Source organism: Nonomuraea sp. NPDC050451, assembly GCF_044458585.1.
The window spans coordinates 1-56,446 of sequence record NZ_JBITHZ010000036.1 but is presented as its reverse complement, the minus strand read 5'-3'; the positions used below and the strand labels follow the sequence as shown (position 1 = coordinate 56,446).

The window sequence follows — 56,446 nt, the reverse complement described above, 5'->3', positions numbered from 1 at the left end:
ACAAGGTGGCCAACAAGCTCTGCGACACCATGACCATGACCGGGATGCGGCGCATGGAGGACGCCGTCCATCTGACGGGCTCCCGCTGCGACGGCTCGGCCCATGGCGGCTGCCAGACCGCCTGCCTGCTCTACTGGAAGACCGCCTGGCTCAAGCGGGTGGACGGGCCGCCCACCTCGGAGCCGGCCATCCGCCCCGAACAACCGCTGCTGCCGATCCTGGAGGTCAACACCCGCAGGGAGCCGGGGCCGGAGGGCGAGGAGCGCTTCCGCTGCCAGGCCACGGAGCTGCTGCGCGCCGCCCCGGACCACCTCCCGTTCCGTGACATGAAGCAGTACGTCGCCGACATCCAGGTGGGCAACGCCGGGGTCGGATCGACCCTCCGCACGCTCTTCTTCGGGCTGTTCAACCGCTACCAGCGCCTGTCCAGGAAGTTCCCGAAGTGGTTGCGCATCAAGGGCGGCCTGGCCTGGGGCTTCGTACGGCCGGGCCCGCACAGCGGCCGCACGCCGACGGGCACGACCGACCTCCAGCCGGGTGAGCTGGTGCGGATCAAGTCGAGAGACGAGATCGTCGCCACGCTGAACTCCAAGGGGTTCAACCGCGGGCTGGGCTTCGAGGAGGACATGGCGCGTTCGTGCGGCCGCGTCGCCCGCGTGAGCGCCCGCGTCGAGCGCTGCATCGACGAGAAGACGGGCGAGATGCTGGAGATGAAGAACCCCTGCATCGCGCTCGAAGGAATCGTCTGCGACGGCGTCTACAAGTCCAACTGCCCCCGCGCGTTCGTCCCGTTCTGGCGGGAGATCTGGCTGGAGCGGATCAGCGAGCCAAGCTAGGAAGGCGGGCATGGCAGAGCAACCGGGCCCGGACATCAGTGACATCGGGCGTAAGGCGGGCCGAGGGGCCGTGTGGAGCTTTCTCGGCACACTGGTCACCCGCGCGGGCTCGTTCATCCTCGGCCTGATTCTGGCCAGACTCCTCGCGCCGGCGGACTTCGGCATCTACGCCGTCGCGCTCGCGGCCACCCAGTTCGTCATGGTGGTCAAGGACGTCGGCGTCATGTCGGCCGTCGTGCAGTGGCGTGGGCGCCTGGAGGACATCGCGCCCACGGCGACGACCCTGACCATGATCTCCGCACTGGGCCTGTACGGGATCTTCTGGGTCGGCGCGCCGTACTTCTCGATGCTGGCGGGCAGCGAGGAGGCCACGTCCGTGGTGCGCATCCTCACTGCGGTCATCCTCGTCGAGGCGGTCACCGCGGTGCGCAGCGCGGCCCTGTTGCGCTGGTTCCGCACCGGCAAGAACACCAAGGCGGTCCTCGCGGGCTTCCTCGTCAACGCGCCGGTGGCCATCGTCCTGGCGATCAACGGGGCGGGCGCGTACAGCTTCGCCTGGGGACAGCTCGTGGGCGCCGTGGTCACCGGCGTCTTCATGCTGCTCTACGCGCGGCTGCCGTACCGGTTCGGGTTCGACCGGCAGATCGCGGCCAAGCTGCTGCGGTTCGGCATCCCCTCGGCAGCGGGGATCGCGCTGGAGATCACGCTGCTCAACGTGGGCTACATCATCGTCGGCAACATCATGGGCGAGGACTGGCTCGGCTTCTACCTGATGGCCTTCAACGTGTCGAGCTGGGTGCCCGGCATGATCGGCAGCGCCATTCGCATGGTGTCGATCGCCGGCTTCTCCCGGCTGGCCGAGCGGAACGAGGAGTCCCTGTCGCTCGGCGTGCAGAAGACCGTGCCGCTGCTCATCGCCGCGGTGCTGCCGCTGGCCGTCTTCATGGCGCTGCTCGCGCACCCGTTGATCATCTTCATCTACGGCCCGAAGTGGGAGCTGGCCGCCGGCGTGCTGCGGTTCCTGGCGGTCCTGATGGTGGTGCGCATGCTCACCTCCTTCGCCCTCGACATCCTGAACGGGCAGGGCGCCACCCGCTCGACGGTCTGGATGAACCTCGGGCACGCGGCGGCGATGATCCCGGCGGTCATCGTCGGCACGAATCTCGACGGCATCCGCGGCGCCGCGATCGGGCAGGCGGCCGCCGCCGTGCTCGTCGCCCTTCCGCTCGCCGTGCTCGCCGTCCAGCGGGCCGGGGTACGGCTCGCCCCGGCCCTGCCGGGTCTCGTCCGCCCGGCGGCCGGAGCGCTGATATGCGCGGCCGTCATGCTGGGCCTGGCGATGCTGACCCAGGGGAGCCCCCTGATCCAGCTCATCGTGGCGGGCGGCGGCGGCCTGCTGGCCTACGTGCTGGTCGTGGTGACCCGCGACCAGTTCCACATTGTGAGTGATCGCCTGGTGCGGCTGCTTCCCGCCCGCGCGCGATGACCTCGAGGAGAAGCGATGCTGGTGTCCATCGGAATCCCGGTCCGCAACGGTGCGGACCGCCTGGAGGCGGCCGTGCGGTCGGCGCTCGCCCAGGACCACGCCGAGATCGAGGTGGTGATCTCGGACAACGCCTCCACCGACGCCACGGAGGAGCTGTGCCGTGAGCTGGCGAGGCAGGACAGCCGGATCGCCTACTACCGGCAGCCGCGTGACCTGCACGTGGTCGGGAACTTCGTGGAGGTGCTGCGGCGGGCGCGGGGGGAGTTCTTCCGCTGGATGGGCGACGACGACCTGCTCGAACCGGGCTACGTCTCCCGGACCCTGGAGCCGTTCCTGGCCGACGAGCGGCTCATCCTGGTCACCTCGGACGTCAGCTACACCGGGCCGGACGGGACGGTCCACCGGCCCCGCTACCGCGGCACCCAGATGCTCTCCGACGACCCCATCGACCGCCTGGACGAGCTGTGGGACGTCGTCACCACCCAGCACCACGGACTCGACCCCCTCTACGGCCTGATGCGGCGCGAGCAGGTGGCCGCCGTGCCCCGGCCGCTGATGATCCGTGAGGACGAGGTCTACGCCACCATGCTCGCGCTGACCGCGCCCTGGGGCCACGTGCCGGAGACGCTCGCCCACCGCAACCTGCGCGAGCGGCGCCTGCCCGGGATCGCCGCGGCGCTCGGCGTGCCGGCCTGGACCGCGCATTTCGCCACCACGCTGCAGTTCCGGGCGATGTACCGAGCGGTGCGGCTCATGGAGCTGTCCACCGAGCAACGCAACCGTGCCCACGCCGTGCTGCTGCGTACCTACTGGCGCCGGCAGCAGCAGATGCTGACGCACCGCAGCCGCAAACTCGCCGGGTTGGCCGCCCGACTCGTCTCCTCGAAAGGGTGATCTCCTCGTGTTGATTCGCATCGTGCGGCTGCTCATGCAGCCGGGCCGGATCCTGCTGGCCGTCATGCGGCGTCTGCCGTTCGGCTCGTACCAGCTGCGCTGCTCGCTCGACCTCTACCCGAGGCCGCACTACGCCTACGGCGTGCAGCAGGCGGCCGAGCTGGCCAGGCGCCTCGGCGTCGCCCGGATCAGCGTGGTCGAGTTCGGCGTCGCGGGCGGCGCGGGCATGGTGGAGCTCAACCGCATGGCGGCGCTGGCGTCGGCCGCCTCGGGCGTGAAGATCGACGTCTACGGCTTCGACACCGGCGCCGGGCTGCCCAAGCCCACCGACTTCCGGGACCTGCCCTACATCTGGCGCGAGGGCGACTTCGTCATGGACGTCGACGCCCTCCGGGCACGGCTGGGAGAGGCCACTCTGGTCCTGGGCAACATCGAGGACACGGTCGGCGAGTTCCTCGACAGCGAGCGCCCGGCACCGATCGGGTTCGTCTCCATCGACGTCGACTTCTACTCCTCGACCGCGGCGGCGCTGCGGCTGTTCAAGGGCGACCACAAGTACTTCCTGCCCCGCGTGTTCTGCTACCTCGACGACACCGTCGGCGACGACGACCAGATCATCCACAACGACTATGTCGGCGAGCTCAGCGCGATCCGGGAGTTCAACGAGGACAACGACCTGATGAAGCTGGCGCCGATCAACGGGCTGCGGCACAAGCGCCCGGTTCCCGCCCCCTGGAACGACAACATCCAGGCGCTGCACCGCTTCGACCACCCGGACTACTCGGTCTACGTGGGCAGGCCGGACACGCAGACACAGCTTCCTCTGTGACCCCTCTAACCTCCCTGTAACAAAGAAGCGGGCTAAGGCGAGAGAAGGGAAAAGAACCACGCGAGGGGGAAAATCTCGCTATGTCCGTTTTATTGGCAAATAGCCGAATCAACGATGATGTTCGGCGCAAAATGCTCTTCCAGGGAGACCTCTTCCTCTACTCCGCGACGCCTGCCTCGACCAAGCTGATCGAGTTCGCCCGCGAGTTGATCGAGGAGGCGTTCGAGGGCCGCGACCCCCAGACCGCCCAGTACGAGATGCCGGTCGAGGCGTTCGCGGCACTGCTCGCGGACCTCAAGCCGCGCTTCATCCACCACCCCACCAGCAAGAAGCTCCTCGTCACCCTGCTCGACGAGCTGGGCATGGCGCTGGACAAGACCTACTTCGACGTGCCGAGGCTGCGCACCTCCACCGCCGACCACTACCTCGACTCCGGCATCTCCTACGCCTACCACGCTCATCGCGACTGCTGGTACGCCGCGCCGTTCTGCCAGGTCAACTGGTGGATGCCGATCTACGAGGTGGTCCCGGAGAACGTTTTCGCCCTGCACCCGCAGTACTTCGACCGCCCCGTGCGCAACGGCAGCGGCCGATACGACTACGCGGAATGGACCGCCGTCAGCCGGCCCACGGCCGCCCAGCACATCCACAGCGACACCCGGGAGCAGCCCAAGCCGGAGGAGGCGCTCGACCTCGAGACCGAGCTGCGGCTGGTGCCGGAGCCGGGCGGGATGCTGCTCTTCTCCGGGGCGCACCTGCACTCGACCGTCACCAACACCTCCGGCAGGACCCGCTTCAGCATCGACTTCCGCACCGTCCACATCGACGACGTCCGCTCCCGCGCGGCGGCGCCCAACGTGGACGCCACCTGCCGCGGCACCACCCTGCGCGACTTCTACCGGGCCGACGACCTGACGCGCATCCCGGAGGAGCTCGCGGCGGAGTACGAGGCCGAGGCGCTGGCCAAGCTCACCTGACGAACCGCGCGCGTACGGCGTCGCGCAGGCCCTTCCAGCTCCGGTGCCGTTGGAAGGGCAACTCGAAGACCGAGGCGAACAACCACGCCGTCCCCACGCTCACCGGCACTGCCAGGGCGAGCGTGAGGAGAAAGGTCGGCATGCCCGGCGGCACGTACGGCGCCACGACCAGCCGGTTGATCATGACGACGAGCGGTGAGTGGATCAGGTAGAGGCTGTAGGAGAAGGAGCCCAGCCGCCGGAGCGGACGCGTGTCGAGCAGCCGTACCAGCCAGACCGGCTTGCCCGTCGCCACGCCCGTCAGCAACAACCCGGCGGCCGGGCCGACCGCCAGATCCACCCAGAAGAAGTTCGCGACCACCCAGACCGGCCCGGCGACCACGATCAGCAGGAGCACCGGGACCGCGGCGGCCGCCGCGAACCAGTGCCAGGGCAGGCGCTCCGTACGCTCCTGCGCGCGCACGACGCCGGCGCAGACCGCCCCCATGGCGAAGAGCGCGGCGAACTGCGGCGTCAGCCGCATCAGCAGGTCCACGGCCGGCACGGAAGGCGCCAGCGCCCCCACCGCCACGACGATCAGGGTCACCGCGCCGAGCATCACCGCCGCGCCCATCTTGCGCAGGACCAGCAGCATCAGCGGGAACACCAGGTAGAGCTGCGCCTCGACGGCGATCGACCACAGGGCCCCGTTGGGACTGGGGGAGCCGAAGACGTCCTGCAGAAGGAGCCCGTAGATGAGGACCGACTGCCCGGTGGGCGTCTGCTGCCCGGGCTGCGGGATGACCGCCCACGCGATCACCAGGCTAAACGCCAGCGCCGCCCAGTAGGGCGGCAGGATGCGCCAGGCGCGGCGGTTGAGGAACGTGGGGATGCCGCCCAGCTGCCAGCCGGAGCGGGCGGGCGAGATCGCCAGCGAGAAACCGGACAGGACGATGAACACCACGACCGCGAAATGGCCGTAGAGCAGCCATCCCGTCCACCCGGGCGCGTCGTTGACCGGGAACCCGGGGAAGGACAGGAGCCAGCAATGGTGAAGGACGACGAACAGCGCCGCCAGGCCCCGTAAGCCGTCGAGTCCGGCCAGCCTGCGCCGCGTCGCCGGACGCTCTACCGTGATCCCCACCCGAAGCCCCCGTCGCCGTAGTCGTAGGTCTATCGCTTCGACTACGCGCGGTGTAACCGTTCTACGGAGATGTAACGTCTGGCCGAGGATGGGCGATGGTCCGCTATAGGGCAAGCATTGCTGATGCGGGGGAACGTACCAAAATGGAGTTCTGGAAGACGATTCTTGGTCTTCTCCGCCGAGTTCTCATAGGCCCGCCACTGATCTGTCTGTCGATCCTGGTGGGCGTTGTGGTGTACGCGGTCATTCCGGCGCACTACACGACCGATGTCTCCCTCGTGCTGGCCACGCCGGTGAACGGGGGCACCGTCCCCTCCGACAAGACCAAGCAGGGGCTCACCAACCCGTTCCTCTCCTTCAACGACGCGCTGAAGACCGGTGCCAGCATCGTCATCCTGTCGATGAACACGCAGGACGTCTGGACCCAGCTCGGCGCCCCCAAGGACGGCCCGACGGAGATCACGATCGACGACGGGCGCTCCAACCCCAACGTCCTGGACATCAACGGGCCCTACATCTACATCAGGGTCGACAGCGAGTCTCCCCGGCAGGCCACGGCCGTGCTGATGGCGGCACGCGAGCGCGTGGCGACCGAGTTGTTCAAATGGCAGAAGGCGCTCGGCGCCCCGGCGAACACCTTCATCACGTCCACCGACATCGTGCCGCCGTCCACCCCCGAGGCCGACCACAGCGTGAACTGGCAGGGGGCGATCGGCGGCGCCCTGCTCTCCCTGCTCCTGGGCCTCGGCATCGCCTACGGCGTGGTGACCAGGCGCGCGCCCAAGCAGTTGAAGCAGCCGGAGCCGCCGGCGCCCGTGGCGGCGCCCATGGCGGTCCCGGTGGTCGCCCCCGTGGCGGTCCCAGTGGTCGCTCCTATGTCGGCGCAGGAGCCGGTGCCCGTGCCGGAGCCGGTGGAAACGCCGGAGCCGGCGCCCGTGGACCTCGACGAGGACAGCTCCTCCACCATGGAGTTCCCCGTCTACCGGGGGGAGCAGCTCTCTCCCGTGCCCTGGCCCGGGAAGGCCACCCAGGACGACGGCGAGGGATGAGGCCCGCGCATGGACTTCTGGGCGACGGCGACCGTTCTGTTCAAGCGGTGGTACGTGACGATTCCGGCCTTCCTGCTCACGGTCGTGGGGGCCGTCGGCGTCTTCGCCGTGGCGCCCAAGACCTTCATCTCCAGCTCGGCGCTCGTTCTCACGCTGCCGGTCACCGGCGGCAGCGTGCCGAGCGACCCCAAGTTCCCCAACCCGCGCACCAACCCCCTGGTCTCCTTCGACCAGGGGTTGAGCATGACCTCGTCGATCCTCATCCAGGGGCTGAACACCCCTGAGGCGGTGGCCAAGGTCGGCGCGCCGATCGGCGGCGACGTCACGCTCAAGATCACCAGTGGGGGCACCAACCCCGAGATGATGCCGGCGACCCCCTTCATCGTCATCACCTGCGAGGCGCCGAGCGCTGAGCTGGCCCACGGCATCGTCACGAAGGTCACCGAGCTGGCCCAGCAGGAGCTGCGCGCCCGGCAGCAGCAGGTCAAGGCACCGCCCACCACCTACGTGAGCGCCACCGTCGTGGTGCCGCCCACCCAACCCGACGAGAAGAAGGGCAGCCGGATGCGCAGCGCGGTGGTCACCGGGGCGCTGGCGTTCTTCATGAGCCTGTTCGCCGCCTTCGCGGCCGAGAGCTTCGCCCGCCATCGCCGGGCGCGCCGTCCGGTCCCGCCCGAGCTCGGCCTCTACGAGCCCGTCGCGAGCAACGGAACGCGGTCGCTGGCTGGACGCGAAAGATGACCCCGGCCAACCTGGCCCAGCGGCCGCTCCGGCGCGCTGACGGCGCCACGCTGGTCTGCTTCTTCGTCGTGGTCCTGCTGATGCTTCCGGCCCGCCTGGCGGTGGCCGGGCTCCCGCTGTCGCTCACGCCCGCCGAGATCATGGCTCTGGTGCTGGGCCTGGTGTGGGTGTGCGCACAGATGATCAGTACGACCGGCGTGGCCAAGGGCGGCAACCCGGTCCGCACCGCGATCTTCGTGTACGGCACGCTCCTGCTGGCGATCTACGGGTACACGACCTACCTGTACCTGCCGTCCGACGAGCTCAACCTCTCCGACCACACGTTCGTGCTCTACGCGGGCTACGTGAGCCTGCTGCTGATGGTCTGCGACGGCATCGGCAGCCGCGAGCGCCTCGACTTCGTGCTCAAGGCGGTCGTGATCGGCGGCGCGTTCGCGGCGATCGTCGCGTTGCTGCAGTTCAGGCTCGACTTCGACCTCACCAAGTACATGCAGATCCCCGGGCTGCGCCACTCCTCCGTCGAGGAGGTGCCGACCGTGATCTCCCGGTCGGACCTGCGCCGCGTCGCCGGCACGCTCGGGCACCCGATCGAGTTCGGCGCGCTGTCGGCGATGCTGCTGCCGCTGGCCGCGCATCTCGGCTTCCAGGCGCGCAGCCGCGGGCAGGCCGCGACCCGCTGGTGGATCTGTGCCGCCATCATCGCGGCCGGCCTGATGTTCTCGGTCTCCAGGACCGCGGTGCTCGGCCTGGCGGGGGCGGGGCTGATCCTCCTGCTCGGCTGGTCCAACCGGCGGCGGATCGTCACCATCGGCGCGTTCGTGGTGTTCCTGGGCTTCATGAAGGTCCTGGCGCCGGGCCTGATCGGCACGTTCTACAACCTGTTCGCCGGCGCCGGCGAGGACAGCAGCATCATCTACCGCACCCACGACTACCCGTTCGCGATGCGGGAGTTCGACAAGAGCCCGATCTTCGGCCGTGGGCTCGGCACCTGGTATCCCTTCAAGCATCAGGTGTTCGACAACCAGTATCTGCTGTCACTGGTCGAGACCGGGCTGCTCGGCGTGCTGGGGTTCGTCGGCGTGATCGGATGCGGGATCGTCGTGGCCCTCTGGGTCCGCCGGCTGAGCTCCGATCCGAACGTACGCAACCTGGGCCTGACCATCGCCGCCTGCCTGGTGATCCCGCTGCTGGGCGCGGCCACCTTCGACCTGCTCTCCTTCCCCGGCATCACCAGCGTGATGTTCCTGCTGGTCGGCGCGGCGGGGGCGCTGCTGCGGTTCGAGCGCCGTGATCAGGCGGACAAGCTGCTCCTGAGCTCCTTCCAGGAGCCCGCCGACCTGTCGCGCTCGCTGATCGCGGTGACCGGCAACGGCCAGGGCAGCGCGAGGTCGGGGTCGTCGTAGCGGACGGCCAGGTCCTCGGCCGGGTCGTGCTCCCTGTCGATGCGGTAGCAGACGTCGGCGTGCTCGGTCAGCGCCTGGTAGCCGTGCAGGATGCCCGGCGGCACGTAGAGGTGCGCGAACGACACGTCGTCGAGCCGGACGGTGATGTGGGAGCCGAATGTCGGCGAGTCCGGCCGCGCGTCCACCAGGATGTCGAGCACGGCGCCGTGCGCGGCCCGTACCAGCTTGGCCTCGCCGCGGCCCGAGCGGCCGTGCATGCCCCTGATCGTGCCCAGGCGCGAGCGCGACTGGCTGTCCTGGACGAACGCGGCGTGGTCCAGCCCGTGCTCCGCGGCGATCGCGGCGTCGAAGGTCCTGGTGAAGAAGCCCCGATCGTCGTGGCTGGGCGTCGGCACGAACAGCAGCACGCCTTCGAGCTCCAGGTGCTCGACTCTCATGGTGTTCCTCTCATCCAGGTAGGGTCCGCAGTCGCCGGGAGGGTCTGAGGAGGGCCACGACCGACGCTCTGGCCGTGCGGCGGCCCGCGGCGGCCCGCATGGCCTCGCCGAGCAGGACGGCGAGGTAGAAGCCCGCGGTCGCGATCCTGCCCCTGCGCTGCCGGAACAGCCGCACGCGGTTGACCGTGAGCAGCGCGGCCAGCATCGGGCTCGTCTTCGCCTCGCCGCCGATGTGCTCGACCACCGCGGCGGGCTCGTACCAGAGGCTCCAGCCCCCGTCCGCGGCCCGCAGCGCGTACTCGGTCTCCTCGCTGTACAGCAGGAACGACTCGTCCCACGGGCCGACCTCGGTGAGCGCCGCGACGGAGATGAGCATGGCGGCTCCGGTGGCCCAGTCCGCGGGGCCCGGCCGCTCGTAGCGGCCGGGATCGACGATCATCTCGCCCAGCGCGCCGACGCGGCCCGCCAGGTGCCCGCCGAGCAGCGCCTCGGCCAGCGCACGGCGTACGGCCGGCGTGCGGCGGAGCGAGTGGTGGAGCACGCCCTCGGTGCTGATCAGCCGGGGGACGGCGATGCCGGTGCCCGGACGGCCGAGGGCCTCGCTCAGCACGGCCAGCGAACCGGGACGAAGGCGGCAGTCGGGGTTCATCACGAAGATCGCGTCGAGCTCATGGAGGTCGAGCGCCGCGATCCCGGCGTTGATCGCCGCCGCGTACCCGGCGTTCCTGCCCACTTGCACGGGACGCATGGGCAGGCCGGTGGCCTGTTCCGCGATGCGGAGCGAGTCGTCCTTGGAGGCGTTGTCCGCCACGACGACGGCGGCGAGATGTACGCCGTCGGTGCCCTCGGGCAGAGAGGCCAGGCAACCGCCGAGGACCGGAGCGCTGTTGTAAGTCACGATCACGATCGCGACTCGGGGAGAGCCGGGCTTCACATGTCCCCATCGCGCCCCAGGAATGGAGCGTTACAGGTAACAGATGACACGGCTGAGGCGATGAGGAGGTAGGGGCCGCGGTGTCGTAGAGACGGAGACACATTTCATGCAGGATCTGCAGGCTTTCACCTTCCGCCGGGATGACCTCTTCCCGCTGGCGGACAAGTATTCCGAGCAGTTCCGTACGGCCTCGCCGTTCCGCCATGTGGTCATCGACGACTTCCTGCCCCCCGAGGTGCTGGAGCCCGTCCTCGAGGAGTTCCCCGAGCCGCGGGACGCCACCTGGCAGCGGTTCGACACCGCGCGCGAGGTGAAGCTGGCGCTGGCCGACACCGAGCGCATGGGGCCGGCCACCAGGCACCTGCTGGCGGAGTTCAACAGCGGGGTGTTCGTCCAGTTCCTGGAGCGGCTGACCGGCATCACGCAACTCGTCTCCGACCCGCACTTCGAGGGCGGCGGCCTGCACCAGATCCGGCCGGGCGGCTTCCTCAAGGTGCACGCCGACTTCAACAAGAGCCGCAAGCTGAACCTCGACCGCCGCCTCAACGGCCTGCTCTACCTCAACAAGGACTGGGAGGAGAGCTACGGCGGGCACCTGCAGCTGTGGAACAAGGACATGACCGAGTGTGAGGGCAAGATCCTCCCGGTCTTCAACCGGTTCGTGGTGTTCGCCACGACCGACGACGCCAACCACGGGCACCCGGACCCGCTCACCTGCCCGCCGGACCGGGCGCGGCGCTCGATGGCGCTCTACTACTACTCCAACGGCAGGCCCGAGGACGAGGCCACCGACGAGCACACCACGCTGTTCAAGCAGCGGCCCGGCGAGGCGTGGAAGAGCAACCTCCGCCAGGTCGCCAAGCGCTGGACGCCACCCGCGCTGGCCGACCTCGTCGGCGGCCGGAAGCCCAACGCCTAGTGAGGCCGTCCGTCATAGGCCGGTGGCTCGGCCTGGGCCTGATCGTGCTGCTGAGCGGATGCCAGAACGGCGGCGCCCAGGAGAAGCCGCTGGCCACCCAGTCGCTCGCCACGCCCCCGACCGCGTCCGCCTCGGCCCCGCCGTTGAACCCGGCCGAGCGGAGCTGGCCGGGACCGGACAACACGGGTGTGCCCAACGGCGTGCCGCTGCGCGAATCCGGGTCCATCCGGGTGACCAAGAACGGCACGGTCATCGACGGCGTCGAGGTGACCGGTTACATCACGGTCGAGGCCGACGACGTGACCATCCGCAACACGCGCGTCCGCGGCACCAAGGGCTGGTGGGGGATCCTCCAGCGCGAGGGGCGCACCGGGCTGAAGGTCGAGGACAGCGAGATCTTCGGCAACGGCAAGGAGCGCACCCAGTTCGGCATCCTCAACCAGGGCAAGCTGATCACCGTGCGCCGGGTGGACATCCACACGATCTCCAACGGCATCCTGACCCAGCAGGGCGTGGTCGAGGACTCGTACGTGCACGACCCGAAGTACTACTCCGGCGACCACACCGACATGATCATGTCGACCGGCCCGCCCGCCGCCGGCACCGAGCTGACCATCCGGCGCAACACGGTGATCAACACGCTGGACCAGACGGCCGCGATCGCGCTGTTCCAGGACTTCGGCGTGGTCAAGAACGTGACGGTGGAGGGCAACCTGCTGGCCGGGGGTGGCTGGTCGCTGTACGCGGGGGCCGGGGTCAAGGGCACCTCGTCGAACATCAAGGTGATCGGCAACGTCTTCAGCCGCCGGGTGTGGCCCAAGGGCGGATCTGCGGGGCCGGTTTCATATTGGGATAAGGACGGGCCCGGAAATACGTGGCACGGCAACACCTGGGAAAACGGTGGGGCGGTAAGTCCCGGATAACGGGTTTTTGTTGATCATTGAGAAAGGTGAGCTTTCTGGGAATTGAGGGGTAAAGGAGCCATTTTCGGCAAAAAGCCCCTCTTAGTGCTTCCGGCATGGCTACTCTCTCCCCTTGGGGACTCGATGTGGCCGTGATCGGAAGGAGTCACCTGTGTCAAGGCATCGGCGGAGTAATCGAAGTAAGAGGCGGACCGGGTGGTTATCCCTGGCCGGTGTCTCCGCCGTCGCGGTGCTGGCGGGTGGATACGGCGTCATCGCCTCTGATGTGCTGAAGCCTCAGGCGGTCCTGACGGACGCGAGCGGGGCACGTGCTTCGGTCTCACCGCGGGCCGCCGCCGGCCAGAAGTCCCGGCCGCGCCCCACCACCGAGAGCCCGCGGCCACGGAAGACCAAGGGCCCGTGGTGGTGGCCCCGGCGGCCCACCAAGAAGCCGACCTCGCGGCCGACGCGCACGCCGACCGGGACGCCGGCGCCCGGCGACTCCGCGACCCCGACCGTGACGCCCATCAAGACGCCGACCCTGATCTCCTCACCGACGCCAAGGCCGACGAGGACGCCCACTAGTACTCCTACTCCTCCTACTACTCCTTCTGCGACTCCGACGCCTCCTTCTGCGACTCCGACGCCGACTTCGACGAGGACGCCGACCGCGACTCCGACGGTGACGCCGACCAGGACGCCGACGCCGACGGCCACTCCCACCAGGACGCCGACCCCGACCCCGACTTCCACCCGGACGCCGACCCCGACCGTGACGCTCCCCGGGACTCCCACGAAGACGCCTCCCGGGACCCCCACCCAGACCCCGACCCCCACTCCGACGAAGACGCCGACGACCGCCCCGCCGCCGAGCGGTGGCTGGCCCGGGCCCGGGAACACGGGCGTCCCCGAAGGCACCGAGCTGGTCCGCAAGACCGGCTCGATCGTCATCAAGGAGGACGGCAAGGTCATCGACGGCTGGGACATCACCGGCGACATCACGGTCGAGGCCGACAACGTGACCATCCGCAACACCCGGGTGCGCGGGCAGTCCGACTACTGGGGCATCCTCCAGCGCGAGGGGCACACCGGGCTCAAGGTCGAGGACAGCGAGATCTTCGGCAACGGCAAGCAGCGCACCCAGTTCGGCATCCTCAACCAGGGCAAGATGATCACGATCCGCCGGGTGGACATCCACACGATCTCCAACGGCATCCTCACCGACCAGGGCCTGGTCGAGGACTCGTACGTGCACGACCCGAAGTACTACTCCGGCGACCACACCGACATGATCATGTCAACGGGCACCGCCGCCGCGGGCACCGAGCTGATCATCCGGCGCAACACCGTGATCAACACGCTCGACCAGACGGGCGCGATAGCGCTCTTCCAGGACTTCGGCGTGACCCGCAACGTCACCGTGCAGGGCAACCTGCTGGCCGGGGGCGGCTGGTCGCTCTACGCGGGCGCCGGCAGGAAGGGCCTGTCCTCGAACATCAAGGTGATCGACAACGTCTTCAGCCGCAAGGTGTGGCCGAAGGGCGGCTACGCCGGCCCGGTGTCGTACTGGGACTCCAACGGGCCGGGCAACGTCTGGAAGGGCAACACCTGGGAGAGCGGCGGAGCGAGCGTGCTGGCCGCTGACTAGCTGCGGATCGCGATGACCGACTTCACCAGCCCGGCCAGCCGCTCGAAGCGGATCTGGGACTTGGGGAAGTAGTGTCGCATCTCGGTCACGCTGAGCAGCTCGACCTCCATGGCGATCATGCGGGCGGCGTCGCGGTCGGAGGTCGGGGTGTGGACGAGTGGCCAGCGGCGCAGGATCGTCGTCCGCGCGGCGAGCGGCAGGAACTGGAACCCCGGGAACAGGAAGTGCGGCTCGACCGGGAAATAGCGGTAGGGCGTCTGCACCCAGTGCCGCTCGGCCATCTCGTGGACGGTGTCGGCGAACCGCTGCCGGCGCTGGTGCCCGCCGACGTGCTCGATGACCGCGTTGGAGAAGACCAGGTCGTACCGCGTGCCACGGATCGCGGCCGGTAGGTCGCAGGCGTCGGCGACATCGGCGCGCAGCCAGGCCGGCAGGTCGGCGGGCGGTTGCTCGAGGTTGACGATGTGTACGTGGGCCGGCCGGACCGGGGCGCGCATCCAGGCCCCGGCCGTGCCGCCGAGGTCGAGCACGTTCATCTGGTCGAGGTCGGGGAACCGGTCGGCGAACCACTGCCACCTTCGCGCCCGTGCCTTGGCCCCCAGCGAGTCCGGAGCGTCCACGAAACGGCTGCGCAGGGCATTAAGACGGCTCATAAAGGCGCTCCTCCGGCCAGACAAGTACCCCTATGCTCCCAGAATTATGCTGGCCCGGCTTCAGCGTGTGATTCTTTGTGACATTCTTGCGACGCATACCAATCGACTGTTCGGCGCAACCCTTCGTCCAATTCCGTGACAGGACGCCAGCCGAGCCGATCCGCGGCCGGAGCGATGTCGCCGACCTGCGTAATATCGTGCGGACGATCGGGCGCGGCGCCGAATTCGGGCCGCGTGCTCGTGCCGGTGATCCGATAAAGCCGCTCGACGACCTCATGGGCCGGGGTCTTGACGCCGGTGCCGATATCCAGAGTGTGTCCGATGGCCTTGTCTGATTCGCCCGCCAGGACGAAAGCGTCGACGACATCGTCGACATAGATCCAGTCGGCGAGTTTGGCGGCCTTGGTGAGCCGGGGGCGCTGGCCCCGCAGGAGGCAGAGCGTCACGTACGGCACGAGCTTGGTGGTGTCGGGCTGGGCGGGCCCGTAGACCATGCTGGGGCGCAGAACGGTGACGGGCAGGTCCCAGAGGCGGTGGTAGAGCTGCGCGTAGCCGGTGGCGGCCCATTTGGACATCGCGTAGGCCGACGACGGCGGCGCCTGGTCGTTGCCCGGGCGCGGCTCCTCGATGGAGCCGGTGAAGACGGTCTTGATGCCGCTTTCGTGCGCGGCGGCCAACACGTTGACCCCGCCGATGACGTTGCTCTCCAGGGTCGCGCGGAGGACCTCGTCACCTCTCGATCCGGTGACCTCACCGGCGAGGTGGAACAGGAGCGTCGGCCGTACCGACCGGAAGAGCCGCGTCGTCGAATCGGCGTCACTGAGGCTCGCCACGTGCCAGGTCTCGCCATGGCGAGCCTGCTGGGGGCGGCGGCTGACGGCGTGCACCTGGGCGCCGAGCGCTCGTAAGCGCGTCACCAGATGCGAGCCGATGAATCCGGCCGCCCCTGTCACCATCACCACGGTCTCCGGCCAATGCGACATCGTGGATTGACCTCCGTGGAAAGATGGAGCCGTTCAGGCCGACGGCTCCATCTAATCATCAACTAGCCGATGCGCCAGGTGTCTCCACCCAGGAGCAGATCGCTCAGATCGCCGGGGCCCTTCTGCGCCACGGCCTCCTCGAGCTGCTCGGCCATCAGCACGTCGTACGCCGGCCGGTCGATCTGCCGGAAGATGCCGATCGGCACGTGCTCGAACGCCGGCTCGTCCAGCCTGCTGAGCGCGAAGGCCGCCGACGGGTCGGGAGCGTGCGCGTCGTGCACGAGGATCTGGTCCTCGCTCACGCTGTCACGCGCCACCACCTCGATGCCCCCGTTGGCCGCCCGCACGACGGCCTTGGAGGCGCTCACGATCGGCTGCCCGTGCTCCAGGCGCAGCGTGATATCGTCGCGGACCTCGGGGTCCTTGAGCTGCTCGAAGGCGTTGTCGTTGAAGATGTTGCAGTTCTGGTAGATCTCCACCAGCGACGTGCCGCGGTGCGCGGTGGCCTCGCGCAGCACCGACTGCAGGTGCTTGCGGTCGGAGTCGATGGTGCGGGCCACGAACGACGCCTCGGCGCCGAGGGCCAGCGAGATCGGGTTGAACGGCTTGTCCAGCGAGCCCATGGGCGTCGACTTGGTGATCTTGCCGACCTCGGAGGTGGGCGAGTACTGGCCCTTGGTCAGCCCGTAGATCCGGTTGTTGAACAGCAGGATGTTCAGGTTGACGTTGCGGCGCAGCGCGTGGATCAGGTGGTTGCCGCCGATCGACAGCGCGTCGCCGTCACCGGTGATCACCCACACCGACAGGTCGGGCCGGGAGGCGGCCAGCCCCGTCGCGATGGCGGGCGCGCGGCCGTGGATCGAGTGGAAACCGTACGTGTTGAGGTAGTACGGGAAGCGCGACGAGCAGCCGATGCCCGACACGAACACGATGTTCTCGCGCTTGAGCCCCAGCTCCGGCAGGAAGCTCTGCACCGCGGCCAGGATGGCGTAGTCGCCGCAGCCCGGGCACCAGCGCACCTCCTGGTCGGACTTGAAGTCCTTCAGGCTCTGCTTGACGTCGGTCTTGGGGATGAGCGACAGGCCCTTCCCGTTAACGAGCTCAGTCACTGTCGATCACGTCCTGGATGACTCCGGCCAGCTCCTCGGCCTTGAACGGGAGCCCGCGCACACGGTTGTAGCTGATCACGTCGACGAGGTAGCGAGCCCGCAGCAGCAGCGCGAGCTGGCCGAGGTTGATCTCGGGCAGCAGCACCTTGTCGTAGCTCTTGAGCACCTCGCCGGTGTTGGCGGGCAGCGGGTTGAGGTGGCGCAGGTGGGCCTGGGCGACCTTGCCGCCGTTCCTCCTGATCCGGCGGACGGCCGCGGCGATCGGTCCGTACGTCGAGCCCCAGCCGATGACGAGCACCTTCGCGTCGCCGTCGGGGTCGTCGACCGCCAGCTCCGGCACGTCGATGCCGGCGATCTTCGCGGCACGCGTGCGGACCATCAGGTCGTGGTTGTTGGGGTCGTAGGAGATGTTGCCGGTGCCGTCGGCCTTCTCGATGCCGCCGATGCGGTGCTCGAGCCCGGCCGTGCCGGGGATGGCCCACGGGCGGGCGAGCGTCTCGGTGTCACGCTTGTACGGCAGGAACTCGCCGTCGGCGCCGTTGGGGGCATCGGTGAAGGGCTGCGAAATGTCCGGCAAGTCGGAAACTTCGGGCAGGCGCCAGGGCTCCGAGCCGTTGGCCAGGTAGCCGTCCGAGAGCAGCATGACCGGGGTGCGGTACTTGACCGCGATCCTGGCGGCCTCGATGGCGGCGTCGAAGCAGTCGCTCGGCGACATCGGCGCCACGATCGGCACCGGGGACTCGCCGTTGCGGCCGAACATGGCCATGAGCAGGTCGGTCTGCTCGGTCTTGGTCGGCATGCCGGTGCTCGGCCCCGCGCGCTGCACGTCCACGATGATCAGCGGCAGCTCCGTGGTGACCGCCAGGCCGACGGTCTCGGCCTTGAGCGCCACACCCGGACCGGACGTGGTGGTCACGCCGAGCGCCCCGCCGAACGCGGCCCCGAGCGCCGCGCCGACGCCCGCGATCTCGTCCTCCGCCTGGAAGGTGCGGATGCCGAACCGCTTGTGCTTGCTCAGCTCGTGCAGGATGTCGCTGGCCGGGGTGATCGGGTAGGAGCCCAGGAACAGCGGGAGCTTGGACTGCACGCTGGCGGCGATCAGGCCGTACGCGAGGGCCTGGTTGCCGGAGATGTTGCGATAGACGCCAGGGGCCAGCTGCGCGGGCTTGACCTCGTACGAGACGGAGAAGGACTCGGTGGTCTCGCCGTAGTTCCAGCCCGCCTGGAAGGCGGCGATGTTGGCCTTGGCGATGTCCGGCTTCTTCGCGAACTTCTGCTCGAGGAACTTGATGGTGTGCTCGGTCGGCCGGTGGTAGAGCCAGCTGAGCAGGCCCAGCGCGAACATGTTCTTCGACCGCTCGGCGTCCTTCTTGGACAGCTCGAAGCCCTCGAGGGCCTTGACGGTGAGCGAGGTCAGCGGCACCGCGTGCACGCGCCACTCGCTGAGCGAGTCGTCCTCCAGCGGGTTGGCGCCATAGCCGACCTTCTGCAGGTTGCGCTTGGTGAACTCGTCGGTGTTGGCGATGATGTCCGCGCCTCTGGGCAGGTCGCCCAGGTTGGCCTTGAGCGCGGCCGGGTTCATGGCCACGAGCACGTTCGGCGCGTCACCGGGCGTGAGGATGTCGTGGTCCGCGAAGTGGAGCTGGAAGCTCGACACACCCGGCAAGGTGCCTGCGGGCGCGCGGATCTCGGCGGGGAAGTTGGGGAGCGTCGACAGGTCGTTGCCGAACTCCGCCGTGCCCGCGGTGAAGCGGTCGCCGGTGAGCTGCATGCCGTCGCCGGAGTCTCCGGCGAACCTGATGATCACGCGGTCGAGTTGCTGGACCTGCTTGTTCACAGCGCCTCCCTCGTCAGTGCTGTGAACGAAACTCGACTGTGCGCACTTGTGCCCTCGCTGCGCTGGGTCACGGCTCAGTCCTCCTCGACGCCCGAGGCGCGGTCGCCCGGGGCGCGTTCTCTGTATCCATGCTAGATCCTCGGAAGGTCACGCGTTTGCATCCCGCGTAAAGCGGGTAAACGCGGTCGAAGTCAGGGTGAGGTGGGAGAACGACGACACAGCCCGGACGCGAGCCTGCAGAGGTCCACATGCAGGCGTGCGTACAGAACGGTTCGGGTCACGAGCGCCAACTATACGTCCCCCCAATACGTGTCTTACGTCAGGGGGCGCTTACCCGGCAGCTCGCTCCCCGACCGGTACAGGTGTCCGGCCTGCATCCCTGCCGAGCCGTACAACTCAGGAACGGTGACGAAGCTGTAACCCTTCCCCCGCAGCCTTTTGAGGATGTCCGGAACCGCGTCAACGGTTTCCCGGTGGATGTCGTGCATGAGAATGATCGCACCTGGATGCGCCTTGCGCACGGCAAGGTCCGCGATGTCGCCCGCTTTATCTGCCAGCAGATCCTTGGCGTCGATGTCCCAGTCGACCAGGGCCAGCCCCAGTTCGGTCGCGACGTCGCGCACGGCCTGGCTCACGGCCCCGTACGGCGCCCGCGCGAGCGCCGGCCGCTGCCCGATGGCGGTCGAGACGGCGTCCTCGGTGCGCCTGAGCGAGTCGGTGATCCGGCTGGTCGCCTGCTTCGAGAGGTCCTTGTGGTCCCAGGTGTGGTTCCCGACGAGGTGTCCTTCGGCGCTCATCCTCTTGACCAGCTCGGGCTGGGCGGCGGCGTTGGAGCCGACCACGAAGAACGTCGCCCTCGCCCGCTCTTTCCGCAAGATGTCCAGCAATTTTGCGGTGTAGGGCCCGGGGCCGTCGTCGAACGTCAGCGCCACGCACTTCGCCTTGGCGCAGTCCACGGTCCCCGCCCGGTTGCTGACGGCCCGCGGGCTCTCCGTGGGCGCCGTTTCGGGCTGCCGGATCGGCGCCCTCCTGGCCGCCTCCCGCACGCTGTCCTGCGCCCGCCTGGCCACCTCGCGCACATCGTCCTGCGCCCGCCTGGCCGCCTCGCGCACATCGTCCTGCGCCCGCCGCCCGAACTCGGACAGCAGCAGACGCACCCGATCCGCCGGGATCGCCACGGCCAGCCGCCCCAGCGAGCACGGCCCTATCTGGCAGTCGTCGAACTCGACCACCAGGTCCCCGCTCCGGTTGAACGCCATCGAGTCGAACCGGTCGCCCCCGGCGGCGACCTCTTCCCGCTCGACCTGCGACCCGCGCTCCTTGAGCTGCTCGCGCACCAGCTGGGCGAGCTGCCGCAGGGCGTGCTCGCCGTCGAGCAGCCCGGCCGACTCCGTGACCTTGCCGTTGCGCCGGTCGAACCAGTACGTACGCGTGGAGTAGCCCCAGCCCGCGCCCTGGAACTCGCCCGTCCGCAGCCGTACCGCGATCGCCTGGGGGGAGGCGGCGGCGAGCTGCCAGTCCACGTTCAGCTCGGGCCGCGTATAGGCGGCGCGGCCTTCGGTCCGCCCGCGGAAGTCCCGCCACTTCCGCTCGGCCTCGGCGCGCAGGGCGCGGTTGAGCGCGGGGGCGTTCTGGAACTCGGGGTAGCTGATGTGCACATATCGGCTGCCGGCGTAGTAATCGTCGGTGAGCGTCCTGGTGGACAGGCCGGCAACGGCCGCCGGGTCGACAAAGTCGATCATCGTCGGCTCTGCCGGGACCATGACGTCCCTCTCGGGGGAGCCGGCCGCCAGACCACAGGCGGTCGTCGAGAGAGCCAGCAGAGCGATTCCGGAAAAGAATCGCAATTTGTGCATGAATGTCAGGGTATGGGGTTGATCTTACCGTTTACCCCGTCTTGACGTGATCACGCCCGAGCCTTTGACCGGCGCGGGTATCTGGCGGCGCCCCTTCCCTGTGGTTCGTGGCGGATTCCTGAACTTTGACCAGGTTCGTGATGGAGATCCCGGGTTACGATCTCACTCATGGAGGACTACTTCGGGTCCTACGTGCTCGTCGCCGCATTGCTCGCCATCGGTGTCGCCATCGTGGCCGGCGCCCTGATGGCCAACCGCCTCCTCCGCCCGACCCGCCCAACCCCAGACAAACTGACCACGTACGAGTGCGGGGTCGACCCGGTCGGTGAAGGGTGGGCGCAGTCGCAGGTCCGCTACTACGTCTTCACGTACCTGTACGTGGTGTTCGCGGTGGACGCCGTCTTCCTGTTCCCCTGGGCCACCATCTTCGACGCGCCCGGCTACGGCCTGACGACGCTTGTGGAGATGTTCGTCTTCCTCGGCTTCATCGCCCTCGGCATCCTGTACGCCTGGCGCAAACACGTACTCACCTGGACCTAACCCACCCCGCCCCGCCATCCCACCCCGCCCCGCACCCCATCCCCGGCCGCACCTGCGCGTCGCCCGCTCTCCACTCTCCGCCCGGCGCCCTCATACGACCCGCATATCGTCCGACTGAATGCTCGTGCTCGTCGTCTCGCCCGCCCCGCGTCGTCCCTCGCCTCCGCGCGACCGCCCCTGCCCCGTCCACTCCCCTTCTCGCTTCCCTATCAGCGCCGAGCCCTTCACTCACATCGATGCGCCAACCCCACCACCCCGCTCGACCGAATCGGCGCCGATACCGAGGCACCCGCGCCAGCACGGCGGCCGCCGCATCGCCCAGCCCTCACGGGAAACCGCGACAACCCTCACCAAGCCAAGAACTCCCCAACAACCCCCCAACCGAAGATTCCTTTGCCTGACCTGCGATCCGCGCAAGAATGGTCAACATGGCAGCAACAGACCTCCCGATGCCCACCGTGGGCCCGATCTCCAGGTTGGCGCCCAAGCCGATGCGCTTCGTGCTCAACTGGGGCCGGCGCTACTCGCTGTGGGTGTTCAACTTCGGGCTGGCCTGCTGCGCCATCGAGTTCATCGCGACCTCCATGAGCAGGCACGACTTCATCAGATTCGGCGTGATCCCGTTCGCGAACGGCCCGCGCCAGGCCGACCTGATGATCGTCTCCGGCACGGTCACCGACAAGATGGCCCCAGCCGTCAAGCGGCTCTACGAGCAGATGCCCGACCCTAAATACGTGATCTCGTTCGGCGCCTGCTCCAACTCCGGCGGCCCCTACTGGGACTCCTACTGCGTGACCAACGGCGTGGACCAGATCATCCCCGTCGACGTGTACGTGCCCGGCTGCCCGCCCCGCCCGGAGGCTCTCCTGTACGGGATCATGAAGCTCCAGGAGAAGATCGCCGACGAGAAGCTCAGCGACCGGTACGTGTGGTCCCGCTCCCACGGGGAGGACGCGTGACCACCGACGGAACTCCCGACCGACCGGACAACACCCCTGAGCCCTCGAACGCCTCCAGCCCTCACGACCAGCAGCCATCCGAGCGGCCCGAGACCCGCCCGCCCGCGCAGCCGTCCGAGGGGCCCGGAATCCGCCCGCCGGAGCAGCCCGGGACTCGCCCGCCTGCACGGCCGTCAGAGCAGTCGGAGACCCGCCCGTCCGCACAGCCGTCAGAGCGGTCCGGATCCCGCCCGCCCGAGGAGCCCGGGACTCGCCCGCCTGCACGGCCGTCAGAGCAGCCGGAGACCCGCCCGTCCGCACAGCCGTCCGAGCAGCCGGAGACCCGCCCGTCCGCACAGCCGTCAGAGCAGCCCCAGACCCGCCCGTCCACACAACCGACGAACGACGGCAGCCAGCAGCCGACGCCGGATCAGTCACCCGACGCCGCTACACTCCCCGGCAGCCTCACCCGGGTGGAGGCCCAGTTCGGGGACCGCGCCCAGGTCTCCGAGTCCTACGGCGACACCACGATCGACGTGGCCTCCGCCGACTGGATCGAGCTCCTGACGTTCGTCCGGGACGACCTCGGCTACGCGTTCTTCGACTGGCTGACCGGCGTGGACGACCCGCCGGACGCCTTCCTCGTCGTCGCCCACGTCTACAACCTGACCGCCGGAGCACGCCTGCTCCTCCGCACCCGCGTACCCCGCGAAGACCCCCACCTCCCCACCGCGGTAGGCGTCTACCGGGGCGCGAACTGGCACGAGCGCGAGACGTACGAGATGTTCGGCGTGATCTTCGACGACCACCCCTACCTCGTGCCCCTCCTCCTGCCCGACGGGTTCGAGGGCCACCCGCTCCGCAAGGATTTCATTCTCGCCGCCCGCGTGGCCAAGCCGTGGCCCGGTGCCAAGGAGCCCGGCGAATCGGGACACGGCGCACCGAGCCGCCGCAAGACGCTTCCGCCAGGAGTTCCAGCCGACTGGGGGCCGCCAGATGCTTGAAGTGGTGCTGAGCTTCGCCGTCATCCTCATCGTGTTCCTGGTTCTGCCGCTGATCGTCGGCCAGACCGAGCACAAGGTCATGGCTCACATGCAGTCGCGGCTGGGCCCCATGTACGCGGGCCGTTTCCACGGCTGGGCGCAGCTCATCGCCGACGGGGTGAAGTTCGCGCAGAAGGAGGACGTCATCCCGGCCGCGGCCGACCGCCGCATCTTCATGATCGCCCCCGGTGTGGCGCTCGTCCCGTACCTCGTCGTACTGATCGCCATCCCCATCGACCGCGGCCGCGTGGCCGTGAACCTCGACCTCGGGCTCTTCTTCGTCCTCGCCGTCATGGGCGTCGGCGTCCTCGGCTCGATCATGGCCGGGTGGGCTTCGGCCAACAAATACTCGGTGCTCGGCGGCATGCGTTCGGCCGCCCAGCTCATGTCGTACGAGCTGCCGCTGGTCCTCGCGGCCTCCTCCGTTGCCATGGCCGCGGGCACGCTGTCGATTCCCGGCATCGTCGAGGCGTGGCAGTGGTGGTGGCTGCCGTGGCAGGCCGTCGGCGGCGTCGTCTTCTTCCTGGCGGGGCTCGCCGAGCTGCGCCGCCCCCCGTTCGACATGCCGATCGCCGAGTCCGAGATCATCATGGGCCCGATGACCGAGTACACGGGCATGCGCTTCGCGCTGTTCATGCTCTCCGAGTACGTCGGGATCGTGGTCCTGTCCTTCCTGACCACCGTCCTGTTCCTGGGCGGCTGGCACGGCCCGTTCCTCCCCGGCTGGCTGTGGACTCTGATCAAGGTCTTCGCGCTGTCGTTCGTGGTGATCTGGCTACGCGTCACGTTCCCCCGGCTGCGCGAGGACCAGCTCCAAAAGCTCGCCTGGGCCATCCTGGTCCCCCTGGCCCTGGGCCAACTGGCCCTGACCGGCATCATCAAGGTTCTCGTCTAGAGCTGAAACTTTAGATTCGCTTTATTCGTCGTACCTGGGCAGGGGGCCTTTGGGGGTATGACTGTGGACCATCTTGTTCCGATCTCAGGCGCGACAAAGGGCGAACTCCGCCCGGAAACCGTTCTGACATCACACGGCCAAACCTTGGTCGTCACCGACAATGCTTCAGGCCATTCCGTACGCGTTGCACCAGCGACCCTCTACCACTACAACTGCCAACAGGTCGCCACCAAAACCGGCAAGCTCCAACCCGTGCAAGGCATAGCCGTCCTGGACGTGGACGGTCTGGTCCTGCTCGACCTGCCGGGCGAGTGGCACAAGCCCGACCTGGACCTCTTCGCGCACAGGGCAGGCATCCCACTGCTGGACGCCCGCTCTTTCCACCCGGCCCGCGTACGCGCGGTCCTGGCAGGCCGCGCCCCCGGCTGGCAACGCTTACGCGGCCTCCGACCGTTATTCCCGCGCAAATGGCACAAGCCGGTGGCCATTTGCGCGGGAATCGCAGGTATGGCCCTCATGGCCTACCTGGCGTCTCTCGGAATGTGGGCCGCCTGGCGCGCTGTCTCGTCAATGGGCCGGTTTCTCCTGGAAATGCTGGAATCCAAATGGCTGATGGTCGCCTTCAGCCCCGCCCTGCTGGTCCTACGCCCCGTCTTCGGACGAATAAACCGCTGGCAGGCACGCAGAGGCACCCTCCTGCCCTCAGCGGGCCGCGGACCGTACCTCAAAGCGAACTCCTCCGGCAAACTCCAGATCTTCCAAGGCACGGAGGTCACGGCCACCCGCCGAATCGGCGCCTCCCCACGCGAAGCCTTCAGCCTTCTCCTCTACCAGTACGACAGCCTCACCGGCCTCTTCATCCTCGACGCAACAGGCAGCCCCCTCCACCACCTCCCGGGCCGCTGGCTCCCCGAATACGCCCACTCCTTCGCGAAACGCCACAACCTCTCCCTCGCCGTACACCGCATCTCCCGCGAGGAGTACCTAAACCTCACCAGAGCCACCAAGGAAGCCACTCCCTGACGTCCAAGCCAGCAGCCGCCCCCTGACGTCCAGGGCAGCAGCCGCCCCCTGACGTCCAGGGCAGCAGCCGCCCCCTGACGTCCAGGGCAGCAGCCACTGACGCGCCAAGAACAGCAGTGCCCAGCCACGCGGCCAACGCACCCGATCCAACTCCCGTTGCCGACACCCGCGATCAGCCGCAGCCAGCCACACTGGCAAAACACCCGACGCCCGATCGGCTTGAGGGCTCGCCCAGTTCGGCAACGCAGCCTGAGGGCCCGTGCAGCTCAGCGACGCCCAACCAGCCCGAAGGCACGCCCACGATCTACGACGCCAATGACACCGGTAATACGCCCGGATCAGCGACGCCCATGTCGAAGGCGCACGGCGATCAACGACGCCAACGACACCGGCAACACGTCCAGACCAGCGAGGCCCGGCCATGTCGAAGGCGCGCCACGATCAAGGACGCCAACGTACTGGCGACACGCCCGAACCACCGACGCCAGCCATGTTGAAGGGGCGCCGCGATCAACGACCAACCCGCCCGGACCGGCGGCGGCAGGCAAGGATGCTGAAGACACCGGCAGACCGACCCCTCTGAGGCCAACTGCTCACCCAGCACGCCAACCCAAGACGCCAGGCCAGTCACACCGCAACCCATCCCTGCCGCGACCAGGCGACCGGAGAACCACCCTGGGCGGCAACAACTCAGTGCACGATCGCCAGCATCACATCAGACGCCGAAGGCCGATCCTCAGGCCGCTTGTTAAGGCAAGACCCCACAACCGTCCGTAAAGCAGGCGGCAACGGCGACAGGTCCGGATGCAGCGTGAGCACCCGGTTGAACACAGCAGGCACCGTGTCCTCCCCAAAGGCCGGCCGCCCCGTAGCCGCGAACATCATCGTCACAGCCCAGCTGAACACATCGGAAGCCGGCCCCACAGCCTCCCCGGTCAGCTGCTCGGGCGACATGTACGGCGGCGTCCCGACCATCTTCCCCGACGTCATCGTCACTTGATCCAATGCCCGGGCGATCCCGAAGTCGATCACCCGGGGTCCGTCGTTCCCGATCAGCACATTGCTCGGCTTGAAATCACGATGCACGATCCCCGCCTTGTGGATAGCCGCCAGCGCTCCGGCTGTGGATAACGCCAGCCTGGTCAGACTGTCCTCATCACGCGGACCATGTTTCTTGACGAGCTGCTCCAGCGAGGGTCCCTCCACGTACTCGCTGACAATGTAGGCGTGCTGGCCGGAGATGTTCACGTCGAGCACCCGGGCTGTGGAAAACGTCGCCACCCGCCGCGCCGTGTCCACCTCCCGTGCGAACCTGGCCCGCGCCGTCTCATCGACGAGATCATGCAGCACCTTCACGGCCACCCGGGTCCCGTTGGGCGCCATGGCCAGGTAAACCGCCCCCTGTCCACCGCGCCCGAGCGACTGAAGCACCTGATAATGCCCGATCCACTCAGGCTCTCCCGGACGCCGCCGGCGCGACTCGGGCTGGGTCGGGCGCCGCCGGTAGTTTTCAGCAGGACTGGAACGCGGCGGATGGGTGTCGGCGGAGTCAGTACGCCGCTGGTACGTCTCAGCGGAGGCGGGACGCGGCCGGTGCGTCTCAGCCGGGCCAGAACGCCGCTGATAGGGGCCAGGCTCCCGATGCCCATGCTGATGGGAGGGCGAGGTCGTCCTCTGGTGCAGATCCGTGTGCTGCGGATGCACCGGCCCCCGGGGCGGCGGCTGAAGTCGCGCCCGTGCCATGGTCGGCACCAGGAGTCCCGAGTGGATGGCCCCGCCGAGCCAGCTGACGAACAGCCCCACCGAGACCAGCGCGGCCAGCGGATTGGGGATGTCTTCGAAGTTTTCGTACGCCAGCGCCGAGATCACGAACGACCCGATGCAGACCAGATAGGCGGACGCCGCGAAGACCTGCCAGATGCTCCGCAGCCAGAACGCGGCGAACCCGATGGTGAACGGGGTCGCCAGCCCGCACGTGAACAGGGGCAGGCAGGCCCAGACGACGGCGGCCGCCCACGCCCCGCCACCGGGACGGACCTGATGCCTCTGCTGCATGGCCGAGAGACTATCGCCCCGGCACGGTTCATACCGGGCATGCACACAGCTTGTGGATAACTCCCCGTCAACCTGTGGACAGCTGTGGAAAACTGGGGACCCTGTCCCCACTCATTTGCCTGCGGGACCAATTGCGTCATGATATTGAAGCATGGGGCGGATACCAGGAGTCGGGCTAGCAAAGGGGCTGTCCATCACCCTTCGCCACATGCTGCGCAAATCGGTGACGCAGCAGTATCCCGAGGTCAAGCCTGCCCTCCCGCCCCGCAGCCGCGGCGTCATCGCCCTGGTCGAGGAAAACTGCACCTCCTGCATGCTCTGTGCCCGAGAGTGCCCCGACTGGTGCATCTACATCGACTCCCACAAGGAGACGATCCCGGCCCCCGAGGGCGGCCGTCCCCGCCAGCGGAACGTCCTCGACCGCTTCGCCATCGACTTCAGCCTGTGCATGTACTGCGGGATATGCATCGAGGTCTGCCCGTTCGACGCCCTCTTCTGGTCTCCGGAGTTCGAGTACGCGGAAGGCGACATCCGCAACCTCATCCACGAGAAGGACAAGCTGGCCGCCTGGACCCAGACCGTCCCCCCGCCTCCGGCCCACGACCCGGGCGCCGAGCCCCCGAAGGAACTCACCGCCGCCCCCCGCCGCCCTGCCGCCCGTACAGGACGCACAGCGGAACCGCCCCAGCCCAGAGGCGCGGCCGCCCGCCCCTCCCCAGACACGGCGAAGACCCCACCGGCAGCGGAAACAAGCAACACAAGAGCCACTCCCGAAGCGCAGGACGCAGGGCCCACAACAGGACCGCAGCCCACAACCAGGGCAGAACGCCCAGCAGGCGTCCCCGAAACAACCCCCGAAGCCGGAGTACCCGGAGCTACGCAAGCTGGCGTGGCCGGAAGAACGCCCAAAGCCGGCGCATCCGGGACGATGCCCGAATCCAGCGCCCCATCCACGGGCCCCGGCACCTCAGCGACGACACCCAGGCCCGACGCCCAGGATGGGGAGCCCGCCGCGGACGCGCCTGGATCAGGCCCTGCCACACGCACACCAGGCGGACGCCCACGCCGACCCATCCAGAACGTACGGGGCATCCGTCCTCCAGGCGCCCTCCCACCCCGCGCTCAGGACGACACCGCCTCCACCGCACCGGGCGAGACGAACGCCGGCGCGCCGCGCTCGGAAGGCAGCCAGACGACCACATCTCCCCCCGCAGGAGAGGGTGAGACGGCCGCAGCTCCCACTACGGAGGAAGACGACACGGCGGGCGTCGAATCGACGACCGATTCGTCCTCCCCACCGACCGGTCAGGCGACCACCACCTCGTCCTCCACAGAAGACGGCGAGACGGGTCCCTCCGTGAAGGAGTCACCCCAGGGACAGGCTTCATCCACAGGACAGCCATCCCAAGAAAAGTTGTCCACAGCCCCGGGCGTCCCGCAACCGAAGCCCGAGCCGGAGGAGCAAACTTCTGCCGCGAGCCCCCGCAGGCGCAGGATGGCCGATCCACGGTCCATCCGGCCACCCGGGCGGCTCGGTCCTGACGAGACAAGGGAGTCCGAGGAGGAGTCGTGACCGAAGCGGTGCCCTCCTACCTGTCACCCACCGGGCAAGAGATCGTCTTCTTGCTGTTGGGCGCGGTAGCGGTTGGATCGGCGCTGCTTGTCGTCACGACCAAACAACTCGTCCATGCCGCCCTCTGGCTCGTGGTGTCCTTCGGTGCCCTGGCGGGCTGCTATCTCGTGCTGACCGCCGAGTTCGTCGCCTGGGTCCAGGTGCTGATCTATGTGGGCGCGGTGGTCGTGTTGTTGCTGTTCGGCATCATGCTCACCCGGGCCCCCATCGGCCGCTCCACAGACCTGGACAGTGGCAACCGCCTGGTCGCGGCCCTGGTGGCCGTGGCGACCGCGGCCATTCTCGTCACGGTGGTGATCGACGGATTCCACGCCGCCTACACACCGTTGACCCCAGGCCATGGAGCCGCGAAGGAGTTGGGCGCCAGTGTGTTCGCCACCTGGGTGCTGCCGTTCGAGGCGCTGTCCGTGCTCCTGCTCGCCGCCCTGATCGGCGCCATCGTCCTGTCCCGTACGGACATCCCCGGCGGCGCACCATCCGCTCAAACGGGGAACAGCTCACCACCCGACAAGTCGAGCGCCGCAAATTCGCCGACCGGAAGGGGCACGGCCGGGGGCCACTTGCCCGGGGATGGCACGCGTACGGGGGATAAGTCGCCATCCGCTGGAGGCGCGGAAAGCTCGCCCGCCCGGCCGGAGACCAGCCCGTCACCCTCCGACAACTCGGTGCCCGACCGGACCGGGGGGAATCTGCCACCCGATCAGACCGGGGGTCATTAGTGCACATCGTCTACCCGGCTGTGGTCTCCGCGCTCCTGTTCTCCATCGGCGTCTATGGCGTGCTCGTCCGTCGCAACACGATCCTCGTGTTGATGTCGGTCGAGTTGATGCTCAACGCCGTCAACCTCAACCTGGTGGCGTTCGACGTGTGGCTGGCCGACCGCCTGCACAGCGGCCAGGTCCTCACCCTGTTCGTCATCGTCATAGCGGCCGCCGAGGTGGGCCTGGGCCTCGCGATCGTGCTGGCGCTTTACCGCAACCGCCGCACCGTCGACATCGACCACCTCCGCGACCTCGCCGAACCGACCGACGAGCCCGCGGAAACGCTGGCGATCACGGGTACTGCCGCCGACGAGCCCACCCCCGACGCCGCGCACTCAGCCACGACACCGGTACGAAGCCACACCATCGCCCCGGAGCACACGTCTGCTCCCGCCGCGCCTGCTCCCGCCGCGTCCGACCAAGCCCCGACTGACCAAGCCCCGCTCGACCAAGCCCCGCTCGACCCCTCCGCGCCCGATCCCGCCCAGCCCGATCCCGCCCAGCCCGACCCCACCGAAGGCCGTCCGCCCGCCACTGCCGAGCCCAATGAGCACCGGAACGCCCAGTCCGCTCAGGCAACTCGAGGAGCCTCAGACCGCTCGGACGGGGCAAGCGATGCAGATCGGGCAAAGCGGGCAGAGACTGAAGGCGGCCGTGAGGGCGAGCAGCCCGTCAAGCGAGGTGGCACGCTGTGACGACATTCCCGCTCATCGCCGTGCTCCTGCCCTTCATCGCCGCCGCGGCAGGCCTCCTGCTCTCCCGCTGGCCCCACCAGCGTCCTAGCGCCCCCTCCAGCACAAGAGCGACACCGCACCCCAAGACGCCCAGCCCAGGCACCCCGGCCGACAGCCTCGAGACGACAACGCCCGCCTCCGAAACCACGTCCAAGGCCACAATTCCCGCCCCCGAAACCGTGACCTCCGCGATAGAGGCCACGACGCCCGAGCGCGAAGCCAAGGCAACCGAGGCGACCAGAGTCGCGGCCCAGGGAGCCAACACCAGGGCAGCCTGGATCGCGATCCTCCCGACCACACTCTCAGCGATCCTGGCGGGCTGGCTCGCCTGGGGCCCTGGCCTCGCCTACCTGCACGGCGCCACCACCTCCCCACCCACAGGCCAGACGTACGGCACCATCATCACCGGCGGCGTCCCGATCACACTCGCCCTCCAGGCCGACAACCTGTCGAGCATCCTCGGCGTCCTGGTCACCATCGTCGCCCTGGCCGTACAGATCTACTCCGTCGGCTACCTCAAGGACGACCCGCGTTATCCCTCCTACAGCGCGTTCATCAGCCTGTTCACCAGCGCCATGCTCCTGGTGGTCTACGCGGGCGACCTCCTGGTCCTGTACGTGGGCTGGGAGATCATGGGCCTCTGCTCGTACCTCCTCATCGGCCACTGGTGGGAAGACCGGAGCAATTCCCGCGCGGCGGTCAAGGCGTTCCTCGTCACCCGCCTGGGCGACGTCGGCTTCCTCTTCGGCATCTTCGTGCTCGGTCTCGCGGCAGGCAGTTTCCGCATCAGCGACGTGCTGGGGAAAGTGCCGGAGATGTCTGCGGCCACGCTCGTGATCGCCACAATGCTCCTGCTGGCCGGTGTGGCGGGCAAGAGCGCGCAGGTCCCGCTGCACACCTGGCTGCCTGACGCCATGGCGGGCCCCACGCCGATCAGCGCCCTGATCCATGCCGCCACCATGGTCGCCGCCGGCATCTTCATCGTGGCCAGGCTGTTCCCCGCGTTCCTCGCGGCCCAGCCCACGCTCGACGTGCTGGCCGTCGTCGCGGCCCTGGGCATGCTGGGCTCCGCGCTGGCCGCGTTGGCCCAGGACGACCTGAAACGCGTGCTCGCCTACTCCACCATCAGCCAGCTCGCGTACATGGCAGGCGGCCTGGCCGCGGGCTCCGACACGGCGGCCATCTTCCACCTGCTGACTCACGGCGCGTTCAAGGCCCTGCTGTTCCTGTGCGCGGGCGCGGTGATCCACCACGTCGGCTCCAACCTGATGACCCAGATGGGCGGCCTGCGGCGCGAACTGCCGGTGACGTTCGTGACGATGACGATAGGTTTCGCCGCCTTGATGGGCATCCCTCCGGCCAGCGGCTTCTTCAGCAAGGACGGCATCCTGCTGGCCATGGACCGCGCACTGTCCACCGGTGGCCTGACGGACGCGGCCGCGCTCCTCGTGTACGGCTGCGCGCTCGCGACGGTTGCCGTCACCGGCGCGTACGCCACCAGAGCCTGGCTACGCACGTTCTTCGGCGAGGCGCGGGCCGTGGCGCTCCCAGAGCCGGAGCCGGGCACGGCCCACGTGGTGGACGTCACCGAGGCCCCCCGCACGATGCTCGTTCCTGTCGTCGTCCTCGCCGTCCCCGCCCTGCTGCTGGGCTTCGCCGGGGAACTGCACCTGGACCTCGGCGTGGCCGCCGTGAGCATCGTGCTCGCCGCGCTCGGCGCCGGAGCGGTGTACGCGTTCTGGCGTATCGACCCCGTCGCCGACCCGGCCCGTCTGCTGGGCCCGTTGCGGGGGCCGTGCGAGCGGGCGTTCTACGTGGACGGCCTCTACACCGCGCTGTTCGTACGCCCGGTCCTGGCCCTGGCCAGGCTCGTGGTGCGGACGGACGACGTGGTCGTGGACGGGGCGGTGCGCGCGTCCGGCAGATCGGCGCGCGGATTGTCCGGAGTGCTGCGACTGGCCCAGAACGGCAATGTCCAGCTCTATGTGAGCGGCGTGCTGGCCGGTGTCCTGCTGATAGCGGTGGGGGCGGTGGTGTTCGCATGACAGCCTGGTCTCGCCTCAGGGCAGAGGTAGGGGTGCGCATGACGGCCTGGTCTCGCCTCAGGGCAGAGGTGGGGGTGCTCGCATGATGGCCTGGCTCTCCGTCGCACTGCTGGCCGTGCCGCTGCTCGGCGCCCTCCTGCTCCTCCTCGCGCCGCACCGGCTCCGGCCGCTGCTGCACACGTACGGACTGACCCTGTCCGGTCTGACACTGGCGCTGGCCGTGCTGATGGCGGCGACGTTCGACTACTCGCGGGGCGCGCGGCCGCAGTTCGAGGTCGACCGGGCGTGGATCCCCGGGCTGGGGCTCCGCTTCCACCTCGGCGTCGACGGGATCTCGCTGCCACTGATCGTGCTGACGGCGCTGCTGACGTTCCTGTGCTTCGTCTACCTGTGCTGGGGCACCGCTCGGAGGGGGTTCGTGGGGGCGCGGCCGAGGGCGCTGGTGTTCACGCTGCTGGTGCTCGAAGTAGGCATGATCGGTACATTCCTCGCCCTCGACCTGCTGCTCTTCTTCGTGTTCTTCGAGATCGTCCTCATCCCGATGTACTTCCTGATCGGCATCTGGGGCGGCGAGGGCCGCCGGGCGGCGTCGGTCAAGTTCATCCTGTACACGCTGCTCGGCTCGGTCGTGATGCTGCTCGGCCTGCTGCTCGTATGGGCCCAGACCGGCACACTCGACATCGAGGCCCTGAGCGCGGCCCACGGTGCCGGCATGGCCAGGTCTGTGCAGATCCTGGCGTTCGTGGCGATCGGCATCGGCCTGGCGGTGAAGACCCCCATGTGGCCTTTGCACACCTGGCTGCCAGACGCCCACACCGAGGCTCCCACCGTCGGCTCGGTGCTGCTCGCCGGGGTACTGCTGAAGATGGGCACGTACGGCTTCGCCAGGATCGCCATCCCCATCCTTCCCGAGGGCGCGATGGCGGTGGCGCCGTGGCTCGGTGCGTTCGCCGTGGTGGGCATCATCTATGGCGCTCTGGCCTGCCTCGCCCAGCGTGACCTCAAACGCATGATCGCGTACTCGTCCGTCGGCCACATGGGCTTCGTCCTGCTGGGGTTCGCCACGCTGACCCCGGTCGGCATCAACGGCGCCCTCTTCGCGAACGTCGCCCACGGCCTCATCACCGGCCTGCTGTTCTTCCTGGCCGGGGCGATCAAGGACCGCTACCACACCGCCGACATGCCTTCCCTGGGCGGCGGCATGCTGGCGACGCTGCCGCGGCTGGGCTCGGTGCTCACCTTCGCGGCGATCGCCTCGCTGGGGTTGCCCGGGCTGGCCGGGTTCTGGGGAGAGATGCTGGCGCTGTTCGGGGCGTTCCAGCCAGCGAACGGGCTGCCCCGCGGGCTGTTCCTGACGTACATGGCGGTCGGGGGTCTGGGGGCGGTCCTGACGGCCGCGTACTTCCTGGTCATGTTGTCCCGCGTGACCCATGGCCGCCCCCGAACGGGCGGCGCCCTCTTGGACGAGTGGGAAGGCGCCACGCCGGACGAGCGTCCCGTCGTACCTCTCGGTTCGACGGCAAGACGCTCGGCAACGGCCACCCTGGAGCCACCCCCGAGACCGGAGCCCTACAGCGGCGAGACCAAGCCTCCAAGCACCACCGAACCCGGCATGCCTTCGGACCACGCCGCACGGTCCGGTGACGAAGCGCTCCTGGAAGGTGCCGGGCCTTTGAGCGGCGGCACGCCTTCAGACCACACCCGACCGCCCGGCGCCGACGCACGCCTGGCGGAGGCCGAACCCGTGAGTAGCGGCACCTTCTCGGGCGGCCCTCCACGGCAGCAGGCGGCAGACGACATCAGGAGCTACGAGCTGCTGGCATGGACGCCGCTGGTGGCCCTGATCCTGCTCTTCGGACTCTGGCCCGGCCTCCTCCTGTCGCTCACCACACCGGCCGTGCAGATCCTGCTGGGAGCCGTCTCATGACCCAGCAGATCGACTACTTCGTGATCGCGCCCCCGCTGACGCTGGCCCTGGTGGCCGGCCTGGTGCTGCTACTGGACGCCTTCCTTCCGGCCCGCCCCCGTACGAAGCCCGTGCTGGGACTCGTCACGCTGGCAGGCGTCCTGGTCGCGCTGGCCTTCGTCGTCGCGCAGGCGATCAGGGGCGGCCCGCCGCGATCGACCTTCTGCGTCCCGGCCGACCTCGCCGGTCCCGCCAGGCTGTGCTCCTTCGTGGCGGACGGGTTCACGCTGGTGTTCGCGGGCATGGTGCTGGTCGCGGCCGTGGTGGTCGTGCTGATGTCGATGACCGAACTGGCGGGCGGCGGCATCCCGGTCGGTGAGTGGTACTTCCTCCTCCTTTGCACTCTGGTCGGCGCGGTGACCCTGCCCGCCTCCCGAGACCTGATCATGCTCGTGGTGGCGCTCGAGCTGGTCTCGCTCCCGGTCTTCGCTCTCACCGCGTTGAAGCGCTACGACGGCCGGGCCTCCGAAGCCGCCGTGAAGCTCTTCGTGGTTTCGGTGGTGTCGACGGCGGTCATGTTGTTCGGCGTCTCGCTTCTGTACGGCGTCGCGGGCACGGTCTACCTGTCCCGCCTGGCGGCCGTGTTCAGCGGTCAGGCCCCGGCGCCGGGGATGGCGGAGGACACGGCCCTGGCGACGGCCCAGGGTCTGCCCGCCGTCGTCTCGGTCGGAGTCGTGCTGGTCGTGGCGGGGTTCGCCTTCAAGATCGCTGCGGTGCCGTTCCACTCCTGGGCGGCCGACGTCTATCAGGGCGCCCCCGTCCCCGTGGCCGCGCTGCTCTCGGTGATCTCCAAGGCGGCCGGGTTCGCCGGGTTGATCCTCATACTGGTCGCCGGACTGTCCGGGCAGGCCGCCACGTGGGCGCCCATAGTGGGGGTCATCGCCGCGCTGACCATGACCGCGGGCAACCTGCTCGCCATGCGTCAACGCTCCGCCGTACGCCTGCTGGCCTGGTCCTCCGTCGCGCAGTCCGGCTACATCCTGGCGCCGCTGGCGGTGGCGGCCCAGGGCATCGCGCCCCGGCTCGCCGGGGCGACCGGCGCGCTCCCAGCCCCAGCCGGAACCGGGGCCGGCGCGGTCGGGGTCGGCGGGGTCGTGGTCGGCGCGGTCGGCACCCCGCTTGGGCAGGTGGGCGGTGACGCGGCGCCACCGGTCGTGGTCGGCGCAGTCGGCACCTCCATGGCGTACCTGGTCATCTACGCCGCCATGAACCTCGGCGCGTTCGCGGTGGTCCTGCTCGTCTCCAGGACCGCCACCCGCAATGAGCTCGACGACTACCGGGGCCTGGTGTTCCGGCGCCCCGCGGCGGGGCTCGCGCTGGCGTTCTGTCTGGTCTGCCTGGCCGGCCTGCCACCGGGCCTGGCCGGGCTGTTCGCCAAGGTGTTCGTCTTCCGCGAGATCGTGGAGGGCGGCTCAGGCTGGCTGGCCCTGATCATGGCCGTCAACACCGTGATCGGCCTCTACTACTACGCCGTCTGGACCGCGCGCCTCTTCACCTCTCCCACGGCACCGGTCCTCGTCCGGCACCACCCGACGCCCGCGACGTGGCTGGCCATCGGCCTCGCCATGGCGGTGGCCGTGCTGTTCTCGATCGCCCCCCAACTGGTCCTGGACATGACCTCACTGTCCGCCTTCGGCTGAGAGACGAACCATGGAGAAAGTCGCGCTCCGCCCGCAGCTGAGCACACCGGGGAGCGGCTGGGGAACGAAGGACCGGGTCGTGGTCGTTGGAGGAGGTGAACCCAGACCACGAAGGGGGGAACCTTGCACCACAACGGTCTGCGCACGGCCATCCTGCTGGGCGGCCTGTCGGCGCTGATTGTCGCGGTGGGCGCGTGGTTGGGCGGCGGCGCCGGTGTGCAGATCGCGCTCGTGCTCGCCCTGGCGAGCAACGGAGTCGCCTACTTCTTCTCCGACCGCATCGCCCTGTCGGCCATGCGTGCCAGGCCGGTCAGCGAGGTGGAGCAGCCCACGCTCTATCGGATCGTTCGAGAGCTCTCCACCGAGGCTCGCCAGCCGATGCCGCGCCTGTACATCTCGCCGACGGTGCAGCCGAACGCGTTCGCGACCGGCCGAAGCCCTCGCCAGGCCGCGGTGTGCGTGACGTACGGCCTGACCCAGCTGCTCGACGAGGCCGAGCTGCGCGGAGTGATCGGGCACGAGCTGTCACACGTGTACAACCGGGACATCCTCATCTCCTCCGTCGCCGGCGCGCTGGCCACGATGATCACCTGGATCAGTTACGTGGCCGTGTTCTTCGGCGGCTCGGACGATGACGAGGGGCCGGGCTTCGTGGGCGCGCTGCTGATGATGGTGCTCGGACCGGTGGCGGCCGGGATGGTGCAGATGGCGATCTCCCGGACGAGAGAGTTCCAGGCCGACGAATCGGGTGCCAGGCTCACAGGTGACCCGCTCGCCCTTGCCTCGGCGCTCCGCAAGATCGAGATGGGTGCCCGCAGGCTTCCGCTCCCCGAGAACAGCCGCCTCACTTCGGCCTCCCACATGATGATCGCGAACCCGTTCAGCGGCTCCGGCTTCGGCCGCCTGTTCTCCACGCATCCGCCCACGTCCGAGCGGGTCGCCCGCCTCGAGCGGATGGCCGGCTACCGCCGCTGACCCATGCGCCGATTAACCAAGGCGGAGCGGAGGCTCTGGAACGCGTTCGCCACCGGGCAGATCGTCGAGCTGGGCCCGTTCGAGATCGGCCCGCCCCGCACGGCCGGCGCGAACGCCCCCACGGACGGCCACACGTGGGGGCCCGAACGCTCGATCAGAGCCGAAGTGATCGCCCAGTTGCTCCTCGGTGCCCGCGACACCGGCACCGGCTCGGTCCCGGCGGTACGTCTGCGCGGCGCGCGGATCACGGGCCGGCTCGCGATCGTCGGCGGCACGATCCCGTACGAACTCAACCTGATCGGCTGCCATCTGGATGAACCCATCCGTTTCACCGACTCCACCACCCGCACCGTACGCCTCACCGACTGCCACCTCCCGGGCCTCAGCGGCGGCGGCATGCGGGTGGCCGGGCACCTCAGCCTGTCCGGCTCGAACATCACCGGCACCGTCCGCCTGAGCCGGGCCCAGTTCGAGAGCGGGCTGTGGCTGGGCGGCACCAAGGTGACGGCCGACGACGACGAGGGATGGGCGCTCTACGCGAACGCCGTCGTCGTGGACTCCGGCACGTACATGCGCAACGCCGACTTCACCGGAGCAATCGGCCTGGTCGGCGCCCGCCTGAACGGCGGCTTCTTTCTGGACGGCGCAACCCTCCGCAATCCTGGCAAGCAGGCCCTCATCGCCGACAACATGGTCGTCGAGGACGTCATGCGCTGCACCGATGGATTCCTGGCATTGGGCTGCGTACGGTTACGCGGAGTGCGGATCAACGGGACACTCTCGCTCGACGGAATCATCCGAAGCCCGGACACCCGCTACGCCCTCCAGGCAAGCCACATGGAGCTTCGCGAGCTCTACCTGAAGCCCGCGAAGCCCATCGAAGGCGTTGTCACCCTCGCACACACCACCGTCGGCACGTTGCACGACAACCCAGACACCTGGCCCGAGAAACTACGCCTGAACGGCCTGACCTATGACCGGCTGCGTGGCTCCGGCGTAACCCGCCGAATCGACTGGGTGACCCGGGATCCGGAGGGGTTCAGGCCGCAGCCGTACGAGCAACTCGCCGCCTGGTTCCTCAGCGACGGCAACGACGCGCTCGCCCGGCGCACCCAACTCGCCAAACTCCGCGCCCGCCGGCAGACGCAGGGCCTCGGAAGCCGGGCGTGGGGGCGGCTGCTCGACGTCGCGGTCGGGTACGGCTACCGCCCCTGGTTGGCGGGCATGTGGTTCGCCCTGCTGCTGGCTCTCGGGACGGTCGTCTTCGCCATCAACCCCCCGAGAGCGCTCAAACCCTCCGAGAGCCCCGATTTCAACCCCTTCGCCTACACCTTCGACCTCCTGCTCCCGATCCCCGCATTCGGGCAACGAGAGCTGTTCGACCCGGGCGGGTGGACGCAGTGGCTCGCGTACGGACTGATCGTCTCCGGCTGGATCCTGGCCACGGCGCTGATCGCCGGCGCTACGCGGATCCTCCGCCCCCAGTAACCCCCGTCGACACGTCATCCGCGACGATCTGGCGCAGGATGGACGCGAGATTCGTGGGAAAGAAGGCCTCTTCCGTGCTCTCGAGCTCCTCCACGCTCCACCACCGATAAGCCGTCGTCGTGTCCTTCTCGATCTGCTCCATGTGATCGAACGACACGACCGCATCGGTGCCCACCCAGATCGCGAAGAACGTCTGATCCTGCGTGATGGCGTACTCGGCCCAGTTGAACTCGATCACACTGTTCCCGTACGGCCCGCTGAGCTCGTCCGCATTCGCCCGGATCCCGACCTCCTCGAACAACTCCCGCGCCGCCGCCTCCTGCAACGTCTCGCCGTCCTCCGCCGCCCCGCCGATCGTGAACCAGAACGGCTCGTCGGGGCGAGCCGGATCAAAGCCATAGAGCAGGAGGACCCGACCTTGATCATCAATGGGCAGGGCACGCGCCGTAAAGCGGCGCAGGGGGATCTTCGTCACGTTTACCGAGCTTACGATCGAGCCCCGACATACCGCCCGCCGCCACTCACCATCCCAGGCCACTTGTGGCTTATGGGCGCTGCCTCCATGCTTCGCGGTCGCTGTCCACCCCGCGCGGGTCAAAGATCAAGCGGGGCGCTGAGCTCAGCCGGAGCCGTCGCGGGCATATCGGCGGCTTCGGCTGAGCCTTTGCTGTTTAGAGATCGATGAGCTCGGGCTAGAGGGACCCTGGCTGGAGCTGGACCTTGGATTGGATGGAACTGAGGTACTCGTTCAAGTGCCGCCGAAGCCCGGCAATCTCATCGCCGAGAGCCGCAAGGTCTTGTCTGACCTCATTCCGGAACTCGGCGATGTCGGCCTTTATCTGGGCGACTTCGGCCGTTGTGGCCTTGCTGGCGTCACTGCTGGACGCGCCCGCTTCGAGTGCCCGCATGCGTGACGTCAGGTCGAGAAGGCGTCCTTCTATGTCCACTGTTCCACCCTTACGGCAGAGGGAGTAATCCCCTGTGGTTGACTCCATCCATGGTCCCACTGAGTGAGAACTCGGTGACGGACAGTTTTCCAACCCTGTCGATGGGCGCCCGTAGCCAGGCAGTGGTTCTTTCACACCGGTGCCTAGATTCCTTTTCTCCCGGAGGGGGATCGAAGTCCCATGGTGCGTACGGACAAAGAGCTCTGGCCAGCGAAAACGAGTCGAGGCGGACGGATCTGAAAGACCGGATGCCGCGTCGACGATCGACACAAGCACGAGGTCTCGGGTAGATGGTTCAACGGCCCAAGAAGACCATCAAACGCGGAGACTTCGCCAGCACCTCATTGGTGACGGTGCCGGAGCCGTCCCTGCCCGCCGGACGTACGCCGGAGCGCCCGCCGATCTGGACGAAACGGCGGCTGATTGACGGATCCGATGCGGATACGGGTGGGAGCGTTTTAGCGGAATTCCCAGAGCGGTATGGGCGCTGGCAGACGATCTATGGGTTGTTCCGACGACGGCATCGTGATGGCACCTGGCGGATCTTGACCGCCTCACAAGCCCGGGCAGAGGCGGCTTACCGGCTCAAACCTCATTGGGCCGCGACCGCCTCGCTTCGGCACGCTCGCCATCCGCGACAAAGCCGCCATCCCGCATCGCCACAATCAACGAGTAGCTATGAACCCACTTCTGGAATACGGCTCTAGGCCATGCACATGGGCGTTGGCGGCCCGCGGCGCGGTGGGTGCCCCATCTCCAATTGGCCTGGATCACCCACGGAGCCATTTGGCCGATCCGCAATGGCACCTCGGCCAAGACCGTGTAGCTCGCTCTCAGTCACTCCACACCGAGGACGCATACATGTGGGGGAGCGGCCCGAGGCACAGGAGAAGACGCGTGCCCTTGTGGACAGCGCGCTCGACCGTGTGCCCCGGATGTGCCCTCCGAGTCCAGCGGAACGCTGAAACGCCAGTTCAGAGGCCTGAAATAGGCCCTCGCTAGCGGTAGTTCACGAACTGGAGGGCGATGTCCAGATCCTTGCCCTTCAGAAGGGAGATGAGCTCCTGAAGGTCGTCCTTCTTCTTCGAGCTGACCCGGAGCTCCTCGCCCTGAATCTGCGCCTTGACCCCCTTCGGCCCCTCGTCGCGAATCAGCTTGGAGATCTTCTTCGCGTTCTCCTGGTCGATGCCCTCCTTCAGGCTGACCAGCATCCGGTACTCCTTGCCCGACAGCTTGGGCTCGCCCGCGTCGAGGATCTTCAGCGAGAGGCCCCGCTTGACCACCTTCTCCTTGAACACGTCGAGAGCGGCGTTCGCCCGCTCCTCGCTGTTCGCCTTGATCTCGATGTTGTTCTGCCCTGACCAGCTGATCGCGGCCCCCGTACCCTTGAAGTCGAAGCGGTGCGCGATCTCCTTGACCGTCTGGTTCAGAGCGTTGTCGACCTCCTGGCGGTCGATCTTGCTCACGATGTCGAAAGACGAATCGGCCAAAACACTCATCCTCTCAGCGGCGAAAGCACTACCCGGATCCTGCTTCCCCGGCGTACGCGAAACGCGCGGACCCAGCGAACGAGCCTAGCCAGCATCGGCCCGCCGCGCAGGACACCGCTCCCCGTACGGGGAACCGTCCAGATTCGCGCTCCCCTCCGCCCGTTTCGGCGCGGTGCCAAACAGAGATCCGGCACGCACCCAACCGGTGTCACGTACACCTCGGAAGTCCGCTATCCTTCTATCTGTCGCCGCGAGAGCGGATGGCAAGGCAGGTTGCCCGAGTGGCCAAAGGGAGCGGTCTGTAAAACCGTCGGCTCAGCCTACGCAAGTTCGAACCTTGCACCTGCCACACGCAGTAAGCGCAGCTCAGAGGCCCTTCGGGGCCTCTTCTGCATTTCAGGGGTATGCAGCCGGATGCCGCCGTGAGCGGCCCGTTGTCACAGGTCCCGGAATATGTCCGGAATGGATCATGAGGCGTTTCCCCTGGTCGGGGGCCTTGATCCGGAAGATCTGCGGATCGTGTGGGCGTGGGAAAGTACAGGGAACGCCGAAGGGTCCCGGTGGCGTGCCGGGACCCTTCGGGGTGGTGCTGGGTGATCATGCGGCGAGGGCGTCCTCAATCCGCTTGTTGGCGATCTCCTGTTGGCCGTCGAGGCACTTGGCGTAGACCCTGAGCAGCACGTCCACACCGTGCCCGGCTCTCTCAGCTACGTCCGGGGCGGGTACGCCCGCGTTGAGCCAGAGGGAGACGGCCGCGTGCCTCAGGTCGTACGGCCTGCGAGCCAGGGGAGAGGCAACCTGGGCGGGCGTGAGCGCCAGGGCACGGGCGTCCTGCCAGACCTCTGTGTAGGCGGTCGAGGCCACGACCTTGCCGCGCTCGCTGCGGAACAGCCGGCCATCCTCGGCCACGCCGAACTCTTCGATGTGTTGCCGGAGGATCTGGACCAGCTTGGGCGGGATGGGAACCGGGCGAACGTCGTCGCGGCCCCGGTGTTTGAGGCCGCGTTCCTCATGGGCGTCTCCGGTGTCGGTCCATCGGGTGTTCACTTCTGGGCGGGAGACATCGACGAGGATGCGGCCCCAGCCGGTTGCCGGAAGATGGCAGTCCTGCTTCCTGAGCGCGACGGTCTCGCCGGGACGTAGGGCCGCGTAGTACATGCAGGCGAACATGGCTTGGAGCCGGCGCCCGCGACCCCGCACGCCTACGGAGGCCACTGCGGTCAGCAGCGCTTCAGCCTGGCGGGGATTCACGACGACCCGCGGATCCACCGTCTCCGTGGTCTTGGGCGGCTTCCACTTGACCTTGTGCACCGGGTTGGCGGTCAGTTCCTCCAGCTCTACCGCGTACTCCAGAACGGCGTGCAGGACGGCGCGCTTGCGGCGGATCGTGTTGGCGCTCGCTGCCTTGCCATCGAGCCGGAGCGCCAGGGCATCGAGTGCCAGCCGCACAGTCTTGGTCTCGTTCAGGTCGGTCAGGTCGAGCGAAGCACCTTCCAACCACCGCAGCGCCTGCTTGCTCTCTAGCGGCACATCCGGACGCTTGGCCTCAGGGAGGAGCGCGTACTTACGTAGAGCCGTACGCAAGATCTCGGCGTCCGGACGGCCGGGGCGGTCTTTCGTGAGAGCGGGCAGGACCGTGGCGAGGCCGTCAGAGATGCTGTCGCGCGTCTTGGCCGCCGCATGCGGCCACTTCATGTCGATATAGGCCCTGACGAAGTCGTAGACGGTACGGGCCTCCTTGGCCTTGAGCATCGACTGCGGGAGGCCCGTCCCCAGGTCGAACAGCTCACCCTTCTTGGCGGCCTGGCGCAGGTCGGAGAGCCAGTTCTTCGCCTGCGCCGACGTGCGGAAGGTCTTGGACTTCTCCCGCGCCGCCACGGTCCAGCGCACGGTGTAGGAGATCGTCTTGCGGTTCTCACCGGGTTTGGTGGACTTGTTCGGGCGGATGTCCCAGAACTTCACGTCGTAGGAGGCGTTCACGCGTCCTCCCTCAAGGACTCCAGCCAGATATTGAGTTCGCTGCGATAGATGCGCAGTTCGCCGTTGGGCAGGCGGATGCCGTCAGGCGCCTTGCCAATCTCGCGCCAGCGGTAGAACGTGCGGCGGGACACCCCGCCGAGCTCGTTGAGGACCTGGCGGACGGTCAGTAGTTCGTCGTGCTTGATCATGCGGCCCTCCCCATGCCCTCGGTTGCCGAAAGATCTTGTCCGGCTGCTCTGGCTTCCAGCTCTCTGAGGTGGGCTCGCCAGCGTTGGCGTTCGTGGACGGATCTCAGGAGTCGTACGGCGAGTGGTGGCACGTTGGCGTCTCCGGCCGGGACGGGTCGCCAGATGTAGCGGTGTGGGTCGGTGGGTTCGTTGGTCTGGCCGAGGGCTTCCAGGACCCAGGTGCGGCGGTCCTGTTTGTGCTCGGCGAGGGTCTTGTTGGACCACTTGCGGGAGACCAGGACACGGCGGCCTGGGTAGCCGAGGTGTTCGGGCTTGTGCGCCTTGGATCGGCACTGGCCGGGGGCCATCCCGGCTTTGGCGTTCTTGGGCTGGACGCCGTAGCGCAGCCAGTTCGGGCAGGTCGGCGAGCACGGTTCGTACCGCAGGGCGTCGACCATGCGGGCGGCGTGCTCGCGATGGACCTGGCCGCCGTCGAGGGTCTCGCCGATGGACTTGGTCAGGTACTTGGACAGGTACCGGATGCACTGGTCAGCGTCCGGCGTACCGGCGAGAACACCTTGGACGTCCACCTGATCGCCGAAGCGGATCACGTGGAGCGGCTCGGCGTCTTCATGGAGGGCGTCGAGCGCCTGGTCCCATGTGGGCAGGACCTCGCCGGTTGCCGGGTCGAGGTAGCCGGCCTCTTCGTCCCACACCGGCAGCCGATCGCCCTCGAAGCGCACCTCGTCGGCCTGAGGCCACCACACCTGGTGATAGGTGGCCGCGGCGATCTGCTTGATCTCCGCACGCGGCAGGGTGCCCCGGATGGCCATGTGCAGGTGCGGGGCGAGCCGCTTCTGAGGTTCGACAGCCGCGAAGTACTGCACGTCATAGCCCGCGACCCGGCGCAGGTTCTGCACGAAGCGATCCACGAGCTTGGAGAAGTGCAGCGCGTCCCGAGCAGCGCGCCGGTAGTCGTAGGTGTCGGGATCGATCGGGACGCCGTCACGGACCTTGCCGTAGCTGGGCAGAGTGAGCGTGACGAACAGCGACGGCCGGTAGGTCTTGCCGTCGGCGGTGGTGAAGGTGCGTCCAAGGGTGGTGTTGGTCATCTTCCGCTTGGGCAGGTCGGGTGCGTCCTGCCGACGCCGGGTCGATCGGGTGCGCTTGGGCACCGCGGATCCGGTGACGCTGCCCCGCATGCCAGCGGCGTTGATCTCGTCATCGAGGCCGGACAGGACCGTGTCCAGGTCGGTGGTGTCGTCGCCGGCCTGCTCGGCGGCATCCCGCTTGGCCTGCATGTCGGCGCGGAACTCGACCAGCCAGCGCTGCTCCTCGTTCGGCTCGTCGGGCATGATCGTGGGCTCCTCGTCGAGGTGCCAGCCCTCGCGGCATTGGGCCATGCGGAGCTGCCGGTTGCGCTTGGCACACGGCGGGCACTTGCTGGCGAGAACGGCCCCGCACGGCACGTCGATGATCTCGGACTTGCCGGTGACGATGTCGAGCCGCCGCAGCGGGACGGGCCTGATGCAGACCCCGTGGAGCTTGGCGACCTCTACGAGGACATCCCGGGCCATCGGCATGGCCTGGCGGACGGCCCGAGGGAGAGCACGGTCGTGCGGATGGTTCACGCGGTCCTCCCTTCGTCGGTGGTCTCGGTCATCACGGCGCAGAGCCGGTAGTGCTCGTGGGAGGGGGAGGCGTGAACGTGGGGCCGGTAGAGCTCGAAGACCCGCATGCGGGGCACGTCACGGGCGGTCAGCAGGACCATGAGCGGGCGGCCTGCGACCAGGCTGATTTCGTCGGCTGTGCCGTGGAAGCAGATCTTCACGCGGCCTCCCCGTGCGGGGCGTAGGCGTCGACCATGGCGCGGATGTCGTGATCGGAGACGTAAGCGGCGCGCACCCGGACGGGTTCGGGGCTGGCTTCCAGCCGGACGTAGCCGACGCCCGCGCCCAGCTCCGGGACGGGGGAGATGTGGTCGGCCAGGGCGCCCCGGTCGCGTGCGCCGTCGCCGAGGACCATGTCCACCTGTTCCGATTCGTCGAGCCGGAGGGCGATCTTGTCGGGGAACAGGTTGCGGATGTTCATGACCTCTTTGCGCGGGTCCTGAAGCGTGGCCAGGACGCCGACGCCGACGGCGCGCCCTTGGGTGGTGAGGGTGGCCAGTGCTGCGGAGATGCGTTGCCTGAGTTGCCGGTCGGACTGGTAGGCGGTCAGGAACGCCACTTCATCGACTATGACCAGGACGAACGGGTCATCGACGGTGGGTGTGTGGGAGCGCTGGAGTCCGGCGAAGCGGGCAGCTCGTTTCTGCATGACGCAGACGGCCTCGTCCAGTAGGTCGGCGCACTCCTCGGGAGTGGCTGCGTACCGAGTGCCGAACAGGTCGCGTCCGTAGGACAGCTCCATGAGCTTGGGGTCCAGCGCCCACAACTCGACCAGGCCCGCGCTGGCGGCGGGGAGCAGGGAGCGGATGACGGACCAGATGATCGATCCTTTGCCGGCCCCGGTCGCGCCCGCGACGAGGACGTGCGTGCCGTGCACCTTGAGCCGCCACGGCCGCCCATCCTCGCCTTTGCCGATCTCGACCGGTCCCACGGTCGGCTCCTGCGGTATGGCGAGCGCTGGCAGGGGCGAGGCAAGTGGATCGCTGCGCGGGAAGGTCAGCGTCAACCGCCCGGCCCGGGATAGGGCCACCCGGCACGACTTCGCGCCGAACCCTTGGGCCAGGTGGTCGGTGCGGTCGGCCCAGTCCTTGACCGCCTGTCCCTTGAGCATGCGCACGGTGACCAGGTCGGCCCACGAGGTGCAGGTGACCTTGCCGAGCCGGGGGAGGTAGTCGCGGCCCCGGAGGTGACGGCCGAGACCGGAGACGATCATGACGGGTTGCCAGTGTCGCCGGTAGACCCAGACGAGCCGGCACCAGGCCAGCAGCCGGTAGCCGACCAGGCGGGCGAAGGACGGCCGGTCGAGGAACGCCCACGAGGCCAGGACCAAGACGACAGCGCCGAACAGGGATGCTGCCAGCGGCCAGCCGTAGAAGTACCAGGCCGCGCCGACGGCTACCGGGATGGCGGTGGCGATGGGGTGGCGCCAGATCGTGCGGACGAGCCGGGCCAGCGTACGGCAGGCCAGGAGAACGATGGTGATGATGGCGGGAGTCTTGACGACGGCCGGTCGGAAGACGACGGCCGTGTCGGGCGTGGTGGAGACGAGGTTGCGCGCCTCGTCGCCAGGCAGCCGCTTGAACATAAGCTGGGAACCTCTCGTGATGTGGAGTCAGGGGAGAACCGAGGGGCCGCCGGAAGTTGCCGCTTCCAGCGGCCCCGCCTCATGTCAGGCCGCCGGGTCGGTGGCGTCCTTGGTGGTGGCCGACTGTTCGGCGTGTAGCTGCTCGCAGTCGGCCAGGTAGCGAGCGGCAGCGGTGAAGATCTCTCTGGCGATGGCCAGGTCGGTGTCGGTGACCGGCCCGGCTCCGGTGGTGGAGATGTGCACGGCGGCCTCGTGAGAGTTGAACTCCAGGTACGGCCGCGGACTGCTGAGCAGGAGTCCGGCGCGAACCTTGAGGTCGGGCGTGTGGAAGGAGACGCCGACGTGCGGCGTGGACTCCGGGCGCAGGGACAGGGTGACGTAGGTGTACGGGCCGAGATTCATGCCGCGACCCCCTTGCCGTCGGGCAGCCCGTAGAAGCTGCGCTCGATGGAGCGGGCGAAGCGGTGGGCCTCGCGGGCGAGCTGGCGCGCGAACTCCAGGTCATCGGCCGTCACAGGTCCGTTCGTGGTGACCAGGACGGAGGTGGCGCCGAAGTCGAGCGCCAGGACGGGCTCACGGCGGGCGTATGGGTGGTTGAGGGTGCGGGCGGCGTGCCCGGTGGTCAGTCGGATCACGCTGTTGCGCGGGGTACGGCGGCGGGTCATTTAGGCGGCGTCCTTTCCGGCCGAAGCCTTGCTCTGGGTGGGCTGGGTGGTCTGGCGGGGTGCGTGCATCTCGCGGACCTTGATCGAGTACGCGAGGCGTCCGGCGGCGTTGACGTACGGCGTGATCGTGATGCCGTCGAACTCGACCGGCGTGAACGGCAGGCCCGGCATCGGCTGCGGCGGTACCGGCTGGACGGGTGCGAGGATCTTGACCGCCACGGTCTTCTGGGCGGGCTTGAGGGTCGGGTCACCGTCCATGACCGCGACCTGCCAGACCAGCTCAGCGGTCTGCTTGTCGCGGGCCTGCACGAACCGGCCGTTGGAGGAGGCGTCGAAGTCCTTGACGGGCTCGACCTCGCCGACGATGTAGCAGCCGTGCGGGAAGACCATGTTGTAGGTGACGGGGATGGGTCCCTGGATTGCCATCTTGTTCCTCTCGATAGCGGTGGAGAGCCCTTCGTTCGCTCGTCCACTTGTCCGCATGAGTTGAGAGTAAGTGATCGCAACTCGTCCGCACAAGTGGATGACTGGTAAGTGGCGGGTAAGAGTTAGCTCACCTTGAAGACATCTTCGAGCTCGTGCAGGCTCCCGGGCAGGGCCAGGCTCGCCACCATCAGCACGTTGCCGGCTGGGTCATGCACGGTGGCCAGCACGCCGAGGACGGGGTTGGATGACCCGAGCAGCTCGGCTTCTTCCTTGGTGGGCGTGCGCGCGCTGACTCGCTCGGTGATGTGGTCGAAGCGCAGGTGCTTGACGGCCTGGAGGTGCTGGCGGATGCCGCGCCGCAGGGGTTCGGGCTTGTCCAGGTCGGTGCCGATGGCATGCTCCAGTGGCACCCAGAACGTCTCCACGGCCGAGATCACGTCCGCCTGTCGAGCCACCCGCTTACGCATGATCACTGGGGTTTGCTCGGCGACACCCAGCAGCCGCGCTACATGCCGGGGAGCCGGTACGCGCCCGGCTTCCACCACCGCATCGGCGCTCTCGCCCTGCTCGGTAGTCGCCTGGCTGGGCCGTACGATCTCGGCCGCGCTCTCCGGACGACCCTTCACAAAGGAGCCGCGCCCGTGCTCGCGCTCGATCCAACCTTGCATGGCCAACGTCTGAAGGGCACGCACCACTGTGGTTCGGCCGACGCCCAATTCGCGCACCAGCTGTGTTTCGGACGGCAGCATGTCGCCCGGGGCGTACTCGCCTGACTCGATACGCTCTTGAATGGCCCGCATCACCTGGGCGTATTTCGGTGGGGCGAAGTCCATGCTCATCTCAACCGCCCGTTCGCTCTTGCACTCATGCGCACAAGCACAGTACCGGCTAAGGATGTGCTTGTCAGGCCCCATCAGGGTACGGGCATAGTGACCCTACTGGCGTCTCGATCAAGGGCATCGAGGAGCGTGAGGCACTTCGCGCACGCCTGTGGGGCATTGGGGGAGAAGGTCAGCGACCAACCGCAGAAGGGCAGCGGCCTGACCGGCGAAGAACAAATGGCGACCTTCGTTCCAGGCGCCACCGCGTGCTGCTTCAGGACGCGACCCTCTTTCGAGAAGCCGGCCACGTACGTCTGGACAGTGACCTCAGACGCGCCCGCCGGTTCATGAAGCGCGAGGTCATCCCATGCGACAGCCCAACGCTGCACACCTTCCGGAAGGTCGTACCACTCGCCGTCGAGCTTCAGGAGAGCGACGTTGCCGTTGCGCAGCACCGCCACCACGACCCCTTCGCGCCCGATCAACATAGATCGGTGGGCCAGCGTGGAGCCCGGGCTGTGCTCCATGGTCACGATCGTTGCGCGGTTCCCGACGCGCTCCCACGCCCCGCTCACTGAGGCTCCCCCGAGGGCACCTCGTGTTGGTCCACCTCAGCGCATTGCTGGGTGCGCAATTCCTCGTACCGCATGGCGATACGACGGGCCGCCCGAAATGGATCAGTCGCCGGATGCCACGCATATATGACGCGCCGACGACCGGCATTCCACCCGGTACGCCACCAAAAGCGCCCGCCATCGCACCACACGACCAGGCCCACCCAGACCGAAACCAACGCCAGCCCATAACCGTCATGGACATCGGCCTTGATTCCGTCGTGCCGCAGAGCCTCTTGAAGGAGCTCGGCCGACCGGCAGGGATCCGTTCTGATCATCATGGGGGCGATCATTTGGCGACCCGCTCAAATAGCACGGACCCAGCCGGGTCGACATATGCCCGGAAGATATGACGGCTTGACCAGCCGTCCGCACCCGCACCGAAGTCGAAGACCTTGTGCACGATGCTGCCCCGAATGGCGGCGTCACCCGGCATGCCTCGCATCGCCTTGCGCAGCTCGTCCATCGCGGTGGCCTGGAAGGCAGAGGACCCGCACGGTCCCAGGGCTTCACCCTGCTCCGAGGTGATGCGGACTTCCCACTCGAACCGCTCCTGCGCCGTCTCGGCCGGCCCCGGGCAGTGCAGGCAGTCCTCTTGGGCGGATGCCGCGAGACCCAGCCCCGAAGCCGCCACGTGGCCGCGCCGGGTGACGATCTTCCAGCCCCGTCCCTCGCACTCTGTGCATCTGACTGGCGTTGTCATGCCGGACAGCATGGTTACCGATACTTTTCTTACCTATCCCACGCTGATATACGACGATGGGATATAGGCTCCGCCACACGGCAATGCATCATCCGGACATGACAAAGCCGGAGGTCAGCAATGCAAAATGGCGCGTTCGACCCAATTGAACTACCCGCCGTTCTCTGGGAGCGGGAACAGACCCGGGAAATTCTCAGAGAGCGCGACATTGCCGGACTTTTCGGTCTTGCGGTCAAATACGGCGCCAGTCAGGTCCGCATCGGCACCGCCACCGGCCTCGGTCAGCCCCGCGTCAACGCCGTCCTGCGCGGCAACGGAACGATCAAAGAACTCGCCGTCATCGAGCGCATCGCCTCCGGCCTACGCCTGCCCGACCACGCCCGCATGCTCCTCGGCCTGGCACTCCTCGACATCGCCTCACCCACCGGCGACCACGACGACGAACACGAAGAACAAACCACCGAACTCATCAGCCGCCTGGACGCCGCCGCAGCCGTCGACCCCACCACGGTCATGATCCTGCGCACCGACACCAACAACCTTCGCCTGCTGGACCGCCGCCTCGGAGGCCCCGCCATCGCCGACAAGATGCATGCCCAGATGGCCCAGATCCAGCGCGCCCACCGCCACGCCATCCGCCCCGGACTTCGCGCCCAACTGGCCCACCTACTCGCCGAAACCGCCTCACTCGCGGGATGGCAAGCCATCAACACCCTGGCCCTCAACGACGCCTGGACGCACTACGAGCGCGCCAAGGCCGCCGCCTACGAGGCCGACGACGCGGCCCTGCTCGCCTATGTCTCCGGCGAACAGGCGTACGTCCTCATGGAACTCGGCCGCCCCGCCGAAGCCACCGAACTCCTCCAGCATGTTCACGAGCAGCACGGCGCCCGCGTACCGGCGCGCCTCCGCACCTGGCTCTCAGCAGCCGAAGCCGAAGCCGCCGCCATCCTCGGCGACGAGACCACCTGCCGCGCGGCTCTCGACCAAGCCACCGCCCTTCTCCCCGAAGGGGACGGCGACCCCGACATGCCGTACCTGTCCATCAACGCCCACCACATAGCCCGCTGGCGCGGCAACTGTCTCGTACGTTTCGGCGACCCAGACACCGCCGAAGACCTTCGCTCGGCCCTCGCCGGTATGGACGGCACCTACAACAGAGCCGAATCAGGCGTCCGCTGCGACCTCGGCCATGCCCTCCTGGCCGTCGGCGACCCCGAAGCCGCCCAGCCCCACATCCAACGCGCTCAGCAACTGGCCACCATGACCGGCAGCCGCAGACAGCGCCGCCGCATCGACGAACTGGCGAAAGCCGTCAACCGCGCCCTCGGCCGTTGAGCCACACCTGAGCCTGAAGCAACCCGATCAACGTCCCCGACGTCCAGATGTCCCCGCGGGCAATCATGCTGGGAACCTCCGCCATCGGAACCCACTCGATCCGGTCGGCCTCCACCTCACCCTCAGGCGAGCCCACCAGCTCGGCGCCGCGCGCCACGAACAGCAGGTGCTCCGCATCCACCATGCCGGCCATCGGCTGATAGCTCACCAGGTGCTCGACGTTCTTGGGTCGGTACCCGGTCTCCTCTTCCACCTCCCGGATAGCGGTCGCCATCGGATCCTCACCGGCCTCGACGAGCCCACCGGGGAGCTCCCACCCCCACCGGTCGAACACGAACCGATGCCGCCACATCAGCAACACCCGATCCTGCTCATCCAGAACGACAGCGATCGCCGCCCGATCCAGATGCACCACGTGATGCTCGAACCGCTCCCCGCCTGGGATCTCCACATCGGCCAGCCCCAGCCGAATCCACCGGTTGTCGTAGATCAACCGTTCCCCGTGTACCACCCAGCGCGTCAGCTCAGCGTCATCAGCCACACCGCGAAGCTACCGTCTTACTCATTCGCGGTACATGGCTTCCGGCTGTCCTGAGACGTGACCACTTGCTGCGCTGGGCACCTGCCTGAGAGTTCCCTGAATGAGGAGGGCGCTCTCTAAACCGTCAAGCCGCCGTCCGGTGGGCGGTCGGGCCGGACCGGGCAGGCGTGCGGCCTCTCTGGGCCGGTCCCGCCCGACCGGCCCACCACACATCGAGCGCAGGCTCAACGACGTGGGGAAGCCTGGACTTAGACAGTGTCGAAGTGCGGTGAGACCGCCATGATCAGCACAGGCACAAGCATGCCGCCGGCTGGGGGTCTTCAGCCCCGAGGTGATCGGCTCGTGAGAGCTGGGGTGGCTGACGTGGAAGTCTGATCACCTCGCCTGCTATCGACCCGGGCAAGCCCAGCGGGCCGGCTCCTCCGTATCAAGCCCAGCCGTGCACGCAGGACAACGGATGAGCGAGAAGCGGCGGCCAGTCGACGTACACGCGAAGCCGAGCTTGACACCCCGTCCCCCGTCCCCCGTCCGCTGCCGCTACGCGCCAGGTCGACAACGAACGAGGTGATCAGGCAACCTGCGCGTTGTGGTGCAGCTGGGAGGTGTCGGCCGAAGCCGTATCGGGCGCAGCATAATTGCACCGATTATATGTCTCTAATTGTGCCCAAAGACAGCTTTCGTCTCTTGTTGATAACAACAATGCGTGCGACGTGGTCCATTCGGAAGAAAAGTTGCAAGATGCTTGGGTGCGACGGGTTCATCTTGAGGCGGCCGAGGATCACGTTGAGCGTCTTGCGCGTGAACGAGACCCGGTTGGGGCAGTCAAGGAACTCATCTGGAACTCTCTGGACGCAGATGCCTACAGCGTTGTGGTGGAGTTGAAACGCTCTGAATTGGGCGGTGTTGAACGAGTTAGCATCAAAGATGACGGATCGGGCATACCTCCTCAATCCTGCGGACCTTCATTTGACCGCATTGGCGGTTCTTGGAAACCGGGAGCCCGTGTATCCCTGCAAGAGAGCAGACCCTTGCATGGCAGGAGAGGGCAGGGCAGGCTTCGTGGCTATGCACTCGGCTCCCATCTGCAATGGACGACGGTCGCTCCAGATATTACACGCAATTTGTTTAAAACTGTCATATCGGCATCAATTGATGCTCGCAACGACTTTGTGATATCAGATCCGAAGCCGACAGATGAGTCGCCTGGTACCATTTTTGAGGCGTGGGGAGGGCAGGGTGGGCTAAACGCTCTGTTGGCCGAGAGCGCCACGAACAAGATCATCACCGAGTTTGGCCCATATTTGATCCGATACCCAAACATCTCCGTCGTGTATGACGGAAAGCGAGTGGAACCAGGCCCGGCAATCAACAAGGATACGTTGCGGCCATTCTCTTTCGTGGTTGATGGCACGGAGTTCTCCGCCAATATCCGCATCATCGAATGGAAGATGAAGGTTACTCGCGAACTTCACCTATGTGATGAGAACGCGGTATCCATGGATATCATCGATATGGGCATTAAGGCTCCGGGGTTCGATTTCACAGCCTACATTCTATGGTCTGGCGTCCCTGATCACCTCGCGGATTTCGTCCTTGTCGACGATACGCAGACTGCTATTGGTGCGCTCGTGCAAGCTGCACGTGTGGAGTTGCGCGATCACTTCAAGCAGCGCATAAGAGAGCGCCGTACCGAGCTCGTCGAGCAGTGGAAAGCGGACGACGTATATCCTTATCGGCACGAGCCGCAGGATGATGCCGAGTTGCTTGAGCGGGAAACCTTCGACACGGTCGCCGCAACGATCAGTCGGCACATTCCCCGGACGAAGAGGCAGCAAAAGATAACTCTTGCCCTCCTGCGGGAAACTGTGCGTCACCAGCCAGAGCACGCTCATCGTGTGCTGGATGAGATCTTTAAGTTGAGTTCTGACGATAAGAAGGAGCTTTCTCGACTTCTGGACCGAACAAGCTTGGCGAACCTGATAAAGGCCGCAAACAGTGTTGCTGATCGTTTGGACTTCTTGCGAGTTCTCGAGCATCTCGTTTTCGATCCCGAAGCCTCCAGACATGTCAAGGAGCGCGTGGAGCTTCATAAGATTCTTGAGAATGAGACCTGGGTCTTTGGGGAGCATTATGGGCTACTGGTAAGTGATCGATCTCTTGATGCGGTACTTGATCGCCATCTCAACCAGCTTCGCAGGCCAGTGCGCTCACCGTCACCAGTCCGGCGCGAGGATGGATCAATTGGAATTGTAGACCTGATGCTCTCGCGCTCGCAGCGCGAGAATGGGCGACTCCAGCATCTGATTGTGGAACTTAAAGCACCGAGAGTTGTGGTCAGCGACAAGGAACTCTCACAGATAAAGAGCTATGCACTTGCGGTAGCGGAAGACCCTCAGTTCACTGACGTAACTGTAAACTGGGATTTCTGGCTAATCACCAGCAAGATGAATGGTCTCGCACGTGCTGAGGCCCGCCAACAGGGACGTCCTGTTGGATGTGCGCTTGACTACGCTGAGGGTTCCACGCGCGTACGGGTGTGGCTCAAGACCTGGTCAGAGCTAATTGAAGATTGCCGCGACCGCCTTCACTACTTCAAAGATCACTTCAATCATGACTCCTCGGTCGAGCAGGCGTTTGCATATCTTGAACACAGCAATGCCGGAATTGTCTCGGACGAAGTTCTGCACACCGTTCCTCGAACCGTGAACGTATCCTCGTTGAACTCGGTTGACCAGGACGAGAATGGCGAACGATCTGCTCCAGAAGCTGAAGCTGAAGCTGACGTGCGAGCTTTGCCCGCCGCACCATCATCAGACGAGTGATCAGCCAGTGCCTGCCCGCCCGCTGCGTTTAGCCATCGTCCACACGCACCTGACCATGGTCTCGATCACTGGAGCAGGGCGATTGGTCCGCCTGAAAAGCGGACGGGCACTAGCTGGACACTTGTCTATTTCCTCTGGCTTCACCTGGTGGCACTGGGCTCAACCGGACAGGGGTTCAACCGGAACATTGCCGAATAGTTCTTGTAGGTATCAAGGCGGCGGCGCGGCGCGCCACCGCACCCCCGGCCCTCCGCCCGCCCGCCGTCCGGGCGTGCGGCCTGGGGGCCGGTCCCGGACGGCGGCGGGACACCGGGCCGGGCACCGCACGCCGGCCCCGCCGTACTGACCGATCGCTCCGGCCGGGGTTACCGCGCCGCCGCACAGATGCAGCCCTCACGATCGCCACTGCATGGCTGGACACCGTACGTGCTTGGGGGCGATCGACGATCCAGGGCTCGTTCCTCACCCTGGCTCACCGAGTAACGGGCTGATCACCGCGCTTGACCCGTGGACTGGCGGATTGCAGGGTGACGAACTATGGGTAGGAGACGCTACGTCGCCAGAGGCGTTCCCGGCGGTTACCGGATCTGGGACAACAAGTCGCGCCGCTGGTGGGGCGACCTCTACGAGTTGTGCCCTGACGACCTGCTCGACGAGCTGAACGGCGCGCGTAACCACGACAAAATCACGGCCCTGCTCAAGCGTTATAGAGCTATGCAGCGGTAGGCCACGCTCCTGCGAACACCAGATGCCTGCCGGCAGCCGAAAAAGCAGATCAGCAGGGCGGGCGTGCGCGGTGTCAGGCTGCTGATGTCCGTGGACGTCCTCGAGTATGGTCCTGTCATGGAGATCCCCGAGCTGGCGGAACTGATCTGGCTCTTCGAGGACGAGCCGCAAGGCGAGGACGAGGACGTTCATTGGCCAGTCGGCCTCCACTCGTTTCAACTCACCCGAGGCGCGATATCGGTCCTCTTCTCCATCGATCCCACGGCGGGTGAGGCGTATATCAGCCTCTACGTGGACGGCGAGGAGATCACGTACATCAAGCGGCTGCGGCGTCTCGGGAGACTGTCGGTCGAGCGCGAGCGGTCCGGCTACGAAGGGCTGAAGCTGTGGTTCCGGGAGGACTACAAGGAGCCGGTTGCGCTCCAGACCAAGCCCACAATCCGGCTCTCATGGGAGGTGCAGTCTCTCGGCGAGTGGTAGCCAGGGGCACAGGTGGGCGGGCTGATCACAGTGAAAGCGACTGCCGATCCAACGGGAGCCACCCGAGCGGACGATCATGAACTGTGGCGAACGGGACTGGACAGCGAGAGTGCCGTCCACCGAGGCGGCGAATGCATGCGAACGCCAGCGAAGATCGTTTGGGAACCTACGAATCAGATAGTCCGAGCGTGTATCGCGCGTAGCGGTCGCCAGGAGAAGTGAACTCGATGCCGTTTTCATCGAGGGCGTTGAAGATCGTCACCTGGCCGTTCGGGAAGCCGAACCCCAGAGACGCGATCGTTCCCTCCACGAGATCCCTGTTTCTCCACATCAGCAGCTCCACTGCCGAACAAGGCTGCCCGACCAGTGCAGTGAGCTCGTCCGGTACGTCATCTCGCCATGCCAGGTGGAAGTCCGGCCAGTCCAGCGCGCACACCGGATCGATGGTGTTCCAGGTGATCGAGACCTCGTCGAACTTCCAGTGGTTGATCTCGACCTGCTCGCCCTCGAAGTCCAGGAGGATCGGGCAGTTGGTGAACCACTCATCCTGTTCGAGATCCCACACCAGCAGCGCACGGGTCAGCCGCCGGCCGACGAGGTGCGCGAGCCTCGTTCCATGAGCGGCTGTGAGCGCCGAGCGTCCACTCAACCACTCCGGCCTGTATCCCGGCACCCCGAAGTTGAACATCCAGTGATTGTGCCGGAGTGTCCTCGCGTCCGGCGTGCCATTAAGGGCGGTCAGCAGCGGTCAATCACGGTCACTCGCGGACGGTCCTCAGCGCAGGTCGAGGCCGTTGCGCCAGGTGATCAGGCCGTTTTGCAAGCAGGAAGTCAGGAGTTCGAATCTCCTAGGCTCCACCTCGTGAAGCATCCCGCCACTGATCATGTGGCGGGGCGTTCGTGTCATTAACGTGCCATCACGAGGTCCAGGGAGCTGCTACGACCTATGCCTCCGGCGGGGAGCTCGGGCTCCGAGATGATCGCGACAAGCTCAGGTGGTCACGGGGTTGAGGTAGAAGCCTGATGTAGAACGACACTCCGTTTGAGCACGTAGATGACGTGCGGCGACATGGCCGTTGTCCATGATCTTGAGTGTGATTGAGTCAATCGTCGCTGTTC

The 56,446-nt window shown here is 67.4% G+C and carries 54 protein-coding genes, 1 tRNA gene and 1 pseudogene (1 of these 56 cut by a window edge); 30 read left to right on the top strand and 26 right to left on the bottom strand.

Annotated features, from left to right (window positions below; translation table 11 throughout):
• The 5 genes from ACIBI9_RS54245 to ACIBI9_RS54225 form a co-directional block, all read left to right on the top strand.
• Window positions 1-836, top strand: the 3' portion of a protein-coding gene (locus ACIBI9_RS54245) for a hypothetical protein (protein ID WP_397235294.1). Its footprint begins 154 nt before the window's first position; the window shows 836 of its 990 coding nt (coding positions 155-990); its start codon lies beyond the left edge, outside the window; the stop codon is at window positions 834-836.
• Window positions 837-846: 10 nt separating this feature from the next.
• Window positions 847-2,322: an oligosaccharide flippase family protein gene (locus ACIBI9_RS54240; protein ID WP_397235293.1), complete on the top strand. Its 1,476-nt coding sequence runs from the start codon at window positions 847-849 to the stop codon at window positions 2,320-2,322.
• A gap of 15 nt (window positions 2,323-2,337) precedes the next feature.
• Window positions 2,338-3,216: a glycosyltransferase family 2 protein gene (locus ACIBI9_RS54235; protein WP_397235292.1), complete on the top strand. Its 879-nt coding sequence runs from the start codon at window positions 2,338-2,340 to the stop codon at window positions 3,214-3,216.
• Window positions 3,217-3,223: 7 nt separating this feature from the next.
• The gene (locus ACIBI9_RS54230; RefSeq protein ID WP_397235291.1) at window positions 3,224-4,045 is read left to right on the top strand and encodes a hypothetical protein; all 822 of its coding nucleotides are present in this window, start codon (window positions 3,224-3,226) and stop codon (window positions 4,043-4,045) included.
• Between the two features lie 131 nt (window positions 4,046-4,176).
• Window positions 4,177-5,022 carry a hypothetical protein gene (locus tag ACIBI9_RS54225; RefSeq protein WP_397235290.1) on the top strand — a complete coding sequence of 282 codons (846 nt, stop codon included), beginning with the start codon at window positions 4,177-4,179 and terminating at the stop codon, window positions 5,020-5,022.
• Here the strand turns inward: ACIBI9_RS54225 and ACIBI9_RS54220 are convergent.
• Window positions 5,015-6,145 (bottom strand): acyltransferase family protein, encoded by a 1,131-nt coding sequence (locus tag ACIBI9_RS54220; RefSeq protein ID WP_397235289.1) that lies wholly within the window; start codon window positions 6,143-6,145, stop codon window positions 5,015-5,017. The two genes, ACIBI9_RS54225 and ACIBI9_RS54220, sit on opposite strands and share 8 nt — an antisense overlap.
• Before the next feature lie 230 nt (window positions 6,146-6,375).
• Here ACIBI9_RS54220 and ACIBI9_RS54215 point away from each other — a divergent pair, with 230 nt between their 5' ends.
• The 3 genes from ACIBI9_RS54215 to ACIBI9_RS54205 are packed head-to-tail and all read left to right on the top strand — an operon-like array spanning window position 6,376 to window position 9,338.
• Entirely contained in the window at window positions 6,376-7,194 is an 819-nt protein-coding gene (locus ACIBI9_RS54215; RefSeq protein ID WP_397235288.1) for a hypothetical protein, read from the top strand.
• Between the two features lie 9 nt (window positions 7,195-7,203).
• The gene (locus ACIBI9_RS54210; RefSeq protein ID WP_397235287.1) at window positions 7,204-7,935 is read left to right on the top strand and encodes a hypothetical protein; all 732 of its coding nucleotides are present in this window, start codon (window positions 7,204-7,206) and stop codon (window positions 7,933-7,935) included.
• Window positions 7,932-9,338: an O-antigen ligase family protein gene (locus ACIBI9_RS54205; protein WP_397235286.1), complete on the top strand. Its 1,407-nt coding sequence runs from the start codon at window positions 7,932-7,934 to the stop codon at window positions 9,336-9,338. The genes ACIBI9_RS54210 and ACIBI9_RS54205 overlap by 4 nt, the downstream gene beginning before the upstream one ends.
• Here the strand turns inward: ACIBI9_RS54205 and ACIBI9_RS54200 are convergent.
• Window positions 9,227-9,775, bottom strand: coding sequence for a dTDP-4-dehydrorhamnose 3,5-epimerase family protein (locus ACIBI9_RS54200; RefSeq protein ID WP_397235285.1), 549 nt, complete (start codon window positions 9,773-9,775; stop codon window positions 9,227-9,229). The two genes, ACIBI9_RS54205 and ACIBI9_RS54200, sit on opposite strands and share 112 nt — an antisense overlap.
• A gap of 10 nt (window positions 9,776-9,785) precedes the next feature.
• Window positions 9,786-10,709, bottom strand: a complete 924-nt coding sequence (locus ACIBI9_RS54195; protein ID WP_397235284.1) for a glycosyltransferase family 2 protein — start codon at window positions 10,707-10,709, stop codon at window positions 9,786-9,788.
• Window positions 10,710-10,815: 106 nt separating this feature from the next.
• Here ACIBI9_RS54195 and ACIBI9_RS54190 point away from each other — a divergent pair, with 106 nt between their 5' ends.
• Both ACIBI9_RS54190 and ACIBI9_RS54185 read left to right on the top strand, forming a co-directional pair.
• Complete coding sequence (locus tag ACIBI9_RS54190; RefSeq protein ID WP_397235283.1) at window positions 10,816-11,628, top strand: 2OG-Fe(II) oxygenase; 813 nt, start codon at window positions 10,816-10,818, stop codon at window positions 11,626-11,628.
• Window positions 11,628-12,551, top strand: a complete 924-nt coding sequence (locus tag ACIBI9_RS54185; RefSeq protein ID WP_397235282.1) for a hypothetical protein — start codon at window positions 11,628-11,630, stop codon at window positions 12,549-12,551. Before ACIBI9_RS54190 ends, ACIBI9_RS54185 begins: the two co-directional genes overlap by 1 nt.
• Window positions 12,552-12,827: 276 nt before the next feature.
• Here the strand turns inward: ACIBI9_RS54185 and ACIBI9_RS54180 are convergent, their stop codons facing one another.
• Window positions 12,828-13,325, bottom strand: coding sequence for a hypothetical protein (locus ACIBI9_RS54180; protein WP_397235281.1), 498 nt, complete (start codon window positions 13,323-13,325; stop codon window positions 12,828-12,830).
• Here ACIBI9_RS54180 and ACIBI9_RS54175 point away from each other — a divergent pair.
• Window positions 13,303-14,178 (top strand): hypothetical protein, encoded by an 876-nt coding sequence (locus ACIBI9_RS54175; protein ID WP_397235280.1) that lies wholly within the window; start codon window positions 13,303-13,305, stop codon window positions 14,176-14,178. The genes ACIBI9_RS54180 and ACIBI9_RS54175 overlap by 23 nt on opposite strands.
• Here the strand turns inward: ACIBI9_RS54175 and ACIBI9_RS54170 are convergent.
• From ACIBI9_RS54170 to ACIBI9_RS54145, 6 genes are all read right to left on the bottom strand, one after another.
• Window positions 14,175-14,831: a hypothetical protein gene (locus ACIBI9_RS54170; RefSeq protein WP_397235279.1), complete on the bottom strand. Its 657-nt coding sequence runs from the start codon at window positions 14,829-14,831 to the stop codon at window positions 14,175-14,177. The genes ACIBI9_RS54175 and ACIBI9_RS54170 overlap by 4 nt on opposite strands.
• 44 nt (window positions 14,832-14,875) lie before the next feature.
• Entirely contained in the window at window positions 14,876-15,814 is a 939-nt protein-coding gene (locus tag ACIBI9_RS54165; protein ID WP_397235278.1) for an NAD-dependent epimerase/dehydratase family protein, read from the bottom strand.
• 62 nt (window positions 15,815-15,876) lie between these two features.
• Window positions 15,877-16,923: a 2-oxoacid:ferredoxin oxidoreductase subunit beta gene (locus ACIBI9_RS54160; RefSeq protein WP_397235277.1), complete on the bottom strand. Its 1,047-nt coding sequence runs from the start codon at window positions 16,921-16,923 to the stop codon at window positions 15,877-15,879.
• Window positions 16,916-18,760 carry a 2-oxoacid:acceptor oxidoreductase subunit alpha gene (locus tag ACIBI9_RS54155; protein ID WP_397235276.1) on the bottom strand — a complete coding sequence of 615 codons (1,845 nt, stop codon included), beginning with the start codon at window positions 18,758-18,760 and terminating at the stop codon, window positions 16,916-16,918. Before ACIBI9_RS54155 ends, ACIBI9_RS54160 begins: the two co-directional genes overlap by 8 nt.
• A gap of 191 nt (window positions 18,761-18,951) precedes the next feature.
• Window positions 18,952-19,041: a putative leader peptide gene (locus ACIBI9_RS54150; RefSeq protein WP_350733556.1), complete on the bottom strand. Its 90-nt coding sequence runs from the start codon at window positions 19,039-19,041 to the stop codon at window positions 18,952-18,954.
• A 33-nt stretch (window positions 19,042-19,074) separates the two neighbouring features.
• Complete coding sequence (locus tag ACIBI9_RS54145) at window positions 19,075-20,616, bottom strand: polysaccharide deacetylase family protein (RefSeq protein ID WP_397235275.1); 1,542 nt, start codon at window positions 20,614-20,616, stop codon at window positions 19,075-19,077.
• A gap of 168 nt (window positions 20,617-20,784) precedes the next feature.
• Between ACIBI9_RS54145 and ACIBI9_RS54140 the strand changes: the two genes are divergently transcribed.
• The 5 genes from ACIBI9_RS54140 to ACIBI9_RS54120 all read left to right on the top strand — a co-directional run bounded on the left by ACIBI9_RS54140 (window position 20,785) and on the right by ACIBI9_RS54120 (window position 25,055).
• Window positions 20,785-21,156, top strand: coding sequence for an NADH-quinone oxidoreductase subunit A (locus ACIBI9_RS54140; protein ID WP_397235274.1), 372 nt, complete (start codon window positions 20,785-20,787; stop codon window positions 21,154-21,156).
• Window positions 21,157-21,605: 449 nt separating this feature from the next.
• The gene (locus ACIBI9_RS54135; protein ID WP_318787639.1) at window positions 21,606-22,115 is read left to right on the top strand and encodes an NADH-quinone oxidoreductase subunit B family protein; all 510 of its coding nucleotides are present in this window, start codon (window positions 21,606-21,608) and stop codon (window positions 22,113-22,115) included.
• A gap of 452 nt (window positions 22,116-22,567) precedes the next feature.
• Window positions 22,568-23,098 (top strand): NADH-quinone oxidoreductase subunit C, encoded by a 531-nt coding sequence (locus ACIBI9_RS54130; protein ID WP_397235273.1) that lies wholly within the window; start codon window positions 22,568-22,570, stop codon window positions 23,096-23,098.
• On the top strand, window positions 23,091-24,032 hold the full coding sequence (locus ACIBI9_RS54125; protein ID WP_387581409.1) for an NADH-quinone oxidoreductase subunit H: 942 nt from the start codon (window positions 23,091-23,093) through the stop codon (window positions 24,030-24,032). The genes ACIBI9_RS54130 and ACIBI9_RS54125 overlap by 8 nt, the downstream gene beginning before the upstream one ends.
• A 57-nt stretch (window positions 24,033-24,089) precedes the next feature.
• The gene (locus tag ACIBI9_RS54120) at window positions 24,090-25,055 is read left to right on the top strand and encodes a hypothetical protein (protein WP_397235272.1); all 966 of its coding nucleotides are present in this window, start codon (window positions 24,090-24,092) and stop codon (window positions 25,053-25,055) included.
• Window positions 25,056-25,745: 690 nt separating this feature from the next.
• Here the strand turns inward: ACIBI9_RS54120 and ACIBI9_RS54115 are convergent.
• Window positions 25,746-27,110 carry a protein kinase gene (locus tag ACIBI9_RS54115; RefSeq protein ID WP_397235271.1) on the bottom strand — a complete coding sequence of 455 codons (1,365 nt, stop codon included), beginning with the start codon at window positions 27,108-27,110 and terminating at the stop codon, window positions 25,746-25,748.
• A gap of 151 nt (window positions 27,111-27,261) precedes the next feature.
• Between ACIBI9_RS54115 and ACIBI9_RS54110 the strand changes: the two genes are divergently transcribed.
• The 8 genes and pseudogenes from ACIBI9_RS54110 to ACIBI9_RS54075 all read left to right on the top strand — a co-directional run bounded on the left by ACIBI9_RS54110 (window position 27,262) and on the right by ACIBI9_RS54075 (window position 38,352).
• Window positions 27,262-28,683 carry a 4Fe-4S binding protein gene (locus ACIBI9_RS54110; protein WP_397235270.1) on the top strand — a complete coding sequence of 474 codons (1,422 nt, stop codon included), beginning with the start codon at window positions 27,262-27,264 and terminating at the stop codon, window positions 28,681-28,683.
• A complete protein-coding gene (locus ACIBI9_RS54105; protein WP_397235269.1) occupies window positions 28,680-29,462 on the top strand; it encodes an NADH-quinone oxidoreductase subunit J in 783 nt (260 codons plus the stop codon). Before ACIBI9_RS54110 ends, ACIBI9_RS54105 begins: the two co-directional genes overlap by 4 nt.
• Window positions 29,462-29,785, top strand: a pseudogene (nuoK, locus tag ACIBI9_RS54100) (NADH-quinone oxidoreductase subunit NuoK); the annotation flags it as partial. The gene ACIBI9_RS54105 and the pseudogene nuoK, both read left to right, overlap by 1 nt.
• Window positions 29,786-30,195: 410 nt before the next feature.
• Window positions 30,196-32,283, top strand: coding sequence for an NADH-quinone oxidoreductase subunit L (locus ACIBI9_RS54095; protein WP_397235268.1), 2,088 nt, complete (start codon window positions 30,196-30,198; stop codon window positions 32,281-32,283).
• Between the two features lie 82 nt (window positions 32,284-32,365).
• Entirely contained in the window at window positions 32,366-34,210 is a 1,845-nt protein-coding gene (locus ACIBI9_RS54090) for an NADH-quinone oxidoreductase subunit M (RefSeq protein WP_397235267.1), read from the top strand.
• Window positions 34,207-35,889, top strand: coding sequence for an NADH-quinone oxidoreductase subunit N (locus ACIBI9_RS54085; RefSeq protein ID WP_397235266.1), 1,683 nt, complete (start codon window positions 34,207-34,209; stop codon window positions 35,887-35,889). Before ACIBI9_RS54090 ends, ACIBI9_RS54085 begins: the two co-directional genes overlap by 4 nt.
• A gap of 123 nt (window positions 35,890-36,012) precedes the next feature.
• The gene (htpX, locus tag ACIBI9_RS54080) at window positions 36,013-36,864 is read left to right on the top strand and encodes a zinc metalloprotease HtpX (RefSeq protein WP_364846672.1); all 852 of its coding nucleotides are present in this window, start codon (window positions 36,013-36,015) and stop codon (window positions 36,862-36,864) included.
• A gap of 3 nt (window positions 36,865-36,867) precedes the next feature.
• Window positions 36,868-38,352, top strand: coding sequence for a hypothetical protein (locus ACIBI9_RS54075; RefSeq protein WP_397235265.1), 1,485 nt, complete (start codon window positions 36,868-36,870; stop codon window positions 38,350-38,352).
• On the opposite strand, the gene ACIBI9_RS54070 is transcribed toward ACIBI9_RS54075, so the two are convergent.
• Window positions 38,327-38,827: an NUDIX hydrolase gene (locus tag ACIBI9_RS54070; protein ID WP_397235264.1), complete on the bottom strand. Its 501-nt coding sequence runs from the start codon at window positions 38,825-38,827 to the stop codon at window positions 38,327-38,329. The genes ACIBI9_RS54075 and ACIBI9_RS54070 overlap by 26 nt on opposite strands.
• Before the next feature lie 277 nt (window positions 38,828-39,104).
• On the opposite strand from ACIBI9_RS54070, the gene ACIBI9_RS54065 reads away from it, so the two are divergent.
• A complete protein-coding gene (locus ACIBI9_RS54065) occupies window positions 39,105-39,266 on the top strand; it encodes a hypothetical protein (RefSeq protein ID WP_397235263.1) in 162 nt (53 codons plus the stop codon).
• A 1,031-nt stretch (window positions 39,267-40,297) separates the two neighbouring features.
• Here the strand turns inward: ACIBI9_RS54065 and ACIBI9_RS54060 are convergent.
• The gene (locus ACIBI9_RS54060; protein WP_397235261.1) at window positions 40,298-40,798 is read right to left on the bottom strand and encodes a YajQ family cyclic di-GMP-binding protein; all 501 of its coding nucleotides are present in this window, start codon (window positions 40,796-40,798) and stop codon (window positions 40,298-40,300) included.
• A 258-nt stretch (window positions 40,799-41,056) separates the two neighbouring features.
• On the opposite strand from ACIBI9_RS54060, the gene ACIBI9_RS54055 reads away from it, so the two are divergent.
• Window positions 41,057-41,138 (top strand) — tRNA-Tyr (locus ACIBI9_RS54055).
• Window positions 41,139-41,386: 248 nt separating this feature from the next.
• On the opposite strand, the gene ACIBI9_RS54050 is transcribed toward ACIBI9_RS54055, so the two are convergent.
• The 11 genes from ACIBI9_RS54050 to ACIBI9_RS54000 form a co-directional block, all read right to left on the bottom strand.
• Window positions 41,387-42,769, bottom strand: a complete 1,383-nt coding sequence (locus ACIBI9_RS54050; RefSeq protein WP_397235260.1) for a tyrosine-type recombinase/integrase — start codon at window positions 42,767-42,769, stop codon at window positions 41,387-41,389.
• Complete coding sequence (locus ACIBI9_RS54045) at window positions 42,766-42,957, bottom strand: helix-turn-helix domain-containing protein (RefSeq protein ID WP_358394802.1); 192 nt, start codon at window positions 42,955-42,957, stop codon at window positions 42,766-42,768. Before ACIBI9_RS54045 ends, ACIBI9_RS54050 begins: the two co-directional genes overlap by 4 nt.
• Entirely contained in the window at window positions 42,954-44,519 is a 1,566-nt protein-coding gene (locus ACIBI9_RS54040) for a replication initiator (RefSeq protein ID WP_397235351.1), read from the bottom strand. Before ACIBI9_RS54040 ends, ACIBI9_RS54045 begins: the two co-directional genes overlap by 4 nt.
• Before the next feature lie 44 nt (window positions 44,520-44,563).
• Complete coding sequence (locus ACIBI9_RS54035) at window positions 44,564-44,767, bottom strand: hypothetical protein (RefSeq protein WP_397235259.1); 204 nt, start codon at window positions 44,765-44,767, stop codon at window positions 44,564-44,566.
• Window positions 44,764-46,191, bottom strand: a complete 1,428-nt coding sequence (locus tag ACIBI9_RS54030; RefSeq protein ID WP_397235258.1) for an FtsK/SpoIIIE domain-containing protein — start codon at window positions 46,189-46,191, stop codon at window positions 44,764-44,766. The genes ACIBI9_RS54035 and ACIBI9_RS54030 overlap by 4 nt, the downstream gene beginning before the upstream one ends.
• An 84-nt stretch (window positions 46,192-46,275) precedes the next feature.
• Entirely contained in the window at window positions 46,276-46,593 is a 318-nt protein-coding gene (locus tag ACIBI9_RS54025; RefSeq protein WP_397235257.1) for a hypothetical protein, read from the bottom strand.
• Complete coding sequence (locus tag ACIBI9_RS54020; RefSeq protein ID WP_397235256.1) at window positions 46,590-46,856, bottom strand: hypothetical protein; 267 nt, start codon at window positions 46,854-46,856, stop codon at window positions 46,590-46,592. The genes ACIBI9_RS54025 and ACIBI9_RS54020 overlap by 4 nt, the downstream gene beginning before the upstream one ends.
• On the bottom strand, window positions 46,857-47,282 hold the full coding sequence (locus tag ACIBI9_RS54015; protein WP_397235255.1) for a plasmid replication, integration and excision activator: 426 nt from the start codon (window positions 47,280-47,282) through the stop codon (window positions 46,857-46,859). It lies immediately after the preceding gene.
• A gap of 122 nt (window positions 47,283-47,404) precedes the next feature.
• The gene (locus ACIBI9_RS54010; RefSeq protein ID WP_397235254.1) at window positions 47,405-48,121 is read right to left on the bottom strand and encodes a GntR family transcriptional regulator; all 717 of its coding nucleotides are present in this window, start codon (window positions 48,119-48,121) and stop codon (window positions 47,405-47,407) included.
• A 74-nt stretch (window positions 48,122-48,195) separates the two neighbouring features.
• Window positions 48,196-48,630 (bottom strand): hypothetical protein, encoded by a 435-nt coding sequence (locus ACIBI9_RS54005; RefSeq protein ID WP_397235253.1) that lies wholly within the window; start codon window positions 48,628-48,630, stop codon window positions 48,196-48,198.
• A 376-nt stretch (window positions 48,631-49,006) separates the two neighbouring features.
• On the bottom strand, window positions 49,007-49,432 hold the full coding sequence (locus tag ACIBI9_RS54000) for a hypothetical protein (RefSeq protein WP_397235252.1): 426 nt from the start codon (window positions 49,430-49,432) through the stop codon (window positions 49,007-49,009).
• A 108-nt stretch (window positions 49,433-49,540) separates the two neighbouring features.
• Here ACIBI9_RS54000 and ACIBI9_RS53995 point away from each other — a divergent pair, with 108 nt between their 5' ends.
• Entirely contained in the window at window positions 49,541-50,758 is a 1,218-nt protein-coding gene (locus ACIBI9_RS53995; protein WP_397235251.1) for an XRE family transcriptional regulator, read from the top strand.
• Here the strand turns inward: ACIBI9_RS53995 and ACIBI9_RS53990 are convergent.
• The gene (locus ACIBI9_RS53990) at window positions 50,736-51,299 is read right to left on the bottom strand and encodes an NUDIX hydrolase (RefSeq protein WP_397235250.1); all 564 of its coding nucleotides are present in this window, start codon (window positions 51,297-51,299) and stop codon (window positions 50,736-50,738) included. The genes ACIBI9_RS53995 and ACIBI9_RS53990 overlap by 23 nt on opposite strands.
• 710 nt (window positions 51,300-52,009) lie before the next feature.
• Here ACIBI9_RS53990 and ACIBI9_RS53985 point away from each other — a divergent pair.
• The 3 genes from ACIBI9_RS53985 to ACIBI9_RS53975 all read left to right on the top strand — a co-directional run bounded on the left by ACIBI9_RS53985 (window position 52,010) and on the right by ACIBI9_RS53975 (window position 55,327).
• Window positions 52,010-54,121 carry an ATP-binding protein gene (locus ACIBI9_RS53985; protein WP_397235249.1) on the top strand — a complete coding sequence of 704 codons (2,112 nt, stop codon included), beginning with the start codon at window positions 52,010-52,012 and terminating at the stop codon, window positions 54,119-54,121.
• Between the two features lie 537 nt (window positions 54,122-54,658).
• Window positions 54,659-54,847, top strand: coding sequence for a hypothetical protein (locus ACIBI9_RS53980; RefSeq protein WP_397235248.1), 189 nt, complete (start codon window positions 54,659-54,661; stop codon window positions 54,845-54,847).
• 117 nt (window positions 54,848-54,964) lie between these two features.
• Window positions 54,965-55,327: a hypothetical protein gene (locus tag ACIBI9_RS53975; protein ID WP_397235247.1), complete on the top strand. Its 363-nt coding sequence runs from the start codon at window positions 54,965-54,967 to the stop codon at window positions 55,325-55,327.
• A gap of 166 nt (window positions 55,328-55,493) precedes the next feature.
• Here ACIBI9_RS53975 and ACIBI9_RS53970 read toward each other — a convergent pair whose 3' ends face one another.
• Window positions 55,494-56,015 carry a hypothetical protein gene (locus ACIBI9_RS53970; protein ID WP_397235246.1) on the bottom strand — a complete coding sequence of 174 codons (522 nt, stop codon included), beginning with the start codon at window positions 56,013-56,015 and terminating at the stop codon, window positions 55,494-55,496.
• Window positions 56,016-56,446 lie beyond the last annotated feature (431 nt).

Excerpts from the sequence above, each read along its gene's own strand:
- ACIBI9_RS54240 (WP_397235293.1), top strand. The coding sequence starts at position 847 with ATGGCAGAGCAACCGGGCCCGGACATCAGTGACATCGGGCGTAAGGCG.
- ACIBI9_RS54235 (WP_397235292.1), top strand. The coding sequence starts at position 2,338 with ATGCTGGTGTCCATCGGAATCCCGGTCCGCAACGGTGCGGACCGCCTG.
- ACIBI9_RS54225 (WP_397235290.1), top strand. The coding sequence starts at position 4,177 with ATGCTCTTCCAGGGAGACCTCTTCCTCTACTCCGCGACGCCTGCCTCG.
- ACIBI9_RS54210 (WP_397235287.1), top strand. The coding sequence starts at position 7,204 with ATGGACTTCTGGGCGACGGCGACCGTTCTGTTCAAGCGGTGGTACGTG.
- ACIBI9_RS54205 (WP_397235286.1), top strand. The coding sequence starts at position 7,932 with ATGACCCCGGCCAACCTGGCCCAGCGGCCGCTCCGGCGCGCTGACGGC.
- ACIBI9_RS54200 (WP_397235285.1), bottom strand. The coding sequence starts at position 9,775 with ATGAGAGTCGAGCACCTGGAGCTCGAAGGCGTGCTGCTGTTCGTGCCG.
- ACIBI9_RS54190 (WP_397235283.1), top strand. The coding sequence starts at position 10,816 with ATGCAGGATCTGCAGGCTTTCACCTTCCGCCGGGATGACCTCTTCCCG.
- ACIBI9_RS54170 (WP_397235279.1), bottom strand. The coding sequence starts at position 14,831 with ATGAGCCGTCTTAATGCCCTGCGCAGCCGTTTCGTGGACGCTCCGGAC.
- ACIBI9_RS54165 (WP_397235278.1), bottom strand. The coding sequence starts at position 15,814 with ATGTCGCATTGGCCGGAGACCGTGGTGATGGTGACAGGGGCGGCCGGA.
- ACIBI9_RS54145 (WP_397235275.1), bottom strand. The coding sequence starts at position 20,616 with ATGCACAAATTGCGATTCTTTTCCGGAATCGCTCTGCTGGCTCTCTCG.
- ACIBI9_RS54140 (WP_397235274.1), top strand. The coding sequence starts at position 20,785 with ATGGAGGACTACTTCGGGTCCTACGTGCTCGTCGCCGCATTGCTCGCC.
- ACIBI9_RS54135 (WP_318787639.1), top strand. The coding sequence starts at position 21,606 with ATGCCCACCGTGGGCCCGATCTCCAGGTTGGCGCCCAAGCCGATGCGC.
- ACIBI9_RS54125 (WP_387581409.1), top strand. The coding sequence starts at position 23,091 with ATGCTTGAAGTGGTGCTGAGCTTCGCCGTCATCCTCATCGTGTTCCTG.
- ACIBI9_RS54120 (WP_397235272.1), top strand. The coding sequence starts at position 24,090 with ATGACTGTGGACCATCTTGTTCCGATCTCAGGCGCGACAAAGGGCGAA.
- ACIBI9_RS54115 (WP_397235271.1), bottom strand. The coding sequence starts at position 27,110 with ATGCAGCAGAGGCATCAGGTCCGTCCCGGTGGCGGGGCGTGGGCGGCC.
- ACIBI9_RS54110 (WP_397235270.1), top strand. The coding sequence starts at position 27,262 with ATGGGGCGGATACCAGGAGTCGGGCTAGCAAAGGGGCTGTCCATCACC.
- ACIBI9_RS54090 (WP_397235267.1), top strand. The coding sequence starts at position 32,366 with ATGATGGCCTGGCTCTCCGTCGCACTGCTGGCCGTGCCGCTGCTCGGC.
- ACIBI9_RS54085 (WP_397235266.1), top strand. The coding sequence starts at position 34,207 with ATGACCCAGCAGATCGACTACTTCGTGATCGCGCCCCCGCTGACGCTG.
- ACIBI9_RS54075 (WP_397235265.1), top strand. The coding sequence starts at position 36,868 with ATGCGCCGATTAACCAAGGCGGAGCGGAGGCTCTGGAACGCGTTCGCC.
- ACIBI9_RS54060 (WP_397235261.1), bottom strand. The coding sequence starts at position 40,798 with ATGAGTGTTTTGGCCGATTCGTCTTTCGACATCGTGAGCAAGATCGAC.
- ACIBI9_RS54045 (WP_358394802.1), bottom strand. The coding sequence starts at position 42,957 with ATGATCAAGCACGACGAACTACTGACCGTCCGCCAGGTCCTCAACGAG.
- ACIBI9_RS54040 (WP_397235351.1), bottom strand. The coding sequence starts at position 44,519 with ATGCCGATGGCCCGGGATGTCCTCGTAGAGGTCGCCAAGCTCCACGGG.
- ACIBI9_RS54030 (WP_397235258.1), bottom strand. The coding sequence starts at position 46,191 with ATGTTCAAGCGGCTGCCTGGCGACGAGGCGCGCAACCTCGTCTCCACC.
- ACIBI9_RS54025 (WP_397235257.1), bottom strand. The coding sequence starts at position 46,593 with ATGAATCTCGGCCCGTACACCTACGTCACCCTGTCCCTGCGCCCGGAG.
- ACIBI9_RS54020 (WP_397235256.1), bottom strand. The coding sequence starts at position 46,856 with ATGACCCGCCGCCGTACCCCGCGCAACAGCGTGATCCGACTGACCACC.
- ACIBI9_RS54015 (WP_397235255.1), bottom strand. The coding sequence starts at position 47,282 with ATGGCAATCCAGGGACCCATCCCCGTCACCTACAACATGGTCTTCCCG.
- ACIBI9_RS54010 (WP_397235254.1), bottom strand. The coding sequence starts at position 48,121 with ATGAGCATGGACTTCGCCCCACCGAAATACGCCCAGGTGATGCGGGCC.
- ACIBI9_RS54005 (WP_397235253.1), bottom strand. The coding sequence starts at position 48,630 with ATGGAGCACAGCCCGGGCTCCACGCTGGCCCACCGATCTATGTTGATC.
- ACIBI9_RS54000 (WP_397235252.1), bottom strand. The coding sequence starts at position 49,432 with ATGCTGTCCGGCATGACAACGCCAGTCAGATGCACAGAGTGCGAGGGA.
- ACIBI9_RS53995 (WP_397235251.1), top strand. The coding sequence starts at position 49,541 with ATGCAAAATGGCGCGTTCGACCCAATTGAACTACCCGCCGTTCTCTGG.
- ACIBI9_RS53980 (WP_397235248.1), top strand. The coding sequence starts at position 54,659 with ATGGGTAGGAGACGCTACGTCGCCAGAGGCGTTCCCGGCGGTTACCGG.
- ACIBI9_RS53975 (WP_397235247.1), top strand. The coding sequence starts at position 54,965 with ATGGAGATCCCCGAGCTGGCGGAACTGATCTGGCTCTTCGAGGACGAG.
- ACIBI9_RS53970 (WP_397235246.1), bottom strand. The coding sequence starts at position 56,015 with ATGTTCAACTTCGGGGTGCCGGGATACAGGCCGGAGTGGTTGAGTGGA.